This window comes from Mesorhizobium sp. M0659, assembly GCF_040320605.1.
In the GTDB taxonomy this organism is placed as follows: domain Bacteria; phylum Pseudomonadota; class Alphaproteobacteria; order Rhizobiales; family Rhizobiaceae; genus Mesorhizobium.
Map to the genome: position 1 here is coordinate 169,032 of NZ_JAMYPY010000005.1, position 56,096 is coordinate 225,127.

The following is a 56,096-nucleotide window of genomic DNA, read 5'->3' on the forward strand; positions in this document are numbered from 1 at the left end:
GCAGTGGAGAGGTCCGCCGTGTCGCAGACACGCACAACGCGCCCTTCGACTACTGGAGCGAGACGCATGCCTCTCCGTCTCCAGACGGCACCCAGGTGGTCTGGTCCAGCAACTGGGGCGTGCCCGGTGGCCCGGTATACGATTTCGTTACTCGTGTTGAATGGCCTTTGAAGCCGGTGTTCGACCGGAAGGAGATTGTCGCAAATGATCTTCAGTAGACGATACGTTCTTGGCGCAGTCGTGATGATGTCGCTAACCTCGATGGCTTGCGCAGGCGAGGTCGAGCCCTATCAACTCTCACCTGGCGATACGGTCGAGATAGGAATAGCGCCTATCCCTGATCGGACGCAGCGCGCCATAGTCCAGATGGATGGCAATATCGCCCTTCCGGAGGCGGGGATGATCATGGTCGCAGGCCTGACGGCGTCTCAATTGCAAAGGCGAATGCAAGAGCTCTTGCCAAGCAAGATTTTTCACGTGCGTCTGACTGACGGGCGGGAGCAGACAGTTACTGTCGAGCCCGACGATGTCACAGCAATCATAGCGGACTATCGCCCGATCTATGTAACGGGCGATGTGCTCACCCCAGGACAACAGGCCTACCGTCCGCTCATGACTGTACGGCAGGCGCTGGCGGTTTCCGGCGGCTTCAGTTTTTTGCGATCACGGGCGGGCCAGGCCGGGCCTGATCCGGTCGATCTCAAGCGCGATTACGAAATGCTCTGGGGAGATTACACGAAAGAATACCTTCACGCTGCCCGCATTCGCGCCGAGCTTCAGGGCCAGGCGGATTTCGACAAGAAGACACCACAGGGATCACCTCTTTCGCCGAGCGTTGTAGCCGCGATGGCTCAGGCTGAAGCAGAGGCGCTAAAGGTTGCGCTGAGTGATTTCCGGCAAGAGCAGGATTTTCTGGAGAAGGGCCGGACGGACGCTGCCGAGCAAATTGGCGTTTTGCAGAAACGCGAACGAGTCGAGGGCGAGAGCGTGAAGGCGGATGAGCAAGATTTGGCGCGAGTGACGAAGGCATTCGATGCAGGCAATCTGACCAACACCCGGCTCGCGGATGTCAGGCGCGCGTTGCTTCTGTCTTCAAGCGGCGCGCTCCAAACCTCGGTCGAGCTGATGAGGGCGCGACGCCAGCAGGAGGACTTTGTCAGACAGCACGAACGCAACGACAATCAAAGAAGGATTGGCTTGCTGACGGATCTGAAGGACACCAACGCTCGGCTAGCGGATGTCACCGCCAGGCTCCATGCCGCCAGCGAGAAGCTGCAGCCGACCGGAGCATCCACACAGCCATTGCCGATTGCCGGCGAAACGGTACGGGCCCAGGTGACCATCGTGCGCAAGATCGGCAATGAATGGCGCAAGCTGTTGGTTGACGAAGATGCGATTGTGCTGCCGGGGGATACTCTCGAAGCCAGATTCAGCAGTGAACTGCAAAGTGTGGCAGTCCAATAGGGCGTCAGCGCAGTCCGTGCGGAGCTTACTGTTCTATCGGGGGGGCGAACCCAACTGAACGGAGATCCAAGGTGAGGCGCATTTTCAACCAGGGAGCGACCCTGACACCCTCAACGAACGCGGATCAGATGACGCAGTCTGCAAGTTATGCTTCCCATATGCCGTCAGCGCGAATTGTGCGGTCCAGGTCGCGCGCCGGTGAGTCCGGAAATTGGCAGGAATTTACGTCCAGCAAGGAGAGCAATGCGCAGGGCGGCTGGGTGTCGGACGGCTATAGGACCAGCCATTGCGCGCCCGGCTACGGCCTACATTACAACAAAACGCACAGTTCCGGCTATTATGGCGCGCTTTGGGAGAACATCGAAAAGCCCCTGATCCTCGACGTTCTTCGCCCCTTGAGCGGAGCGAGCCGAAACTGCCTCGATTTCGCATGCGGAACAGGTCGCATCGCCGAGGTAGCCGCCGGCCTCTTCAGCGAGGTGGTTGGCGCCGACGTTTCCAGAACTATGCTCGACAGCGCTCAAGTACCGCCCAATGTGAGTTTGCGTCACGTCGACCTGACAAGGGAGAATTTGGGTATGACGTTCGATGTGGTAACCGCATTTCGTTTTTTCCTGAACGCAGAGGATGAACTGAAATGGCATGCACTGAAAGCGATCAATGAGCACCTGAAAGATGGCGGGCGGCTTGTGTGCAACGTTCACATGAATGCGACGTCGCCCGTCGGCCTGGCGTGCCGGCTGCTCAATCGAGTGTCTGGACGCACAATTCGCCACACGCTGAGCGCGGCGAGGTTCAAGGCCCTCCTGACTGCCTCGGGATTCACCGTCGAGCAGACGATACCGTACGGTTACCTGCCTCGGCCGGGAAACCTGTTGCCAGGGTTCTGTGAAATGATGATGCAGCCTGTCGAGAAGGCCTGCAGAAGGCTTTGCGTTCCTGGCCAGCTGGCGCAACACTTCCTGGTTGTTGCGAGGAAGCGCTAAAGCGCGAAAATGTCCCGAAAAAAGGGCATGGGGTGGTTTTCTTGGGCCGCTCCGCCCGGCATGAAGCCCCGCCCAAATACCATGGAACGGCAGTTTTCCCCCGATTTGACATGTGGGTTCCGGGTTTCTGAGGGCAGCGCCACGATTTTGCTACATTTTGACTAAAGTCCAAGCATGTTAGTGGGGCGTAATATTAGAAGGCTAAGGGGATACGCTCCTGAACAGCAAGAGATTGTCGGTGCCCAGTGGGGCCAGTGAGCTTGCGCAACGATCTCTCACGGGAGGTCGAAGCCTATGAACCCTGGTGGAAGGAGTTCGTCGGATCTGCGAGGCGCAATGCTTGGGACCGTGCCTGGCCTGGTAGGCGTCGGCATCTTCTCGGCAGTCATAAACCTTCTCGCCCTGACCGGCTCGGTCTATATGCTGCAAATTTACGATCGCGTTTTACCTTCGCAGAGCGTTCCGACGCTTGTCGGGTTCACCATCGGAATGCTGGGTCTTTACGCTGTCTACGGGCTGCTGGATTTCGTGCGGCTGCGCCTGCTGGTTCGAGTGGGCAATCGTGTCCATAGGAATTTGAAGCAGAGGGTGTTCGGCCTCTCGCTGTCCTTGCCGCTCATCGGCGGGCAGGATGCGAACCGGATACAGCCCCTCCGTGATCTCGATCAGTTACGCGGCTTCCTTTCCGGAATGGGGCCGACTGTTATATTCGACGCTCCGTGGATTCCATTTTACCTGCTGATCATCTATTTCCTGCATCCTGCGCTCGGTCTGTTGTCCACAAGCGGTGCGATCATTGTCGTGCTGCTCACGGTCATGGCGGAAGTTCTTGGCCGCACATCGGTGACACGCGCGTCCGAGACGCTGGTGTCGCAACGCAATCTCGCCGAATCCGGACGCCGCAACGCGGAAGTCGTACGCGCGATGGGCCTTTCCGCACGGCTTGCCCACCGCTGGGGCGAGATCAATAACGCATATCTGCGGCACCAAGAGAGGCTTTCCGACGTCGTCGGCGCCACCGGGGCACTCTCTAGGGCACTGCGTTTGGCCTTGCAGTCCTGCGTTCTTGGACTGGGTGCCTACCTGGTGATAGGAGGCGAAGCCTCGCCAGGTGTGATCATCGCATCCTCCATCTTGCTGGGTCGCTCATTGGCTCCTGTTGACGCCGCTATCGCGAACTGGCGAGGCTTCGCCGCGTTCCGGCAAAGCTATTCGCAACTGGCAACGGCGCTGGCCGCTTTTCCTGACCGGGACGAACATATGGAACTTCCGCGCCCCCAAGCGGAGCTTGCGGTCGAGGACCTGACCATAGCGCCACCGGGCCAGCAAAAACCGACGGTAGCCAATGTCAACTTCCGCCTGGCTGCAGGGACGGGAATGGCCGTTGTCGGCCCGAGCGGCTCTGGCAAAAGCACGCTTGTGCGCGCGCTGGTGGGCGTCTGGCAGCCACTTCGCGGCACGGTGAGGCTGGACGACGCCTCGCTTGACCAATGGGACCAAGAACGTCTTGGCGCACATATTGGCTACCTGCCCCAGGACGTCGAACTGTTTGATGGAACGGTTGCCGATAACATTTCGCGATTTGGCGGGAAGGGCGACGCCAAGGGCGTGCTGGCAGCTGCCAAGGCAGCGGGCGTCGACAAAATGATAATGCGATTGCCGAACGGTTTTCAAACACGCATGGGCGAGGGAGGAACAGCCTTGTCGGCTGGACAGCGGCAACTCGTAGGGCTTGCAAGGGCACTTTACGGCGATCCGTTTCTTGTCGTTCTGGACGAGCCGAATTCAAATCTGGACGTCGATGGCGATACCGCCTTGGCCGGCGCGATCCTGGCAGTGCGCAGACGTGGAGGCATCGTCATCGTAGTTGCGCACCGTCCTTCTGCCCTTACCAACATCGACAGGGTACTCGTAATGTCCAATGGGATGCTTCACGCCTTCGGCTCACGCGAGGAGGTCCTGGCCAACGTCATCCGCCCCTTTGCTGCGCCGGTTGAACGCCCGGCAGCGGCCGTCGCGATGCACAAAGGGGTGAGCGGTCACGCATGAGGAATATTTTTTTGTCTGAGGCGACGATGGCTCCATCGGCCCCGATCGGCAATGGGAGCCGGCGCAACGCGATTTCGGGCACGCGCGATGGAATCGGGGCCAACCTGATCCTGGGTGCGGCGGTCACGGTTATGTTGCTTGCCGGCGGCGGGCTCTGGCTCGGTCTGACCAAGATTGCTGGCGCGGTAATTGCGCCGGCGACCGTGGTGGTCGAGAGCAACATAAAGAAGGTGCAGCATCTGACGGGCGGCACGATAGGTGGCATCTTCGCGCAAGACGGGGATCATGTACGGGCCGGCGATGTGATGGCACGGTTGGACGACACACTGACACGAGCCAATCTGCAGATAATTAGCAAGGATCTTGATCGGGCAACGGTTCGGCTTGTGCGGCTGGAGGCAGAGCGGCAAGGCCTGTCGGAGATGCAGCTTCCGTTCAGCCTTCAAGCGCGAATGGGCGAGCCGGAGCTGGCTGCGCTGGTGAACGGCGAGCGCACGCTGTTCGACAGCCGCGCTACGGCCCTCAACGGGCAGAAGGCACAATTGCAAAGCCGCTCAAAGCAACTCGAACGCCAAGTTGAGGGCCTCAAGGCGCAACGGACCGCGGAAGAACAATCCGTGGTCCTGCTGGATGGCGATCTTGTCGATGTACAGGCGCTTTTTACAAAGAAACTGGTGTCCAAAGAGCGACTTAGCAACATCAGACTGGATGCCACCCGGGCGCACGGAGAATCAGGGCGCCTCGCGGCGGCAGTTGCCGAGGCGCAGGCCCGGATCAGCGAGACCGAATTGCAGATTCTTCAGCTCGATGAACAAAGGCGTAGTGACGTAACGAGCGAACTTCGTGAAACGGAAGCCAAGCAAACCGAACTCAGCGAGCGCAAGGTTGTGGCACAGGACGAACTGGCCAAAACCACCATCCGCGCGCCGCAATCGGGAACCGTACAGGAATCTTCCATTCACACGATCGGCGGCGTGATTGCCGCGGGCGAGGTTCTCATGATGATTGTCCCTGACACCGGCAACCTTGTCGTCGACGCGCTGATTGCGCCGTCGCGCATAGATGACGTTCGTCCAGGTCAGCGGGTCTCGATCCGGTTTCCGGCTTTCGACGCCGGCACTACGCCTGCCTGCCAAGGGTCTGTCAAGCGCATCTCGGCGGACCTGATAAAAGATCAACAGCGCCAGCTTTCTTATTTCTCGGCGCGCATCAATGTCGAAGACAAGTCCACCTGTCTGACCGATGCCAAAGTGCTCAAACCCGGTATGCCAGCGGAGGTTCACATAAGTACGGACGAACACAGCGTCTGGTCTTATCTGCTGAAGCCGCTTACCGACCAGATGTCGAGGGCTTTCCGGGAATGACATGGCGGCTGTGAGCGGTCGACCGCGGGAACACGGCAGGCGTGCTTGCTGACATATTGGGGTAGGCAACGTGATGCCGACAGGGGTGACGCCTGCGGCCGACGCGCGAGGCTCGTCTGGGACATTGTCCCGGCTACAAGGATGCCCCAACAGGATTTTCCTGGCCGCCTCACCAAGTCCTGCCCGACAACAGCGTTAGTGTCCTGTCATCTTTTGCGCAACAAACAGCGCATACCGTTCCACGATCATCGACATGGGCAATTGCCTCACGAGGAGAGGTTCTTTGCTCCTACGACGCGGCGAGGGCCCTGCGGCGGCCACGGCGTGCGGCATGCACCGTTCGGTCTGCAGTCACCGCTACATTTGCCACGTCAGATGTATGCGGCAAGGCGTTCGCGCTTCCATGCGACCTCTTGTAGGGCAGCAATTCCCTGACCCGAGCATTGACTGACGCAATTTCGACCCGCAAGTCCTCGCATTCCTGCCGTCTGACATCCAATTCAATCTGATCGGACGCCTGCTGCATGGACAGCTGTGCAAAATCTGCGGCGATCTTGGAAAGGTTCACCTTGTTGGTTTCGGCCTCCTCGGTGAGTGCGGCCAACCTTTCGTCGGTCACCTGTTTTTCGGCCAGGGCGTCGCTCCATTGTAGCTGGAGCCTGGCGATCTCGGCCGCGGCCTCGTTGTTTGCGTTTGAGGCGAGTTCGAAGCGCGATTGGAGACTTTGAATTTCTGAGCGCAATCCTCGGTTCTCAGCCTGGCAGCGTTTAAGCTCGCCATCCATGTCCGCCTGCATAATCCTGGCTGCTTCGGTCACCTCCCATAGCTTCGCCTGCGCAACCTCGAGTGAGGTGTGCAATTTGATTGCCTCTTTTTCGCTCTTGCCGAGCGCACTCAGCATTTCGGAATTTCGCGCAGCTTCGTTGGCATGGATCGTGGAGAAGGCATCCAGCCTATGCCGTGCCTCTTCCTCCCGCTTCATGGCCTTTTCCAGGTCAATAGACAGGCTCACATTCTTTTCACGCAGCTGTTTGTTCTCTCGGGAGCGCCTGTCGGCCTCGACATTTGCGGCGGCAAGCATGTTCGTGAGGTCGCCAAATTCCGCTTCGTTCTTTGTGGTGGTGTTCGCCGCTTCGACCAGCTCCAGCCTTGCCGCGGCCAACGCGCCACGGAGCACTTCACACTCCTGAACAAGGCTTGCCTGGCGCTGCTGCAATGTCTCGACGGTGCCTTGACGCTCACAGTACCGTCTGTTCAGGTCATTGAGTGTTTCCGACAAGTTCCTTTGATCTGCGATCAGATTTTGATTCGCCAACTCCAGTTCGTTGGCACGGAGAATGTCCGCGTGAAGGATGTGAAAAAACTCGGACGTCAGTTGACATGTGCTTGTAATTTCGGAGATTTTTGCGTTGATCTCCTCGAAATGGAGCTTGGCATCGTGGAACAAGCCGTTAAACGAGCTCACGGCAGCAATTCGGCTCTGCGTATGTGAGGTCATCCGATGCGCTGGTATCGGCGAGCTATCATCGTCGTCGCCGGCACCGTCCTCGCTTGGTACGCTGTCATCCTGTTCGTTGTTTTCGCCTGCCATGTTTGGCACGTCGGCGACATCCTCCAAATCGAGGCACTGGTCGACAGCGTTAGCCAAGTCAGCTTCGAGATCGTCGAACGACCTCTCCACATTGTCCTCGGCGCGTCTGATCAAATCCCTGAACTTCATGACTTCATCCCCTGCAGCCGCATGCCCGGACCATTGAGGCACGAGGACTGAGATGCTTTTGTATCGAGAGCTCAACTCAGCGTCTTCGTTCAATCAAACGATGCCAGGGCGCCGGCGCCGCGAGGAGCCGAGAGCTGCGATCGGAAGGCCCTACATCGGTCTAGGTGCCTGCTGACTTATTCTTGAGGACTGCGCGGCTCCCCTTCTTGCCATCGTCTTGGCGTCAATGGTGTGTTGCCTGGGCACATTAACAACTCAGGTGCAGAAGCCCCGACGAACGGCCCGGCACAGCCTCTTGTGGGGCGCATCAGGCGGCCGGGCCTAACCGGCGGTTGAGTGTTTTGGTTTGCCGGCTGACTCACCATGCGACATTGGCGAGGCAAGCGCATCATTCGAACGAATTGGGGACCGGCCGCCTGGCCGCTCAATCGCACTAAGCTTCCGTTGCCGGAGCTGGCGACGAGGTGCTTTGCCTTGAGCCTTGGTATCTACATACGAAGCGGCAATACGCGCCGATGGAGCAGTGGTCCGACCCGTCAAACTATCGCTGCAAAATGCGCGGCGGAAGGCATCCGAGGATATTCTCCGTTCAGCGGTAGGAGATCGAACGCGGGCGATCTTGCTGAACTCCCCAAACAATCCCGGCGGATATGTGTTCGGCAAGGAGGATCTGGAAACCATTGCCACATTTGCCGAGCGGCACAATCTATGGATCATCAGCGATGAGGTTTACCGCAGCACAGTGTTCGACGGCGAGTTCCTCTCAATAGCATTCAGTCCCGGAATGAGAGAGCGGACGATAATTGTGAACAGCCTGTCGAAGTCTCATGCAATGACCGGCTGGAGGCTAGGGTGGACGCTTGGGCCGGTCTCGGCATCAGTTCATCTGGAAAATCTTGCGCAATGCATGCTCTTCGGATCGCCGACCGTATTCAGGATGCCGCAGCGGTGACTCTCGATGAGGCGGTGACGCAGAGATGCGTTTCTTTTCGGACGCCCTTCTGCCGTTGATGTTGACCAATGCTGTGCGGATGTTCGCCGGGGATATGCGTGAACCTTATCGTCCGCTGCGGCGCTCAATTTGCTTGGGGTTCTTGGAACCGTTCCGAACTTTCTCCTTGCGCCTCCGATCGAGTTGCGCGTGCTCATGCGGGGCGCTGAGGTGTCTCGATCCGCAGTGGCGCGGCCATTATGCGACGATCAGCTTAGTTGAAATTTGTCCCCAGCGGACGGGAACGACGCTTGGCCATGTTAGTTGATGTGAATGGAGCAGCTAAGAAAAGATCTGGCATTGCTTACGCGACCCGGCTTCTGGATAGCTTTCGGCATTTTGTTGCTGCTTTACGGGATTCAGGTCTTTTTTCTAATTCGGGCATGCCAATGCCTTTAGCCTGGAACATCGATACCCCTAGCTGGAACGCGGTCTGTCCATCTCCCGGCGGCTGCGCCGATAGCGTTGATCAACGATATATTCATTTATAAGCCTGCTATTCCCGGGGATGCCGAGGTTGGCAGCGCCTGCATCGTTGACTACGCACGTGGCGCTCCCCTCAAGGTAGGTGGTTACCATTCTCGCGCAGCCGGTGAGCATTGGAGCCCGCACTGTGTTGGACGTGCGCTCATGCGTCGGGAAATTTCTTATAGACAGGGGAGGGTCTGTCAGGCTGGAAAATCACAAGCTGCCCCGCGAATGAGGAAGCAAAAAAGGTGCAAGACCAGATCGATTTCTTCCAGGCAACTCGGTCCTCGCATCATCGCCGATCAGCGGCCGTACCGTCGAGAACCAAAATGCGCACGATCTCAGCCGGTCGGCTTCGACCAAAACATGCGGACTACCGGACGGGGACAGTCGGTGCCGCGTCCCGCCTGTGGCCGGCGCTATGCTGACGCTCCTACGATATCCCGTTCACCGCCCGCGGCAGGAGGGCGAATTTCCTCCGTCCTGCGCGGGACAACCGTCCACTGTTGCGGCCGCACGCAGGACTGCGGCTTATACGCCGTTCTTCCTTTGAGCGGCGTCCAGTTCGCAGGGCTAAATCACCATTGGTATGCAGACGAGCCTCTCGGCGTCTGGACAGAGATCAATTGCGCTTTGCACCAGGGTTCCTGGATCGTAAGCTCCAAACACGCTGCAGTCGCCTGATATGGTCCACTACGTTGGCCGGCTCATACGGCTTCGCAAGGTGCGGGCCTTCCTGACAAAGGTCGCCCGCCGCGATCGCAGTTCGTTCTACTGCGGCAGAAAGCACTATTTTGACCTCGGGCTTGTTCTCGCGAACCCACTTCGACAGTTGGAACCCGTTCATGTTGCCCGGCAGGTCAACGTCACACAAGACGGTGTCCACACCGAACTCCGCATAGTTCAACGCTTGTTGCGCCTCACGTGCGAAATGGGCCTCAATCACCCTGTAGCCACAGTGGCGGAGATAGTCCGCGATGACGCATCGGGCGATGACGTCGCCGTCAACCACGAGGATCGTTTGGCTCTGTTGGTTCGGGGCTTCCATTGACGGAGAACGGTCAGCAACCGGCAGGGTTCCACGCATCATGACCTGCGCGGGATGCCGACCGAAGATCGCGGCGAGATCCTGCACGAAATGATCCCTGCCGGCGGGCGCATTCAATTCAGCGGAGCGATGCCGCACTGGTGACGCCGTTTGCCACCTGGTCGACGAGACGGGCTAGAAGGCATGGTCTCGAAGCTCAAGGGCAGTCCATATCGCAGCGGCAAACGAGCGCTTGGCGCAAGATCAAGTGCTTTGAGGAAAAGGAAATGCAAATCATCGGTGCACAGCGCGAGCGCGGCAAAGCTACCCAGGTGATCATGGCTGAAAAGGGCCTCTACAAAGGCGGCGCACTCGTCAACTTCAATGCCGCTGAGCGGCAAGCGCTTTGGGATCGTGTCCAGGGCAAGGTTGGCGGCCCGGTCCCGAAGGGACATAAAAAGGAAAAGGCCGAGTGGCTGAAGCCCGGACTGGTTGGCTGGGTCGAGACCCTCAAAGGCGAAGAGAAGCTGCGGCACGCAAGGCTGCTGGAATTCCGGGAGGATGATGCAAATGGCCATGCCTAAGAAAGATCAGGACGCGCCACCTACGCCTGGATGTACGGCGCCCAAGCGCGCAAGGATGGCAAGGAGCGTGAGGTGCCAGCTTACTGGCAGGAACATGCCGACGCGTGGCTGCAGGGCTTTGACGGTGTGGCGATGGACGGTTTTGGCAAGACCAAGACCGTCAACGACGAGACATGGAAGCCGAGGTCGACGAAGCTGCCGTCGAGCGCCCCGACGAATAGCCATTTTGCCGTATGCCGTATGGTCGTTTTTAATTGGAGAAGGGTTTCGTTGGGCCTATAAAGATTGCGTTTACCATTGCCTTTTTAGGGAGAATGCGATGGTTGCAACGCCCATAGAAATCGCTCAAGCCGCTACTGCGACTACGGCCACCTTGCTGAAGTGGCAGAAGTCCATGGAGGAACGCGCCACGTTTCGCCAGAACATGGATCAATCGCGCAGGGCGATTCAAGCCTCACGCGATCTGCTGAAGCGCCTTCGCCAACGTCATCGCGACGACATGGCGGAAAGTTCGGAAAATGCCAACCCGTCTACTGTGCCGATATCGCAACGCGCCGGCAGCTAGCGGGAGGCGACCAGAGCCGATGTGATGGGGAAAGTTTCACTGGCCGTTACTTGGGTGGGCAGGCAAGTTAAACTTTGTCAACCAGCGACTTTTTTCGCCCGCGTGGAAGCGCCACATGTCTTTCGACAAGGCGCACGTGCTCGGCCTCGACAGTCACCAATGGCCGGAGGCTGACGGTTACCTTGTCCCCGTCGATGCGTGTGACAGGGCCGATCAATTCCATATGCTGGCCAATCACAGTCTTCCAAGTCGAATCGACAACAGAATGCGGGAAGTCGTAGGAGGGGATCGTCACGCTCATGCGATCGGGCGTCACCCGGCCGCGCACAATCGCCGTGACTGCGACCTCGTCGCCAACTTTGATACTTCCCCGAGCGATGCCCAAGACCTTGGAGCAGCCGGCGCCGGCGTCAAGATGAGGGGGAGCTAATAAAACCCCTCCGCGACGCGATTGTGACGCGGGGCGATCCGATCGCCGCCAGCGACTTAGCAGACCAATTGACGACAGCGGCCGAGAAGCCTGGCATCCCTGCCGACCAAATCAACGGCGAAATCGAAAGCGTCTTCGAACTGCTCTTAGAGGTGATGCGGCGCGAGAGTTGCGCGAGGAGAACCAGCCCGGAGGCTTCTCCGGGGCTGTGCCGGTCCTGTCCCGTTCCAGCGGATGAACTGCGCCTTCTGGCCGGTGACTGTCTCAATCGACTTCAACAGGGGTCCATGGACCTTACGTAGAGCTTGGTAGTGCTCGCCGTGGTACGCCAGGAGCGGCCCGGCGATGCTCTTGTGCAGCGCTTCGGCTGCCGCCAGGAAGCGCTCGATTTCAGCCCGGGAAAGCTGTTCGGAAGGTTTGTTCTGGCCATTGGCGCTCTCCATTGAGGGCGTCGCCGCAACGAGGACCATAATCCTACATGCCAGGCCGTCTGACAAGCGCCTCGCCGGCCTTACCCGAAGGAAGACGCAGGGCCACGGCGCCAAGCGGAGCCATCAGGAGCAACCCGCAAAGATGAGCAACGGCAGGCCCGGCGACCTCCTTTGGCACACGGGACAAACAAGAAGGGCGCCGAGCCTTACCGGCGCTGCTTTGTGAGGGAGACGACGCCGGATGATGAGAGTATGCGATCATGCTAATGTCTGCGAACCATGCGAATGAAGGAAAGCCGCGTGGCAGTGCCAATCAACGACGTTGAGACCAAGGTGCGGGTGCGATCAGGTTCGGACCATGATGACGGGCTGGTGGGCCTGCACATGGTGGTGGCTACCGCGCTACCGCCTTGCTTTGCGCCAGCCGGCGGCCCATGCCTCTGCCTCGCTGCACAGCCAGCGCTCGCTGTACTGAAACTGATTGTCGTCTTCCAGTAATGCTCCTGCCCTGGAACGTGATAAATCGCTCATCGGTACTGGTGGAAATGTTGCCCTTGATATCGCAGCTCCCCGCGCCGGCCGTGCGGGTGCCACTCAGCCAGCCAGCTGGGATGAGCCGGTCAGGGAACCATCACCAGCGCCGGCAGATATTGCCGTCGCCACATCCACCGCCCCTTTGCGTTCTTGCGCCAGCGGTCGGCCTGATCCGCACCTTGATGACGCTGGACTTTGCCCACGCCCTCTCCCCCGAGTGCAGAATGCTTCCAAAGCGGTAGCGAGTCCAGACCGGAACATTAGCGCCGACTAACGGTTATTTCGGCAGTGTTCCGAACCGTGATTGGTAGAGCGTTGGTGGCACCCTCCTAAAATATGTGGTCGGACGTGCTTTAGAAAGCTTCGCCCCAGCAGGGGCGTGTTTGACGATTTCGGCGAACAGAAAAAGTCGCCGGCTCCGCCCGACCAGGCCGGGAGGCGGTCTTCATGGCCAAGCCTAAGGCCATGCGCGAAATGATCTTGCGCGAATGCAATGACGCGGCAATGAGCAAGCCCTACGCCGAGTTCTGCGCCGACGTGAATTCCCTCCGCGGAATGCAGTAGGTCATTCACGGCGCCGCGCAGTTTGACGACGATGGTGGGCAAATTGCCCTCATCACAATGACTGTCAGCTTCCGCAGGCAACAGCGTAGCCAGCGGTGACCGACGCCGGCCCAGAGACTCCCCAGGCCGCTCCTCGCCAGCCTACAGGCGAGCAGGCCGGCATCGGTCAGTAAGGTCCCGTAGGTGTGCAATATATCGTTCACGCCACGAATTGCGGACGTTCGAAACCGGTGATTGGCCATTTCGTGTGACCAAATTCCGCGACTGTTTACTTGCGATCACAAGGCCCCGCAACCTGGAGGTTCCGAAGCGCCATACTGGAGTACCATTGGCGTGGTCACGCGATTTGAACCCGACAACGGTGCTTGAACCAGACCAGGTTAAACGTCCGTTATCGTTTTTGCGCCAGAAGCGGCCAGTCAGCTTCCGGCCAAATGCGGCAGCGCTCATATTACCATGGTCAAATACAGCTCGCATGAAACTAGTTGTCTTCTTGGTCCTTTGGTTCGCCAGACCATACGAGAGAATACGAGAGAAACGGCTTGGCGAACTATGAAATCCAACGGATCTACGCTCCCCGTCATTTCCTTCGCGAGCGTCAGACGCTCCTCCAGGCGCTGCTCACGCTCCTCGTTCGTGCACTTGAGGCGCTCATGCGCATCCGCGAAAAAGCACTCTACCGTCAAAGCCTTTCCCCACCTCTCGATGAGTTCCGCAAGCTGCTGCTGGCTATCGGCGGATCGTTGATGCGCAACTGTGACGGCGGTCGTGACCGTGGCTCGAGTGTCAGCAGATGTGGTAAGGTTGATTGTCGGCGAGTAGCAGAGGGGCAGCAACAATGACTTTGAGACGAACCAGAGCTTACGGCGGATCCGGCTTGGTTCTGGCGGTTTGCACTGTATTTGCTTGGCAAAACGCCACCGCCGCTCAAGATTGCTACGCAGCCGCGACGCCTGGCGTCAATTGGCAGGAGTGTGACAAAAAGCTTCTCATCCTGGAAGGACAGGACCTGAGCGGGGCAAACCTGTTCGGTGTTGATTTCACTTCGACCGACCTCAGGAACAGCAATCTCCTTGCGGCAAATTTTGAGAAGGCAACGCTTGTGCGCGCTTCCCTGGCCGGCTCGACCGCCAAAGGCGCCCGGTTCGACAAAATCGAGGCTTACAGGACCGACTTCAGCCATATGGACGCGCAGGGCGCCGTGTTTGCGGGCGCGGAAGTGCAGCGCTCGAATTTCCAGGACGCCAATCTGGTCAATGTTGACTTCACAAAGGCGGAATTGGGGCGTGCGCAGTTCCATGACGCCGATATCAGCGGCAGCCACTTTTCGTTTGCCAATCTCGCGCGGGCGGACTTCCGAGGAGCGAAGTTCACCGCACCGATAGACTTTGACGGCGCTTTTTTCTTTCTGACCCGTATCGAGGGCCTCGATCTATCCAATTCGGCGGGTCTGTCCCAGTGGCAGCTCAACATGGCTTGCGGGGACGCCCGGACCGAGTTGCCTTCTGGCATGACGAGGCCAGAAGATTGGCCCTGTCAATTCCAGCAGGAATAGCCCGCCCGTCCGTTTCCCGCCCAAAGGCTGCCGGGCGGCAAAGCGCCTCAATTCAGTCCTCGGCCGCGGGTCAAAGCACGACACTGCGGGACATTTCCGGCAATCTCATTTACCGGCGAACGACAACGACCAAATGGAGGACGGATGCCCAAGGTCAAAGGTGATACCGCTCTGGACAAGGAGCGCGCCAAAACAGAGAAGCTCCTCAAAAAGGTTGGATACACCGCCTTGAAGGAGGCCGGTGTGGTATCCAAGCGACCCGACCTCCCAGATCTAAAGGTTGAAAAGCGAGGGAAATAGCGCGGACACTCGCATGCTGACCTGACGAGGGCACGCCCAAAATGTAGACGTCTGCTTTGCCTTCTCAAGGTAGGAGCGTGCAGGCGGCGCTTGCGAGAACCACAAGGCGGACTGCTGGGGCCGGAAGAAGCTGTCGTATTTCCGCCCCGGTGCGATCCGATACTTCACAACTTTTTCACTTTCAATTGGGGGGCCATATCATATGAACGAAGAGACCGGCGTTCAGAAGTTGGTGCGCACGCTGCGTGCTCGAGCACCTGATGACGCAGCTGAATTGCTCGCTAGAGAGTCTCCCGAGTTCATCCGCGACACACTAAAGCTGTTGCCTGACGGGCACGCCCGTAAGGTGGCCGAGCATTTGCCAGTGCATATGCGGCCCATCAGCTCTCATGATGGTGACATGGGTTTCGCGATCCCCGAGTCGCTCGTCGAGGTGATGGACCCGATCCCCGCCAGCGTTCCTGTCGGGACGACGGTTGCTGCCGCGGTGGAAGCCGTCAGAGGCGCCCAAGTGCCGACCGAGCTCACTTATCTCTACGTCACGGACGAGGGTAATAAACTGGTTGGCCTGGCGGTCCTGCGCGATCTGATGCTGAGCGAACCGGACGCGGTTGTCGATCACATCATGCTGCCCAGGCCGTTCGCTCTTGATGTCGGTCTCTCTTTGAGTAACGCATGCAAGGCGGCGGTACGGCGTCACTATCCTGTCTATCCGGTGGTGGATGCGGAGAACCGGCTGCTCGGGCAGGTTCGCGGCTGGCGCTTGTTCGAGCAGCAAATCATCGAGATTTCCGCCCAGTCTGGACAGATGGTAGGCCTCCAGAAGGAGGAGCGCTCTTTTACGCCGCTGTTTTCAGCCTTCCTGAAGCGTCATCCGTGGCTGCAGTTGAATCTCCTGACGGCCTTCATGGCCGCATTCGTGGTCAGTTCGTTCACAGGCACGATCGAGAAGATCGTCGCCCTGGCGGCGTTTCTCCCAGTCTTGGCCGGGCAGAGCGGAAACACCGGCTGCCAGGCACTGGCTATGACGCTGCGTGGCCTTGCCCTGGGGGATGTGGACAAACGACCGAAGCTGCACTTGGTGATGAGAGAAGGCGCGCTCGCGGCCGCCAACGGCGCGCTCGTCGGCGTTGTTGCGGCTGCGGCGATGTGGTTCTATGCCTCGAGGCAACCGGCGTCGGCGGCGCAGGCGCCGATGCTTGCACTTGTGATCCTGCTTGCCATGTCCGGATCGTGCCTCATGTCCGGCATCTCCGGCGTGCTGATTCCGTTGGGCCTGCGCCGGGTAGGCGCCGATCCGGCGGTCGCCTCGGCGATCTTCCTCACCACCGTGACCGATATTGTAGGCATGGGCCTGATGCTGGGGCTGGCAACCATGCTCGTGCTCTAGACTAGCAAGCTGCGTGCGGTGACGCGTCCCTGGGAGTTCGGGCAATGAGCTGACCTCGCGTTCAAAGAAATTGCAAGACCCGGGCCGAATCGCACACGCCTCGTGAGAAGCACCTTCCGGCAGCTCTCCGGCCTCTTGCGAAACGCGACGGAAGGCCTTTGGAGAAGCCGTGGGTCACCTTGAAGCCTGGTGACCAGACACGCAGAATCGCCCACCCAATATTAATCTTGTCGGCTGTGCGATCCACTACTGATGAGATTTGAGTTTGTTAAGCCTTGGGCCAAATACTTCAATCACGTGCAGCAATGTCGAGAAGAGTTTTTGACAATCAGCGCATCCGAAATAGGAATAAACCCGATATCTTGTTGCGCAGCTGCAACAGCTGCTGAGGACTCGCATAAGTCCGGCGACCGTTCAGTCGCCTTTTTCTTGCAGTCGTGCTAAATCCCTCGCATTAGTCGGGTTTGGGGTGGGTTCTCGGCATGCAATCTTCGTTTCGAACGATCTTCGGCGTCGCCGCAGCGCTGCTTTGTGCCGGCGTGTTGCCGGCCGGCGCACAAGGTCCTTTTGGGGCCTATGACGATGCGTTTGCGGCCCGCATTGCCAGTCCGGCCGACAATGGAACGCTCGCCCAATTCGTCACGGTTGCGGTCAACGCTGGGCAATACGATCAGGCGATCTCCTCGATCGAGCAGTATCTGATCCAATACCCGCGCGATGCGCGCGCCCGGCTTGCGGCCAGCCGGTTATATTATCATGTCGGGTCCTATGAATTGGCCCGGCGGCAGCTGCAGTACGGCATCGAAGTCGGAGGTCTGACCGCAAGTGAGCAACAGGAAGCTGTTCGCCTGCTCGCCCGCATCGAGCGCGCGTTGCGTGGCGTCACCTGGGAACTCGCCCTGACCGGCGGCGTATTCAGCGCATTCACCGATTTTGAGCCAGGCGGGGCGCAGGACGACGACAGCTTCGTCTCGCCTTACGGGCAGGCGGAAGGTTTCGTGCGGTGGGACCTCGGCACGCCAAGTGCCGACGCGCTCGTTCTTTCGGGGTCGTTGACCGCGACTGAGCGTCTTTTCACGGAAGACCTGTCGGTTCCGGGTGGCGAGAAGACTTTTATCCACGGCAACGCAGCGATTACCTGGGACAAGGGACTGCCCAACAGCGGGATCGATTCGCTGCGCCTGCTGCTTTCCGCGTTCACCGTTACGGATCGTTTCGACAGCGACATTTACGAAACCGGTATCGGCCTCAGTGGACGTTTCGTCGTTCGCCCGACGGTCGAGACGACGCTCTTCGCCGGTGGCGGCTACATCGATCTAAGCGCCTCGCAAGGCATTTTCGCGGATAGCAGGGTCTTCTATGAGGCAGGCGGCAGCTACCGCTTCCGCAATGGCCAGGCGCTCGGCTTGCGCTTTGTCGGCTCGAATGACTTCGCTTCCGGATCGGGCGAAATCAGCCGCAGCTATACGGGCGAGGTCCGCTATGGTGGCCTGTTGATGAACGTACCGGATTTTTTCGCATGGTCGCACCAGATCGCCTTATCGGCCGGCCACAGCGACACTCCCGATCTGTCCGTCGGCATCGGCACAAATATCAAGAGCGACTTCTGGCGCATTGCCTCGGAAAGCGATTTTCAGCTGACGGAAGCGCAGAAGATCAGCGTCGATTTCGCCTATCGCAAAACCAACTTCGCCCTCGCCAACCGCGACCGAAAATCGTTCGAAATGCTCATGAGCTATACGTTGACGCTCAATTGAAAGAGGCCGCGATGAGGTATCATCAGATCGTCATTTTTATCGCCTGCCTCGCCTTCGCGGCACCATCCGCCGCTGAGACGGTCGGGTCGATGACGGCCTATCAGACCATCATCGTCCGCAATAACGGCGGGACGATGAACGTTGGCGCCGGCGTCGAACTCGGCGACCAGTTGCGCAGCAATCCCACCGGTCTCGGAATGCTGGTGTTCCGGGATGAATCGAGCGCCAAGATTGGTCCAAACACCAGCCTGACGATCGATGAGTTTGTCTACAATCCGGGCTCCGGGTCGGGAAAGATCGACATCGGGATGAACAGCGGCCTGGCCCGTTTTTATGGCGGCCAGGTTTCGAAAGGGGGCGTCATGCAGGTTGCGACGCCGCACATGGTGCTCGGAGCGAGAGGCGGCATCATCGAAGTGCTGGTGGCAGCCGGCCAGACCGTCGGCATATTGCGCGCCGGCCGCATGACCTGCACGATCAATGGCAAACGGCTGGTCATCACGAACCCGGGCTACGCCTGCACGTCGGACGATGGCAAGCTTCTGGCCGGCTACGGCGGCATCGACGCCTTCCCGATCTTGGACAGTATCGACCGGATAGCGGGAACCGGCCTGCCGGGCGCACCGGGTCCTGGGTTGGACGTAAGCGCAATTTGTACGTCGGCTCTAGGCTCCTCGCTCAAAGTCTGCGGGTCCAGGGACGGCGCACTGCCAGGAGTGGTCATGGAATTCCCTGACAGCCCAACGCCACCTGCGGGCAGCGGGGGCCGGCGGGGCGAGTGTGAGGGTGAGGGTTGCTGCTACTACTACAACTGCGATTAGGCCTGGCTGCACGAGATGAGCCACTCGGTCGGTAGGCGCTGGGCTGATTGGCGGCAAGCCGGCAGGCGCAAAATATCCGGCCTTTTGGTCGTGCTCCTGCTGCTCGCTTGCCATTTGGCTTTTGACGGGCCGTTGTCGCGCCTGCGTGAGCGGACGTACGACTTTTATCAGTTTCTCGCCCCACGCCAGGCGACGAGCAATCCTGTCGTGATCGTCTCGATAGACGACGACAGCCTCAAGGCACATGGGCGATGGCCCTGGAACCGTGGCCTCTTGGCCGATCTGGTCGATGGCATCACGCAATCCGGCGCGGCGGTGGTCGGGCTTGCGCTGGTACTCCCCGAGGCTGACACCTCGCCTGAGGGCATGGCCGGAGACAAGCGCCTGGCAGCGGCGCTGTCCAAAAATCGAACGGCGCTTGCCGTCAGCCTGGGCAATGAAGCGACGGTTTCAGAAGCAGAACCCAAAGCCGGCTGGTCGATCGTCGGGCAAGTACCCGATACACTTCCCGGCTTCACCGGTCTTACCGGGTCGCTTGCCGAATTCTCGAACGCCGCCGCAGGCCTAGGCGTGATTCGCACCTTGCCCGATCCCGACGGCGTACTGCGCCATGTGCCGCTGCTCTGGCTTCGCAACACCCCTCAACGCGCGCAGCTGTGGCCGTCTTTCGCACTCGAGCTCCTGCGCCTTTACGCTGGACAGGACGGTTACACAGCCCGGATGAATGCAGCCGGGTTCGACGCACTCAGGATGGCAGGCGCCATTGTGCCGCTCGAGCCGGAGGGGAGCATCCGCCTCTGGGAAACCGCCACCGACACGCCTCGCCTGTCTGCCAGCACTATCCTTTCGGGCCATGGCGATCCGCGGCTGCGGGACGCCATCGCCATTGTCGACCTGTCGGCTGTGGGCCTGACGCAGTACCTGCCCACGCCGACGAGTCCAGCGCGACCAGGAGCGGAGATCCACGCCGATGCGATCGGCCAGATGCTTGCCGGGCGCTTCCTGGCAGAGCCAGCGCACGCGCGTATGCTCGAGCGGCTCTGGTTTCTCCTCAGTGCCGTCGTTTTCATCGGGCTTTCCGGAGTGCTCGCCGGGCGTGTCGTGCTTGGCGCCGTCTCCCTGGCGCTGCTGGCCGTCACGCCGTTCGTGTTCGGCGCTCTCGAGTACAGCCTGCAGGGTGCACTCTATGACCCGCTGCAGCCGGCGCTTGCAACCATCATGGTTGCGGGCTTCGAAGGCTATGTCCTCTACAGGCGCAGCGAGCAGCGCCGGTCCACCCTGACGCGACAGTTCTCCCAATATCTGTCGCCCTCCGTGGTGCAGCGCCTCGCAAGCTCGGACACCGAGGCAATCCTGTCCGGCGAGAAGCGCGAGATCACAATTTTGATCAGCGACATACGTGGCTTCACGACCATGAGCGAACAGCTCGACACCCAAGAGATCGCCAAGGTGGTCAACCATTTCCTCGGCATTGCGACCGATGAGATCCTCAAGCGCGACGGCACCATCGACAAGTTCATGGGCGATGCGGTGCTGGCCTTCTGGAACGCACCGCTAGATCAACCCGATCATCGTGAGCGTGCGCTCGACGCGGGCCTGGCCCTTATCGAGCGGGTGAGGCGCGAAGACGCCGCCTTCACCGCGGATGGCCATCGCTCCATCGAAATCGGCGTCGCCATCGAGACCGGCATCTGCTCGGTAGGCAATTTCGGCTCCGAACGGCGCTTTGATTACACCGCGATCGGCTCCCCCGTGAACCGCGCGGCACGGCTCGAATCGACGACCAAGAAGCTGGGCATCCCCCTGGTGCTTGGACCCGGCTTTGCGGCAGCAGCATCGATGCCGGTCGTTCAGGCGGGCGCCTTTGAGCTCCAGGGTTTCAAGGGCGAGGTCCCGGTTTTCACCGTTCCGGAGATGCAAGCTGCTCAACAAGGTATGAGCCGCGAAGTAGAGAGCCAACGTGGTGAGCAATCTGGCGCCCCCGCCATGGTGGTTGGTTCGCCGCCATCCGTGCAAATGGCGCCGCTTGACCTGACACCCCGAACCCGGAGCATCCGCTGATCGGATCCGGCGGATCGCAAGATGCAATTGTCACGGGCACAGACGGACATCTTGTTTCGGCGACCATCGAGGGATGCGACGGCTTGCGTCACTCGTCCTTGAAAGTCACCTTCATATGTTTTTGGACCATCGAGGCGAGGTCCTCGGCATCCCAGTTCGTGAGCCTGATGCAGCCGTGAGAGAAGGTCTTCCCGATCTTACCGGGTTCGGGCGTGCCGTGAATGCCGTAGCTTTCGATGGAGAGGTCGATCCAGATTGATCCCACGGGATTGTTAGGGCCGGCAGCAATGGTGAAGGGCCGCTTGGTTTTGACTCCCTTGAATGCAAAATCGGGATCGTAGTGATAGGTCGGGTTGTGCACCACCCTTTGGATCTCTGCCTGCCCACTTGGTGCCGGCTTCTCGTCGCTCCCGATCGAGGCAGGGTAGACGGCAAGCGCTTTATTGGAGGGGTCGAGCACGCGCACCTGATGAGCGCCTTTGTCGACTTCCACGCCGGCAATGGTGGCGGGAGGTTCACCCCGGCCAACATCTGGTACCAGCAGCGTGGTTCCAGCTTTCCTGAATCCGGTGCCTGGGTTTAGCCTCCTGAGCAATGGTTCGCTCACATGGAAGCGCTCCGCCAGCTTCTCGATCGAGTCGTGATAGCCAAGCCTTCTCAGGCGAGCCATCCTCTCCATGCGCCCCGGAATGCGTTTGGTGAAGGGGCCGCGTACATCCTTGCGGTTAAGTTCATAGGTGACCAGAGCTGGGCTGGTGGAGGTTGCCATCAGCTTGTCCCAAGTCGCCTGGGTGAGCTTGCCATCTGGCGCCAGTCCGTTCGACGCCTGGAAGGCCTTGACCGCCTTGGCGAAGTTCTCTCCAAGGCGGCCGTCGATGAGCCCCGGTGAGAAGCGCGCACGATCCAAAAAAATTTGCGCCTTCAGCACGGCAGGATCGAGCCCTTTCGGATCGCCGGCGGAGAATTGCGCCTGATTTACCGCGGCTAGGTCCAGCTTGGCCGCCTCCGTCCCGCCGCATGCGAAGGCGAGTGCAATGGCGAGGAGGAGAAGGAGCCTGATCATCGATGTCACTCCTTGCGTTAAATCGCACCTGATCTGCTTCTATGACGCGCTGTGGCAGATCTGGTTCCATTCGCCGGTAGGAGGATCCTAGGCAACCTGCCTTACGCTGCCGACCGGTCCGAGACGTTTGATGCCCGTGACTTGCTCCTCACGAGAGGCGTTGCTGGCCGCGCAGATTGGCAGTGTAAAAATGGTCTGGCCATGTTGACGTGAGCTTCTACCTTCAAACTGCCCACTACCTGGACCGGCAGTCAAATGGTCTCAGGGCAGCAAGTGAGGAGATGCGCTGGGAACCGGCTTGTCGGGCGGGTATTCTATTGATCTTCGGTATCGATAGATCCATGTTCCGTCGTCACTGTGATCGCGTTGTCGCCCGCGATTGCTCTAGCGTATTCGAAGCGCTCCAACTTCTGTTCTGCCGATAGGCCTTTGAACATCGCGGTGGCCGAGTTCGTGATTTTGAAGTCGCCGCAACTCGGACAGCGAAACTCCCGGATGTCACCAACTGTCTCCGAATTAACGAGCGCCTGCTCATCTGTAATCGGGCAAATTGCGGCCATCCAAGCCATCGTGGTCCTCCGTCCTAAGGCCGTCCTCGATTACCCAAAAGGCATCGTCGAGTGCAAAATCCATTTCTGCCGACGCTCACCCCACCTGGAGTACTCCACCGAGTAGATTGCGCTCTCCACTCTCCAACCCGGAATGTGGATTAAAGCCAGTTCCTCGGCGAGCGATTTGCTGGTCAGCGGTAGGCGCTCTCGCTCTGGAGCCTCTCCCAAGCGATCGGAGATGTTCATGTAGCGTCGGGCAGGACCGAAGGGCCGGAACGTGGCGTTTTCATCTCTTCGGCAATCACCAGTAGCGCCTCCAGAGCGACGGCGATCCCCGACATCAGCGTACTTATGTCTGCGTTGCCGCCGAGCGTCGAAAGTTCGGCCGCTCGCGTTTGCATGCTTTGGCTCAGCTCTTGTAACTTCAGGCGCAGCTCGTCATCCATGTATGTTCTCCAAGCTTGACGCTGGAGGAACGCGCCTGCTTACATCCCGTTCCGCCGGTGGCCGCAGAGAACCAGAGACACCGCAGATGCTACAACTTGCGCTGTGGCGGCGCTTAGGATGGGCGGTGGATTGAGCCTCAGCGACTGACCGTCGGCAAATAGCGGATGCTTCAGTCTCGAAAAGGTGCTGGACGGCTCGATATGCACCGCCCCTTGGCCCTGGGTGCTGGTCCCATGCACAGTAAGGCCGTGCAAGTGCGCGCGGCCTCTGGGCTCAACATTCCAGTCGTCATGGTCCAAAGTTGTCCCAAGGTGGGTTCTCACCGAAGTGGGCGGCGAGAAGCGTCACGAAGCTTTGAACTTTGGCGGAAAGATGCCTTCTTGACGGGTACATCGCGTAGATCGACCGGCTTACCGGCTTGAACTGGGGCATCACTGTCTCCAGTTGGCCCGAACGAATGGCTTCTCCAACAAGGAAAGTGGGGCAAAGTACTATGCCTGCTCCACCCAGCGCCACATCGCGCAGGAGCTGCCCGTTCGTTGCCGTCATCCGTGCAGTGATTTTTACCGCCACTTGCCCCTTTGGTCCGTCGAACCGCCATTTTCCGCGGCTGGCGCGCAACGCGTAGTCCAGACAATCATGGTCGTGGAGATCCGACGGCTTTGTGGGACGCCCGCGTCTGTCCAGATAGTCGCGCGAAGCGCAGACCACCTCGCGTGAGGGCGCGATTCGGCGAGCAACCAGATTGGAAACCGTGAGTGGAGCGATGCGTACCGCGACATCCAAGCCCTCTTCCACGATGTCAACCACACGGTCGTCCAACACCAACTCAACCGACACCTCCGGGTAGACCGCGAGATATTCTGCAACGACTCTCCCAAGGTGCATCGCGCCGAAGGAGATCGGCGCGCTGACACGCAGTGAGCCGGTCGGACGTGTCTTGCTCTCGGCCGCGCTCGTACGAACTTCCTCGACATCCTCGATTATGCGCAGACTGCGCTCGTAGACGGAGGCGCCGAGCTCTGTCAGGCTGATGCGCCGGGTCGTCCGGTTGAGAAGGCGTGCGCCAAGCCACTCTTCCAGCATCTGGACATGTTTGCTCACGGCCGCTGGCGATAGTCGCATCCGCTTGGCCGCTCCAGCGAAGCTGCCTTCACCGACGACGTTGGCAAACACGGTCATGCTGGTCAGCCGGTCCAACTGCAATCACCTCTTTCATTCACGTTTCCTGAATTCACCATCCATATCTCCCTCGATTATCAATCCGCAGTGGACAGATTATCTGAAACCAGGCCGGGATCAATTGCCCGATCCGTCTCTCTAACGTTTGCCCGAAACGTTGGCGTCGAGTGCCTTCTCGCGGGCTGGAGGTGATCATGTCTCTGACCAAAGCAGCCCTTCGGGAGAAACAGGGAGCCACTTTTCGCATGTGGCTCTCCGTGCTCACTGTATCGCTGGGTATTTTTTCGATGATCACTGCGGAGCAACTCCCTGTGGGGCTGATTCCGGCAATTTCTTCCGAGTTGAATGTCTCTATTGGGAGTGGCGGTCTCACGGTGACGATACCCGGCGTAATTGCGGCGTTCGCTTCTATCGGTTTGCCGTTGGCAGTGGGGAGGCTCGACCGGCGTATTCTGATGGCGGGCCTGCTCGCGGTAATGGCTGCAGCGAGCGTGATTTCAGCGCTCGCAACGAACTTTCCCGTTCTGCTCGCGTCCAGGCTGCTCGTCGGGATCACCATCGGTGGCTTTTGGGCGATAGCCGGGAGCATCGCAGTACGCCTTGTTCCTGGACCGTCCGTGCCGCGCGCCATGACTATTGTCTTCGGCGGTGTAAGTGCCGCTGCGGTGCTGGGCGTGCCGGCCGGCACGATCATCGGTGATCTAGTCGGCTGGCGCGGCGCGTTCTGGTCTCTCGCCGGCCTGAGCTTTGCCACACTGCTCGCCGCCCTGCTTGTGCTTCCGAAGCTGGAGGCGGCGCAGCCTGTGGAGGTGAAAGCCCTGCGTGCGCAATTGCGCAATCCCGCCCTTCTGGCGGGCGTGGTTGCGACCGCACTGCTGGTGGCTGCCCACTACGGTGCCTACACTTTCGTGAGCCCGGTGTTGCTGGAGGTCTCGGGCGTCACTGCAGGGAGCATAGGCTGGCTACTGTTGGGGTATGGCATTCTCGGAATGATTGGCAACGCCGTCGCAGGCGTCTGGGCCGCAAAATCCGTCGGTCGCACATTGGCCTGCGTCGTCATTGGGCTCGGGGCCACGCTGGCTCTTTTCCCGTTGCTCGGGGTCACGCCGCTCACAGGAACCATCCTGCTGCTGGTGTGGGGCTTCGCGTATGGCGCGGCGCCCATTACGCTGCAGACGTGGGTGCTGAGTGCAGCATCAGAAAGCGCGGAGACCGCGACGGCCATCTACTGCTTCACTTTCAATCTTGCCATCTCCGTGGGTACCCTAGCGACCAGTCAGATCGTCGACACGATGGGCGTGAACAGGGTCCTCTGGGTCGATTCCGCCATTATCCTGCTGGTGCTGCTGCCGGTGTGCCGCGCACCCATGCTTAACCGGAACATCGGAAACTCGTAGACAGCAAGCCATCCTGTGCCGCCCATCTGGCAATGATGTGATAGGTTGAAGTAGATCTTCGTTTCCTCTGTCTTGAAAGTCACGCGCGTCACATCAAACGCGGGTTCCGCCGCACCGTGCGGGTGCCGATGCTTTGCGCCCCCGGAGGACAACTGGCTATTTGAAAAAGGACTTGATCCCCTCGTCGATATGTGTGCTGATATGAGATCGATCTCATGCCGCGCTCTCAATTGCTGTTTCTCTACGGGAGCGCGCTCTGGGAAGCATATGTCTGAATGACGATGAAGAGGGAGGTTCAAGTGAGGAAATTGATCGCGTGGCTGGCCTTGGCCACTACCACGCTCGCGTTCGCGTCTGCGGCCTCGGCGGGTGAAACCATCAACCGGGTTACCTCGAAGAAGGCAATGGTGGTCGCCACAAACAGCGGTTGGCCGCCGCAGAGTTTCCTGGACGACAGCAATCAGTTGGTCGGCTTCGACATAGACGTCTCGAAAGAGATCGCAAGGCGCCTCGGTGTCGAGGTCAGTTTCGATACGCCGGACTGGGCGACGATGACGGGCGGCCATTGGCAGGGACGTTACGATCTGGGTGTCGGCTCGGTGACGCCGACCAAAGCGCGGGCCAAGGTGATCGATTTCGAAGGCATCTATTATTATAGCCCCTACGTTTACGTGGTTCACAAGGACAGCCCGGCCAAATCGGTCGCCGACCTGAACGGCAAGATCATCGGCGTCGAGACCGCCACCACGTCGGAGGATTTCATCCGTAGACAACTCGAGATCGATGCTCCCGGCCTGCCGCCCATCGAATACAAGCTGGAGCCCGGTGAGATCAGGACTTTCGCTGACTCAATGCTGCCGTTCGACGATTTGAGGCTCGGCGACGGCGTGCGCCTCAACGCGGTCATCGCACCAGAACAGACGGCTCAGAACGCGATAAAGAACGGCTACCCGTTGCGTGTCCTGGAAGGCGGCTATGCCTTCCGTGAGCCACTGGTGGTGATCGCGGAAAAAGGTGATGCCGAGTGGAATGCCAAGATCGGCGGCATTCTCGACGAGATGAAGAAGGACGGTACCCTCGCGAAACTGACCACCAAGTGGTACGGCAAGGATTACAGCTCTGACTGAGAGGCATCGTGGATAAAGCTTGAGCGGGGTGCATTCAATTGAACATCCCGCTCCATCTGTTTTGTTTCAGCCGCATTTCCACGACACCGGGCGGCTCCGCCTGCCTGCAAAATGCTCTAGTGCCGCCACCTTATCGTATTGATCATGACATGTCCTGACACCTATTACCGACGCACGCTTGCCGACAACACCATCAGGCCGCCGCTGAGCGGCGTTTCCGAGTGCGAGACAGTCGTTGTCGGCGGCGGACTGGCCGGCCTGACGACGGCGTTGCAACTGGCTCGCGCCGGCCAGCAGGTCGTCGTGCTTGAGGCGCAGCGGATAGGATTCGGCGCTTCCGGTCGCAATGGCGGCTTCGTCAATCCCGGTTTCGCCACCGGCACCGACAACATCGCCGCGATGGCCGGCGTCGACGCGGCACAAAAACTGCACCGCCTGTCCATCGAAGGCGTCGACTTCGTGCGGCAGACGATCCGCGATCTCGACATCAAGGCGGCAGAGCCGCGCTCCGGTATATTGAGCGTGCTTCGCCACGATGGTGGCGCCGCGCTCAAGGCATATGCCGAGCAACTGGCGCGGGATTTCGACTATCGGCTCGACTATCTCGATCGCGACCAGGTGCGAGCGGTGCTGCATTCGGATCGCTACCACCAAGGCCTGCGCGATCCCAGCGCCTTCCACATGCATCCGCTTAACTATCTGCGCGCCGTTGCTGGCGAGATCGAGCGGCTGGGCGGCAGGATATACGAGAGAACGGCTGCCGTTGAAGCCAACCTTGACGGCGCCGAAAAGATCTTGCGTACCGACAGCGGCGAAGTGCGCGCCCGCCAGGCCGTAGTTGCCACCGGCGGATATACGGGGCCACTGGTCAGTCGGCTGCAGCGGGCATTCCTGCCGATCGCCACCTACGTTATGGTGAGCGAGGAGGCGCCTGACCTCATCGCCAAGGCGATTACGACGACCGACGCCGTCGGCGATAACCGTCGCGCAGGCGATTATTACCGTGTTGTCGAAGACGGCAGGCGGCTGCTCTGGGGAGGGCGCATCACCACCCGGGCAGCCTCATCGGGCGTGTTGGGGAGGCAATTGCGCCGTGAGATGGTCACCACTTATCCGCAGCTCGAACACCTCAAGACGGAACTCGCCTGGTCCGGGCTCATGTCTTATGCCCGGCACATGATGCCCCAAATAGGCCCGTTGCAGCCGGGCGTCTGGTACCTCACGGCTTTTGGTGGCCATGGCATCAACACCACGGCGATCGCCGGCAAGTTGATCGCCGAAGCCATACTGGGACAATCGGACCGCTACCGGCTGTTCACACCCTTCGGCCTTGCCTGGGCGGGCGGCCCGGCTGGACTTGCGGTTGCGCAACTCACCTACTGGAAGCTGCAGGCGCAGGATTGGTGGCGCGAGCGGGCCCGCTGACCGCAGGGAGATCGAAGACGTGATCGGCCGACTATTGCTCAACCACCCGGACGCGGCGCGCCGCGTTGGCGTGTTCTTCGTGCTCGCCGCCATCGCCGCCGGCCTGTATGGGCTCGGCATCAAAGCCAGTTGGCTCGGCAAGCTCGTTCCGTGGTCCGTCGAGTGGCTCGCCGCCAACCCGGACGTCGGGCGGGCGGTCTCGGCGGTGCTGATCGCATTGATCTTGGTGGCGAACTGGAACGCGCTGCGGTATCTCAGCCGCAAACAGCAGATTGTGGCAGTCTGGATAGAGCTGTTCGTGTTGCTAATGTTGTTTTTCTATTCCTTCGACCTGTCCTTCGCGTTCATCGCCAAGAAGATCGGCTTCCTCGTCTCGAAGGGTGTGGTGACGACCCTCTACATTTCGGCCATTTCGATCGCCATTGCCACCCTCATCGCCTTCGTTGGCGCCATCGCCAAACTTTCCCGCAACGGCGTGGTCTATGGCTTGGCGACCTTCTATACCTCTCTGTTTCGTGGCTTGCCGTTGCTGATGCAGATCTACATCATCTATCTCGGCCTGCCGCAGATTGGCTACGTGATCGGCGCCGTGCCGGCCGGTATCATGGCGCTGTCGCTCTGCTACGGCGCGTACATGACCGAGATCTTCCGCGCCGGCATCGAAAGCATCTCGCGCGGCCAGACCGAGGGTGCTACGGCACTCGGCCTTAGCGCTAACCAGACGATGTTCCTGGTGATCCTGCCGCAGGCGATGCGGGTCATCGTGCCGCCAACCGGCAACCAGTTCATTGCGATGCTGAAGGATTCTTCGCTGGTCTCGGTGGTCGGGGTCTGGGAGATCATGTATCTCGCACGCACGCAGGGCCAGACCGAGTTCCGCCACATCGAGATGCTCATCACCGCCTCGATGATCTATTGGCTGCTCTCGATGGGGCTCGAGTTCCTGCAGTCGCGGATCGAGGACCGGTTCGGGCGCTCACTCAAGCGCTGATCGTCATCCGTGATCTTCGCCAAAGCGAGTTGCACAGCACCGCAACAGCCAGCATCGGAGAGCAACTGCAGATTGTACGCGACAGCACGCCGTTCGGCGACGTCGTCAAGGGTGAATCAGCCAGTATTTCATCGGCTTAGACCGGTCGCCGCGCGCAGAATAAAGCAAGTGCTGGACGAGCATGTTCGTTGGCCGGCCTCCCGGCAACTACGACCGATTGCTGGATTTCACCCGCGCCCAACAAGTCAATAAATCAAGGACTTTAACATATCCTCCGGGCCAACCATTATCGCTATGTATCGATGGTAGCCGAGTTCGCCACGTGGTTCGCCAATACGTTTGCCAGGCAGTGGTTTGCGCGTTACCAGCCGCACGACTCGGTCCATGCCCTGCACAGCCAAACGCACCGGCGTCGCTTCCCGGGAATAAAGCTCGGCATGGTGTTTCGTTCCCTTGAAGTGGGCGTGTTTGGGGGAAGACCGTAGTCGGCGCGTTCGCGCCCCATGGAATTTTCGAAGAGTTGTTTCCAACGGCGGGAACGAACCAAACTTCCATGCATTTAGCTCTGGCTTCGTTCATTCACTCTTTCTTCTGGGAGCTGGACCATTGTCATCCGGAGGCTATCTCTTGGCCGACCAACAAACCAATGACGTTTCCATCGTTGATCTGATACCTGCCCTGCGGGCTTTCGCGCGCACCTTCTGCCGCGTTCCAGACGATGCCGACGATCTGGTGCAGGAAACGTTGACCAAAGGGCTCGCCAACATCGACAAGTTCGAACCCGGTACACGCATGAAGTCGTGGCTCTTCACCATCATGCGCAACACCTACTACACGCGGATCAAGATCGCTGCACGGGAAGCGCCAGGCCTTCTCGACTGCGCGTCTTCGAGACCGATTTCGGAAGCTACCCAGGAATGGACCGTTCAGAGCAAGGAAGTTCACGGCGCCATCCAAAAGCTACCCGAACATCAGCGCGAGGTGCTGATGCTGATCGGCGTTTTAGGAGTGGGCTACGAGGAAACCGCCGAAATCTGCGGCTGCGCGGTAGGGACGGTCAAGAGCCGGCTGAACCGTGCCCGCGCCAACATCCTTGAGCTACTCGGGGAGAGCTCTCTGCAGACATTGATAGAGAGACGAAATCAGCTGTCGGATGGTCAGCTCGATATAGAGGTCGACAACCGCAGATAGTCAGCTCTTCACGTCTCGGCGACGCTTCTCGACGAGAGCGTTTTGCAATTCGATCGCCAGCTTGGAGAGGCGGTCCGGTATCTTTTCCTGCTCTATGGCGGCCAGGAGGGAAGCAATCTCCTGATCCACTGCCATCTCGACAAGCAGATCCGTGGTATCGTCGCTCGAATGAGACATCACGTTCTCTTGATAGCATCCCTAGATCCAAGTCTGATGATGAGCGCTCGGCACTACAGGGCGTTGTCGACCGCCGAGAGGCTCACCGGCGGCCCTTGCACAGTTTTCCTCCGTGCCGCGGCAAGACGCGGCGCGGTGGCGTCAGTCCTTCAGCAACCGGTTTGCGGCGTGATCCTGAAATTGATCGGACTTGATTCGATTGCCGTCCAGCCCGCGCTCTCGGCCATGTTGCTTCCTGTCGCGGTTGGACAAAACCGCGTTTTCCTCGATCTTGTCCTTGTCCAAGGTGGTCATTGCGCCGGCGCCGGCACCTTTGCCTTGGCTGCCTTGTCCGAAATGCTTTTTGCTGCCGGATGCCATGATCTCCTCCTTCGAATCCAGGACACCGATCGGTGCCGACGCCGAACCGGCATCGCGCTGTAATGTTCCGTCTCACCCAGCAAGCAGGAAGGCGTCGCCATCCCATGACCGAAACGGCTTCTCGCCGTCGATGACGACCCGCAATTGGTGAGTTTGCGCAAGACGGCCGATGTCGGCCCGGTCCAAAGAAAGCGATCCGCGATAAGAATAGTTCAGCAATGCGAGCCGGCCCGGCCGTTTGAGAACGCGCGCAATTTCATCGAAAAGCCGCTCAGCCATGCCGGCCAGGACCAGGTAAGGAAAGCTGTCGACCGCCAACACGCAATCGAAACTGTCGTCGTCGAAGTCGGCCAGATCGAGACCGGAGGTTTGGCGCAGTTCGACATTGCCGAGCGCTGCGCATTGCTCGGAGGCGATAGAGATCATCCGCGAGGATATGTCGATGCCGACCATCCGCTTGAAGGAATTGAACAGCGCGCGCTCGAAACGTCCGATGCCGCAACCGATGTCGAGAATGTCTCGTTGAATTCCGGTGAATTCTCGCGCCTCGAGCCATTCAACGATTTCGTCGGTCATGGCTGTCAGCCGCTCGTCATCGCCAAGGGATCCTAACTGGACACTTGCCGCGGTCGAAATTGCTGCCGCGGCATCAAAACTCGAGGCCAGCCTCCTGACCACGGCGATATCCGTCTCGCCGTTACCGCGTTCATGCCGAACGGCGCCGCCTGTCGCTCGCAAAGTGGCAAGGACGCCCGGTCTGTGGCGCAGCAGTCCAGCGACCTTTCGCAGTCTTTCAGCACCGCCGGTATCCGCCGGACGGACTTTCAGCACGACCTCCGCCAATTCCGCCGCTTCAATTGTGGGCGGCAGGTGAAGCGCCAGCCTGACGAGAACAGCTTCGGCGCAGGCACCATCGGCCACACAATCCTCGACCGCCCGTCTGACCGTTGTCCGGCGCTGCGCGTGCACACTCATGACATCAACTCCGCGTCCAGATCCTCCGCATCGTCCACCTGTCGACGGCGCCCCAGCCATATTTGTAGGCCTCCTGGCCGCGCAGGAAGTCGAACTCGCGCGCATCCTCGCGGATCGACTCCGCGATCGCGTGGCCGATCAGGATCGCCCCTGGGCTCTCCTCGGCATAAGCAGGATCGAGGCCGCCGAGATAGGCATAGGCGCGGCCGCGGTGGTGAAATCCGTAATAGGCGGCGACAGTCGCGCCATCGATCGCGAGCAACCAGCATCGGACCAGGCCGTGAGCATCGAGCAAGGGAAGTGAAAGCCCATGGAAGTGCTGCACGGCGGGGTCGGCCAATACACCACCTCCATGTCCAACCCAGCGTGCATGGTGCAGGCGGATCAATTGGTTCAGGAAGTTCTGATCGCCCCGGGCTGACGCCAACGCGAGCCGGCCGCGTCTGGACGCCGCTTGACGCGCCCGGCGCAACTGGCGCCTACGCCGAGCGGGAACGCAGCCGGCCAACGTTTCGTCGCCGGCAACAGCAAGCACGGGGCAGGCTGCATGAATTGCCGGCCTCTCGACTGTTAAACCGGGATGCGCGATCGTAAGACCGGCACTGTTTTGCGGCAGATCAGACAAGATCCATTGTGACCACCCGACCGAGCAGATCGTTTCGGCAATGGTGGCGACAACCGCCGCCTCGATATCCTGGACAGCCAGGATGTCCAGATAATCACTGAGCGAAATGCCGACCGGAAGCAGCTTCGAACCGGCCGTTCCATGCTCGAGATAGAGTGGCGCCAGCCCGACCAGATCGCCGCCACGCCAGACCGCGACTGTCGCCAGTTCACCGGGTGCGAATGCGCGCCACCATGGCACCAGCCAAGCGGGGGATTGGAACGGCGTCGCAGAGGAGCTCCGCTCCCATAGTTTCCACCAGTGCGGCGTCAAGGCATCGAATTTTACGGGGTCATCGATGATTTCGCTGCGCAACACTGCTTTTCTCACGGTGCCGCTGCGAAGCGCCGGCAATCTGTGCCAAGTTGTGCCAGCGCCTGATAGGCAGCCATATACGACGAGATCATCCGTTCCTGCGAAAACCGCCGCCGCGCCTCCACCCGGCACGCCTCGGCGTCCAGGCTGGGCGCCGCAAGAATGGCTTGGGCCATCTCGTCGACTGTGTTGACGAGAAAGCCCGTCCTGCCGTGCTCGATGACATCCGCAAGCGCACCATTCGGGAATGCGACCACCGGGGTACCGCAGGCGAGGGCCTCCATGGCGACAAGCGAGCTTGTCTCGGCGGCGAGGCTTGGAATGACCAGACAGCGGGCTGCGTTGAGAAAGCGCCTCTTGGCGTTAAAACCGAGCGGGCCCAGGAAGCGGCGGCGAGCATCAAGACGGGATTGGACCTCGTCGCGAAAGTAGCGCGTATGTGTTTCGTAGGGATAGACCTTGCCGCCGATGACCAGGGGCACGCCCGCCTGTTTGGCCGCGTCCAGGGCCAGGTGAATGCCCTTTTCCGGGCAGACCCGGCTGAGAACCAGGGCAAAGTCTCGCTTCGGCTGCACCAGGTTCAATGATTCGATGTCAACGCCGTTGGGAATCGGCGCCACCAGTCTGGCCCCTGGTGGCGCCGTTTGCTGCTGGGTGGACGAGACCGCATGGAGCCACAGGTCGTCGCGCGTCGGTCGCAGAGCCTCGGCCGGATACCAGTCCAAGGGCAGGTGGAGGCTCACCAGGGTCGGGCCATCGTCGGGCAGATAGGCATCGAAATCGATGCCGTGCAGATGGACCACATCGACCGGCCATCGGGCGCGGGCAGCGGCGATCGCTTTGCGATGAGCCTGCTGCGCGCGGCTCTTCGCCGCCTCGTCGAGCACGCCGTCTTCAGCCGGTATTTCCACAAGGGTACCGCTCGCGCTGGAGCCGCGGCAGCCAATGACGATAGAGCGGTGGCCGGCGCGAACCAGCTCCCGATCGAGCATCGACAGAACCTGTTCGGCACCGCCGACAGCATCGGGTCCGACGGGTGCGAGAGGGTAGGCGACATTGAGGACAGTGAGCGCCGCGGCTGGTTGCGCCTCGGTCCCGTATGCCGCACCACCTGTCGATGATGCCGCTAATTCGTCCAATGTGTCAGGCGTCTGATGCATTGGCAGCATGACACTTTCACGCTGCCGAGGCCCGCCGCGTCGGGAGCGAAGCGGACGTCATGCCGGGCGCATAGCGGCGGATCATGGTTGCGCAGAATTCCGCGAACTCCTCCGGCACCAGAGGTGGGCTGGTGTGGTGGGGCATCATTCCGCGATGCTGCGGTGTAAAGCAAAAGGTGACCGTCACGTCGAAATCGGCGAGTGCCTCCATCTGCCGGTCAAACCAGTCCAGCGCGTTCGGCCGGAAGCTGTCTGCCCAGGAAAGCCCCGTGCGCATATTGGTGACGCCCAGCCGCTTCATCCAGGCGACGGCATCGTCCAGCCGGGGGTCCTCGAAATGAAACCACTGCACCAGCCCCATTGCGGGCGTGTAGCGCAGGAACTCCTCCAGCGCTGGTTTTGGCGTGCCGTCCTGGCGCAGCAGCCCCATGTGGAAATGTCGATAGTAAGAAGAGCCCTCCGCCTCGCGATGCCGCGTCGTTGCTTCCCATTCGCGCGGAAGATCGTAGAGGCTGTACCACTGGATGCGTGGTGCGTTGCCAATCAGCAACTCAGCGGTGCGCTTGAGCCCCCAAACCTGGATTTCTTCCGCGCCGAAGGTTGATACGCCGACTTCGCTGACCCAGATGGGAAGGTTGGTGACGGTCGCGATCTCGCCGATCTTCTGTGGCCATTCGTGGATCTGCCACAGGTTCCAGTCGAGCGGAAAGCCGTGCACGGCGACGGCATCGACATGGTCCAGCACGCCGAATTCCTTCATGCGGGTGATAAAGCCCGGATCTATCGGCGAGATGCCACCGAGTACTTTCGTCAAAGACGGGTTCTCCGACGCGATTGCGTCAGCCGACAAGATCGCCATCCTGGCAAAGCGGCTCCAATCGGGATCGAGCTCTGGGTCCCAATGCGATTTGTTGTTGGGCTCGTTCCAGATCATGGCGGCTTCAATCATGGAGCTGTCCTTTCGAGGGGTAGATGGCGCCGCCGCCGGCCGGGTCCCCGGCTGCGCGGCAGAAATAGACCTCCTGCTCGGGGTGCAGAACGATCTCGAAACCGGCGCTGCGCAGCATCGCTTCGGTGCAGGCGCGGTTTGGAATCCACCAGTTGGTGGGATCGTCGGCATAGCGGTGCTCGATAAAATGCAGCTTGGGAAACTGCGGCTGGTCGAACAGGTCATGCGTCCAGAAATGATAGTTTTCTTCCAACTCGGGCACATCCGCGCTGCCGCGCTGCATGGACTGGAAGATCATCAGGTCACGGGCGACATGTTCGCGGATCAGGTCGAGCGCGAGCAAGGGGTGGCGCAAATGGTAAAGCACCCCCATGAACAGCACGACATCGAACGCCTCGCGCAGCGAGCCGACGTCGTAGACCGAAAGCTTCTGGAATTCGATCTCGCAATCGGCAACCTCGGCGGCAAAGCGAGCCTGCGCCAGGTAGGCGTCATCGAAATCGATGCCGAGGACACGGTCAGCACCTCGCCGTTTCATCTCGATGGAGTAAAACCCTGCATTGCAGCCGATATCGAGTACCGCCTTGCCTGTCAGATCAGCGGGAATGGCATTGGCAAATTTGCGCCATTTGATCAGCGGGTAGTTGCCCAGAAAATGGTTGGGAGCGGTTTCGACGCCGGCAAGTTCCATGTTGTGGAACCACGGGCCGAGCGCATCGATGCGGCGGCGGATTTCGGCATGGGAATGCAGCATGGCTCAGGCTCCTTCGCCAGGAACGACGGGTACATGCGACTGCGCGCCGGGCATGATCATGGTGGGCCGGCGGTGCGCGGATGGGGCGTCGTTTTCAAGCAACCGCAGCGCTGTGCGATAGCCATTGAAAGTGCCGACATCGACATAGTCCGACCCAGCCCTGACACCAAAAGCTGTACCGCCGGCCGCAATATAGGCGTTGACCAAAGTGCCGATGTATTCGTCACTGCGCTCGCGCTCACGCCAGAGTGCCGCAAGCTGATGCAGGATATGGCCCGGCATCTTGAACGCACCCCAAACCCAGTTCGTGGCGGCATCCTGCCGCTTGACCTGGATTTCGATCACGCGCTCGTGGACGTCGATGACGACGGCGTCGAAGAATTCCGGCTGATCCACCGGGAAAAGCAGAAATGAGAGCTGATCGTCGGGCAAATGGCGGAAACCGTCCTCGGGAAACCAGATCGTATCGGGAAGGCCGACCAGGACGACCTCGTCGGGCGCGACGAGGGGCGCCGCCCGGAAGATCGCATCGCACAGACCGACGGGGTTCGGCTGCACCACGAAGAGAGCCGCCGCGTCACCGTAGCCGGCGGCGTAGTATTCAAGGATGTCGGATTTGCCCGATCCGATGATGAAGCAAATCTTGTCGACGCCGGCCTGCACCATGCGCCGCACCAGATACTCGCTCACGGCGCATGGACGCTCGGTCTGTCCATCGATCCGGCTACCGACCGGCAGCAGCTCTTTCGAGAAGCCGAGCGGCTGAATGCGGCTGCCGCGCCCGGCAGCGGGTACGATGCCCAACATCAGACCGCTTCCCTCATCGGTTCGCCGGGAGATCTTTGAAAGGCCTCGTTCAGGATGCGATCCAGTTCCGCCGCGCGCCGTGCGGAAGTGTGTTCGCCCAAGACCCGGTCGCGGGCACGCCTTCGAATGCCGTCGAGCTCGCGCTCCGGCAATCGCAATGCGGCGACCACATCATCGGTGTCATGCGCCAACAAGATTTCGCGGCCGGGTTCGAAAAATTCGGCCAGGCCCGGCCATGCATCGGTGACGATGGCAGCCCCACACGCGGCCGCTTCGAAGAGCCGTCCCGACGGGCACCAGCCCTTTTGCGCCATCGCCTCTCGGGTGACGTTCAGTGTCAGGCGAGATGATGAGAAGAAAGCCGGATGGTCGGCTGGCGGAAGATGCCTGACAAAGAAGATGTTGTCGCTCCATGGGAATTCCTGCGGATATTGCGCGCCGCCAATGATGAAGCGGTGGTCAGGCAGGCGCGCGGCCGGGCGGACCAGCAGCTTTTCGACGCCGGCCTGGCGATCCGCCGCGTAAGTTCCGAGATAGGACAGATCACCGGCGAATTCGGCCCGCTTCTCTGCCGGCCGGTGTTGGTCGGGATCGACATGCCCATAGAGAGGTACCACGTGACGCGCGCCTAAAACCGACTTAAGCGCCTCGATCGCAGAGCCGCCGGTGTAACTCAAAACGAGGTCGAAATCGGCAAGACCCTCAGGTCCGAAATAGGGCGGACGCTCGCCTTGCTCGATGCGGGCAAGCGTGACCGGAGTGTCGAGATCGTAGAAGACCCGCAATCCGCGACCTGTCTGCTGCGCCAGCCGCGAGGCCTCCACGGCGTCGGCACAGTAGGAGGTAACGACGACGACATCCGCTTGCTTCATTGCCCGCTCCGCAACGCGACGGATGTCTTCCCAGTCCGGATAAATGACGACGTTGCCGCCATCGAGCCGATCGAGATCACGCGTCCCGGCATAGTAGGGGGTATCGCGTTCGAAGAAGGTGATGGACCATCCCAGCCGACCCAGGGCGCGGATCAGTCCGCGCCAGAGCGTGGCATGGCCGTTGCCCCATGATGATGTAACGGTGAGACCGAAAATGACCATCTGCATCCGGAAAGTCCTCGTCAGGCAGCTTCGTTCATTCGCAGGAGCTTGGAGCCCCAGTCACCCGACACGATCGTCGTGATCGAGGCTGGATCGATGTCGAAGCGGAAGCAGTCGCCGACCGGCAAGCCAAGCACCTTGCAGACGGCGGCCTTGATGACGTCGGCGTGGCTGACCAGGGCGACACACTGGTTCGGATGCCGCTCGCGCACTGCGTTCATCAGTGCGACGATCCGCTCCTGGACATCCAGCATGGTCTCGCCGCTCGGTGTCCTGGCCTCCTGCCGCTGGTCGTTCCACGCCCGCCAGCCGGCATCGCCATTCAACTCGTCGAAAGTCTTTCCCGACCAATCGCCGAAATCGATCTCGTCGAGTTCGGCGCAGATCGCGATTTCGCCGACGCCGCAGGCAAGCGCGATCGGCACGGCCGTCTCTTGCGTACGCTCACGCGGGCTGCACAAGATGGCTTCAATCGGCTCCCGGGCCATGCGGCCACCAAGATGCGCGGCCTGCGCCTTCCCAGCCTCGCCAAGGCAAACGCCGTCCATTCGTCCTGCAAGATAGGAGCCGACATTGTCGTGCGCTGCATGACGGATCAAAAAGAACGTTGTCGTCATTCCGCGGCATCCAGCAAAGGCTCGTCCTTGCCGGCGATGAAAGCGAGCGTGCGCTGCCGCGCTTCGGCGTCGGTGAACTGTTCGGGAGGCGACTTCATGAAATAGCTGCAGGGACCGGTCAGTGCTCCCGCTATGCCGCGATCGAGCGCAAGCTTGGCGCAGCGTATCGCATCGATCACCACGCCGGCTGAATTTGGAGAATCCCAGACTTCCAGCTTGAGCTCGGCGTTGAGCGGCACGCCGCCGAAGGTCGTCCCTTCCACCCGGATATAGGCCCATTTGCGATCGGTCAGCCACGGTACGTGGTCGCTGGGTCCGACATGAATATTGCCCGGCTCCAGGGGAACATCGAACTGGCTGGCCACGGACTGGGTCTTGGAAATTTTCTTTGATTCCAGCCGCTCGCGTTCCAGCATGTTGAGGAAGTCGGTGTTGCCGCCGAAATTCAGCTGATAAGTGCGATCGATGCGCACGCCGCGCTCGCGGAAGAGATTGGCCAGCAGGCGGTGAACGATGGTCGCCCCGACCTGGCTCTTGATATCATCGCCGACCAGCGGCAGCCCTCGCTGCTCGAAGCGCCGGCGCCATTCCGGACGTGAGGCGATGAAAACGGGTATGCAGTTGACGAAGGCGCAGCCGGCCTCAAGCGCGCATTCGGCGTAGAAGCGCGTCGCCTCCTCGGAGCCCACCGGCAGGTAAGAGACCAGCACGTCGGCGCCGCTGTTGCGCAGGATTTCGCTGACGTCGGCAACCGGCTCCGGCGCCTCCTCGATTTCGTCGCGCAAGTATTTTCCGATGCCGTCAAGTGTCGGTCCGCGCTCGACGCGAACGCCGTTTGCCGCCGCATCGGCAAAGCGGAACGTGTTGTTCGGGGCGGCGTAGATTGCTTCAGCGACGTCGAGGCCAACCTTGCTCCTGGCGACGTCGAATGCGCAGACAATCTCGATGTCGTCGACATGGTAACCGCCGAGGTCGGCATGCATCAGCCCTGGGATTGGTTCGTTGCTTTTTGCGTGACGATAATAGGAGAGGCCCTGCACCAGGGAGGATGCGCAATTGCCGACCCCGACGATACCGACACGAACCTTTTTCGATCCCACGAAACTGCCGCCCTATGCTGTTCAAAGGTAAGTTCCTGCCGCCGAACCACCAGCGTGCCGGAATGTTCCTTGGCCTGCCGAAAAATTGCGCAAGACAGCATGGATCGAAGCAGCGCTGGCTGCGTTGCCGCAAGGCAAAGCATTGGAAAACCGGTCGATGATCGTTTACGGCGACCAGAAGCGGAGGCAGAGCGCAGAACGGCTTCGCGATGCTGCGAGCGAAGTTGCTCAAAGTCTGGACCGCATGGCTCATGGCGTCCGACGCCATGCCGCGTTGGTCGGCCTATTCATCAGCGTATCGGAACTGGTTCGCGCGCTTGCCGATGTCGATTTCGAGAACAGGGGCATCGACATCTTTTCGCCGCGGCAACAGCAAGGCGCCAGATTGCTGGTTGGTCTTGCGGCAGAGGTGGCGAAGTCGTGGCGAAGCGGTTTCGCCGTGGGCGGTGGCATCGAGCCGGGACTTCTCCAACTGCTGGACGGGTTGGATTGCGAGGCTGAGGTTCTGACCGGTTCTGCCGAGGGTTACGCGCATTACGCGCTTTATCCCGAAAGCTATTTGGGAGCGGCGCAGGAGTCAGGTCTCGATGCGAACACATGCGTGATCGGCATCCGCAGCATCGGCCTGGGGCTTGCCGCCATAGTGGCTGCCGCGATTGGCGCGCCGGCGCCGTTCAGCGTTCGTCCGGTCGGCCATCCTTTCCGCAGGCACATCAATGCCGATTCGCGCTCGATCGCTTCCTGGAAGAACAATCCATCGGCACGCTTCGCCGTTGTAGACGAAGGTCCCGGTCTGTCCGGCAGTTCGATGCACGCCGTCGTCGCGTGGCTGCGGGAACTGGGTATTGGTATGGACCGCATTCACCTGTTTCCCAGCCATCCTGGCAACCCGGGCATCGAAGCGTCACGGGAGGCTAGGGAGACATGGTCGCGCTGTCCGAAACATGTGGCGACGGCGCTCGAATGCACCTTCCCCGAAAGCTCGAACATTCCCACGCTTAGCGAATGGGTGGCCGAGGCGGTCGGCAGCCCCGAATTACGCCTGACCGAACTGTCTGGTGGCGAATGGAGGAGCGTCCACTACGTCGACGAAAAGCATTGGCCGCCGAGCCCGCGCGGCATCGAGCGGCGTAAATTCCTGGCGTCCGCGGGGTGTGGTCGCTGGCTCGTCAAATTCGCCGGCCTCGGCGAAACCGGACGGCGTAAGAGACGAGCCGCGGAAATGTTGGGGAAAGCCGGGTTCGGATCGCAAGTGGTCGGGCTTTGCCACGGCTTTCTGGTCGAACGGTGGATTGACGGCACCACGATGGACCAGGCGCCGCTGCCCAGAGGAAGGCTGGTCGCGGAGTTGACGCGCTATCTAGCCTGGCGGGCGCTCAATCTCCGAACCTGCGAACCGGGTGCATCATTGCTCGCACTCGCGGAAATGGCTGTTTCCAATACATCTGAAGCCCTGGGCGAGAACCGAGCGGCGACGTTGCGCCATTGGCTCTCGAAAAAAACCCCTGCGCATGTTCTGCAGCGGGTGGAAATCGACGGAAAGCTTCACGCGTGGGAGTTTCTCGTTTGTGCCGATGGCACGGTGGTCAAGACAGATGCCGTCGACCATTGCCGGGCACACGATTTGATTGGCTGCCAGCCGATAGAGTGGGACATTGCCGGCGCCTGTGTCGAATATGGACTGTCCGACAGCGATGTGACGACATTGGTCGAGGGGATGGGGCTCGATATTGACAATGGCCACATCGATTTTTTCGAACCCTGCTATTTGGCGTTCCAAATCGGGCTCTGGAGCACGGCTGCGCAATCCGAAAATGGCCAGGAAAAAGCAAGGCTGGCCGGGACGGCAGACCGATACAGGGCGGGGCTGATACGATTCCTGGACGAATCTCAGGTGTAACGTTTCGATCAATCCAGCCTTCGCAGCATGTCTGCTTCCTGCTCAAGAATAGCGGCCACTTCCTCGCGCTGCAGATGCGTCATCATCAAGCTGACGCAGCACTCGAGATAGGTGATCGAGGAGCGCCGCAAATAGGCAGCCGCCTCGCGTTCGGCAATCTTGTCGACATCCTTCGCGGGTCGCTTGGGTTGCATGAGGATGATCCTCCGTATCGGGTCCCTCCCGCCAAACTACAAGGTTGGATGGATGTTCCGCACGATCTCCGGGCAGGTCCGGCCGCGGCCCACGTCATGCAGGAAGGTTCTGCAGCCCGCCTGCGGGTCTCCTTTTGGCAAGGCCTGTCATCTGATCGCCGATGCCGGTGCCTTCGAGCGCCGCGAAATAATCGATCGTCAGCTTGAGCCCTTCGTTGAGCGGCACTCTCGGCGACCAGCCGAGCAGCGTTTTCGCACGCGAAATATCAGGCTGCCTGCGCCGAGGATCGTCTTGCGGCAGGGGCAGAAATTTCAGATCCGACTTGGTGCCGGTCATCGCCTTCACCAATGCCGCCAGTCGCACGATGGTGAATTCTCCGGGATTGCCCAGATTGACCGGCTTGCCCGGATTGGGGTCGATGTTCATCAGGCGCATCAATCCATCAATCAAGTCGGAGACATAGCAGAAGGATCGCGTTTGCTGGCCGTCGCCGAATATCGTCAGCGGACGCTTCTCGAGCGCCTGCATGATCAAATTCGAGACGATGCGACCGTCGGCCGGATCCATTCTCGGACCGTAGGTGTTGAAGATGCGCGCGACGCGGACGTCGGCCTTGCCGGCCCTTAGATAGTCGAAGCAAAGCGTTTCGGCGGTGCGCTTGCCCTCGTCGTAGCAGGCGCGTGGGCCGGTGCAGTTCACATGACCGACGTAGTCCTCCCTTTGCGGGTGTTGTTCCGGATCGCCATACACTTCGCTCGTCGAGGCCTGCAGCAGTCGCGCGTCATTGCGGACAGCGAGTTCGAGCAGGTTGAGGGTTCCGATCACGCAGGTACGCGTGGTGTGTATCGGGTCGGCCTGATAACGCGGCGGTGAGGCGGCGCAGGCCAGGTTGAAGATGTGATCCACGGGCTCGCCGAGATCCAGTGGCCGGCAGATGTCCTGCTCGATCAACCGGAAACCCGGCCGGTCCATGATCGAGATGATGTTTTCCATGCGCCCGGTCAGAAAATTGTCGACGCAGATCACGCGCCAGCCGTTGCGGAGCAATACTTCGCAAAGATGCGAACCGAGGAAACCCGCGCCGCCGGCAACAAGCACCGTCTTTGCCCTGTGCGCCTTTCTTGTCTGTCGCATCGCTGTTTTCTCCTGTCTGCCGTTCATGCTGCACTTCCAATGTCGAGATCGAGGGCCGTCGCCCTTGGTTGGGTCAGCGCCGCCACGAATTCGCGAGCCCTGGCCCCACCGGTGTGGGAAGCGAGGACGAGTTTGCGAGCCCGGCCGGCCATGGCCAGGCGTGCGCGCTCGGACTCGCCAACGAGGATATCGATGACTTCGTCCGTCTCCGCGGCGGTGTGGATCGCCGATGCGGGAAAGAAGCTGTCGAGCCCTGGCCAGTGGTCGCTGACGATGGGCGTGCCGCAAGCCGCCGCTTCGAACAGGCGCACGCTGGGCGACCATCCTGCGGTGATCATGGAACTGCGTGTGACATTCAGCGTGTAGCGCTGACGGCTATAGAACGCGGCGTGATCGGCTGGCGGCAAATGTTCGATGCGTTCGACATTGCCCGGCCAGATGATGTCGGATGGATATTGGGAGCCGGCCACGACGAAACGGAGGTTCGGCATATGCCGTGCGGGCTCGAGCAGCAGAGCGTTCAGCGTTGTCTGCCGGTCCATGCTGTAGGTGCCGAGATAGCCGAGATCCCAGCGGATCGGATCTCCTGTCGGGTGATGCCGTTCTGGATCGACCGAACAATAGAGAGGTTCGGCATGGCGCGCGCCGAAGTCTTGCGCCAGATGGTTGAGCGTTGGTCCGCCAGTGAAGGAGAAATAGACATCGAAATACGGAATTTGCCGCGAACTCAGATAATCGCAATCGTCGGCTGAAAGCTTGGCCAGGGTCACCGGGGTGTCGATGTCGTAAAAGCAGAGCTGCCCCTTGCAAAGCGAGGCGACGATGTCGATGACCTGGCGTCCTTCTGGAACAAAGGATCCGATGACGATGATGTCGGCCTGCTCCAGGCACTGTGCGTAGTCGCGTTGCAGCTCCGCAGTGGTTTCGTAGTAGCGCAAGGCGCAGAACTCCGGATCGCGCAGATCGCGGTGATTGGCGTACCAGGGCACGTTGCGCTCCAGAAAAGTCACCCGGTGACCGAGTCCGTGCAAGCCTTTCAAAAGACCCCGGAAAGTCGTGGCGTGGCCGTTTCCCCAGGATGAGGACAGCGACAGGCCGAGAAAGACGATGTCCAGTTTCTTGGTCATTCCGCTGCCTCCACGGCCCCGTGCTCGAAATGACGTTTGAAGACGGCATCCGCCACATCCGCCCGAAGCGCGTAGGTATGGTCCGCCAGCACGCGGTGAAGTGCGGCTTGGCCGATTGCCTTGGCCCGCCCGGGGGTCAGCGAGCGCATTATTTCGGCGACATCGCCGCCGTCACGCGCGACCAGGATCTCCTCGCCTGGTTTCAGGAACAGTTCCACGCCCAGCCATGCATCCGTGATGAGACAGGCGCCCGCGCCGGCCGCCTCGAACACTCGCGTGGCCGGTGAAAAACCGTTGGCGGCCATGCTGTCGCGGCTGATGTTCAACACGGCTTTTGGGGTGACATTGAAGGCGTTGTGATCGCGGGTGCGGACATGGCCGAGCCAGCCTACATTGGTGGGGAGCGGCTTGTCGCCCCAACCCGAGCCTCCGAGCAGGAAACGCTGTTTCGGCAGCTGGCTGGCGGGATCGAGGAAAAACGATTCGACACGCGCTTCACGGTCCGGCAGCCGGTTTCCGAGGAACGCCAGGTCGCAGGCAAAATGCGCTTTGCTGGCGACCGGATGGTGCGTTTCGGGATCGAGCGCATTGTAGATGGGCACGCACTCCTTGGCGCCCATGGCACGATAGGCCCAGACAACGGGATCGCCGCCACCATAGGTCAGCACGAGGTCGATCTCCTGCAGTGCACGATGGAGCGGGTGGTCCGGCTCGTCGCGCAACTGGGCAAGCGTGGCTGGCGCATCCACGTCCCAGAATACGACAAGCGCGTCGCTGCGGGCGTGGTCGAGAACGGCGCGAAGCAGCGCCTCGTCTTCGAAACCGACGCCACTCGCCTTGACGACGATGTCGGCGCCGGCGGCACGTGCCGCGACCTGCATCAGCGCATGCTGGGTCGCCTCGTAAACGACGACAGTGCACCAGTCGGGAGCTTCGATGTCGCGGTTCTTCTGCCGGTCGTAGACATCGGGTTCGTAGAACGTGATCTCGTAACCCAATTGCGAAAGTGCCTTGAGCAAACCGCGATAGTACGTCGCGGCACCGTTCCAGTAGGACGACAAAAGGCTCGATCCATAGAATGCGATCTTCATGCGACGGCTTCCTTTGCGGCTGTCGGGACGGCGGTGTGTCGGTTCCCGCATTGCGTGAGCACGCCGAGCAACTCGTCGACGCGGTGGCGGCAGGTGTGCCGCGAGCGGATGGTCTCGAGACCCGAGGTCACCAGGGAGGCCGCAAAGTCCTCGTCGGACAACACCGTCCGAAGCTGTTGCCGCATTTGCGAGCCATTCTCGGCAAACAGGAAGTCGACACCGGGCCTGAAAAGCTGCTCGACATCGGACCATGGCGCTGAAATCAGCGGAATGCCGCAGGCGAGTGCCTCGAACATGCGGATCGTCGGGATTCCGGGCAACCTCTCGCGATAGGGGCGCCGTGGGATGTGAACGGTGACACGATGCGCGGCGAAAGCCTTCGGCACGTCGGCATTGGCAATCCACCCCTCATAGCGCAGTCCTGCGGTGGCCAGATCCGCAAGTGCGGTCTTGGGATAGCGTACGCCGTGAACAGCGGCATCAAGGCCGAGATCGTGCACCGGCTCGATCAGAAACTCATTGAGTTCGGCGGTCCGCTCATCATCGCCCCAGTTGCCGATCCAGACCAGATCGGAGGTGGGGCGGATCTCCGGGTGCGGCTTGAACAGGCGATCGTCCGCGGCTTCATGCCAAGTGAAGACGCGCTTGCCCCAGCCGGCGCGCAAATAGCTCTCACGCAAGGTCTCGCCAAAGGCGAGAACGCCGTCATAGTGCTCCAGCCGGAGCGCCGAGAGCGCCTCGGTCGCCGACACGGCCCGGTGGTGGGTGTCATGAAAAAGAAGGATGAAGTTGCCGCCGGCGGCCCGGGCACGGCCAATACGTGCGACAAGCTCCGGATCCGTCCACTCATGAACAATCACAACGTCGGCCTCAGCGATCCAGGCTTCATGATCAAATCCGGCATCGTAGGTCACCGGCATCAGTTCGGGGAAATCCTTGCGGAAGCGTTCGATGGCGAACGACCCCTTCTCAGCCAGCAGATTCAACCGGCTCCAGCCATCCGCCGGCTCCAGCGCAATCGCCTGATGCCGGCGCTGGACCAGCTCTCGCATGACGCCGCGCAGGAAATGGGCATTGCCATGATTCCAGTCGGAAACGACCGAATGGGTGTAGAACACAAAGCGCATGATCAGCGCTCCGCCATCGCTAAGGCCGCTTTGTCGTAGACGCCGCGCATGGCCGCTGTCTGTTTTGTCAGCCTAAACCTGCGGCTGCGTCGGATGGCTGCCTGGCCAAGCTCTCGCCGGAGCTCGGCATCGCTGGAGAGACGATTGAGGCAGGCAGCGAGATCGTGCGGATCGCGCGCGTCAAAGAACATCGCGGCCCCGTCCCATAGTTCGCGATAGGTGGCGATATCGGAAAGCACCAGGGGCGTAGCCGACATGCCGGCTTCCAGCGCGGCCAGGCCGAATGGCTCGTAGAGCGATGGCGATACGAAAACGCCGGCGCGAGCCATCAACGAACGCACCTCGTCGGACGGCACTGCTCCCAGAGGAACAGCATGGCTGAAGCTGACATGCTCGCCGTTTGGGCCGTTCGTCGACCCGGCGGCAAACAGAGGCCATCGCGTCAGGGACGCCGCCTGGTCGACCACCGCGGCATTTTTGCCCTCGTCCCACCAGCGGGCAGCAGCGAACACGAGCGGTTGGTGCTTTTCGGCATTCAGCAGAGGACGGGCACCATTTCTGACCACACTCAAGCGCGCGATCGGGCCGTAGCAGGTCTCTAGCATGTCGGCGTGGCTGCGGCTCGGCGCGATGACCGCGTCGGCCCGATCCATGCCGCGTCTGTTGCGCTCCTTCTGCCAGGCCCATGCCCCATCCGCCGCCTGTCCTCTGACCGCATGGAACCAAGTCGTCACGCAGGAATGGGAGACCACCACGACCGGGCATGGCGCGTCGAATCCCGCTGCCTGCGAAGGCGCGTTGAAATGGACAAGGTCGATGGCGTGGTCGCGCATGGGCGCATGCAACTCCCGCGGCAGCGCGTCGAGATCACCGCCGTTGCGGGTCATCCAATCCGGCGGCGTGTTCAGCCAGATCAGCTTCGCGAAAGCCTCCGCCTCGTCGGCCTGCTGCCTGGACGGTGGCGGACCGAGGCCGGCAAGCACCACGGTATCGCCGCCGTTGACAAGTTCCCTGGCCAGGTCGAGCGCATAGCGCCACACGCCGCCCACGGCGTCGACCGTCATCAGGATGCGCCGCGAGCGCGGCGTCAGTGTCCGCAACATGTCGCCTCCAGTTCCGCCAGCGGACGCGGGCGCCTTTCCTGGATGTCGCTGAACTTCTGGAATGATGCGAGATAGTGATCATGGGCGCGCTCCCAGGCGAGGTCGTCGGGTTCGCCCCAAAGCTCGCGATAGCTTGGCGAACTCGGATATGGATAAAGCGGTACGGGTTCATTGGCCCACACGCCGTTGTCGATGAGGTGCGTTCGCCAGTAGTCCACAAGGGCAGGGTCATCCTCGACGACGCCGATCAGATTGGCCTGTACGAACGGAACGTGACGCCTGGCATTGACGAGCAGCGCGGCAAGTTCCTCGGTACCCAGCCGGCAGCGTTTCGCCAGCATCGCACGACCTTCCACGGTCAGGCTTTCGAGGCCGGCCTCGATGGAGACGCAGCCAGCCGCACCGAGCAGTTCCAGCAGATCGGGTTTCCAAAGGTCGATGCGGGTCTGCACACCGAACTTCACGTCGCGATCGATCAACGCTTCCAGCAGCGCTTTCTGCGGCAGGAAGATTTCATCGATGAAATAAATGTAGCCGACGCCCTGGGCAATCAGCCCATCGATTTCCGCTATGACCGCCTCGTGGTTGCGGCGGCGATAGGCATCGCGGAAATCGATCTTGGCGCAGAAGCTGCAATTGTAGGGGCAGCCGCGCGATGCTTCGACCTCCGCGCCGAACCCAACCTGCTTGTCATCGAACCTGTGATGGTGATGCGAATGGGCTGCGATCCAGTCTGATGGCCATTGGAGTGGCGGATGATCGACAAACGAGCTGGCGTGGACGCCGCCGTTCAAAACCACCTTGGCGTCGCGCAGGTAAGCGGTCGAGGGGACCGCGCTCCAGTCGTCGCGCCGGGCAAGTTCCGCGACGATTTCCTCGCATTCGCCGCGCACAACAATGTCGACGCCAAGCTTGCGCAAGGTTGGCGCGGGCGTAGCCGAGCCATGCGGCCCGACCGCGACTGTGCGTCCACCGCGCCCGGCGAGACGGTTGAGGAAATCGGCCGGCACGCGCAACTCGGGTGGTGCGCAGCGCCAGAACAGATAAGTCGGGGCGGTACTGACGACCGTCATTGCAGGCGCGAAATCAGCCACACGCTCGGAGAGGTCCGAGTTGTCGAGCTTCTGCAATTGCCCATCCAGCATCAACACCTCATGGCCGGCTGTTTCGAGGAGGGATTTCGAATAGCCGAGTTCCAGCGGGAGATGTGGTTGGCGGCAGCCGAAATAGATGCTGTCGTCATAGGTCCAGAACGGGTTTACCAGGGCGATTTTCATGCGACGTACCTCACGACTTCGGGGCGAGGCTGGAGCCGGTGTTGTTGCAGCCAGTCTGCGAGATCGCGAATGCCTTCGCGCCATGAAACACGAGCTTTCCAGCCAAGCATCGCTTTGATCTTGCGGGTGTCGGCGACGAAGAAGGGCTGATCGCCGGTGCGTTCGCCATCATGGCGGATCGAAAGCTCACGGCCGGTCAAGCTACCGATCTCGCTCAACAGCATGCGCAGGCTGATCGCATTATCGGGGCCGCCGCCAAGATTGAATGCCTGTCCTTTGGTCGTCTCGATACGATCGAGCGTGGCCCTGTAGGCGGCGACCGCATCGGAGACATGCAGTATGTCGCGCACTTGTCTGCCGTCGCCGTAAATGGTGATTGGACGTCCCGTCAGCGCACTCAGCAGGAAGTGCGCGACCCAGCCTTGATCCTCGGTTCCGAACTGGCGCGGCCCGTAAATGCAGCTCATCCGCAGCACCGCCGTCGGCATGCCGTAGGATTTGGCATAGTCGAGCACATATTGGTCCGCCGCGCCTTTGGAGCAGCCATAGGGCGTGCAGAAATCCAGGCCGTGGGTCTCGTCGATGCCATTCGCTTGGATGATGCCATCGCAAGGCAGGTAACGATCGCCGTCCTCGCGCACCGCGACGTCGGGCAGGCTGCCATAGACCTTGTTGGTGCTGGCGAAGACCACCGGAACAAACTCACTGCTCAGCCGCGCCGCCTCGAGGACATTGAACGTTCCTCGAAGGTTGATGTCGAAATCCTCGTCCGGTTGGACCAGGCTCGTTGTGACTGCGGTTTGCGCGGCCAGATGGAAGATCGCCTTGGAACTCTTCAGAACGGGCGCAAGCGCGTTGGCGTCTCGCACGTCAATGGTTTCGACCATGAGGCGGCTGCCGTGCTTTTGCGCCAGCCATTCAAGGTTCTGTTCGACGCCGGGGCGGCTGAGATTATCGATCACCAGCACCGGCTCGCCATCCGACAACAGGCTGTCGGCCAGGTTCGATCCTATGAAGCCGCTGCCGCCGACAATGGCGACCGGGGCGGCGCGTCGATTGCGCGTATTCATGACACCAGCCCACGTTCTTCGAGCTCGCGTTTCATGTCGGCGCCGCGGTCGATGGCGGAAGAGTTGCGCACCCAGGAAACGAAATCGGCGAGCGAATTCTCCAGTTGTTGCCTCGGCTCGAAACCGAGCAGCTCACGGGCCTTGGATATATCGGCGAAGCAGTTGCGGATATCGCCGGAGCGCGCCTTGCCGAGCAGTTCTGGCGAGCGGTCCGGCGTTCCCATGGCCTCGGCAAGTACCCGCGCGACGTCGCTGATCGCATAGGCTCGGCCGCTGCCGATGTTGATGACGTGACCCCTTGCCTGGCGTTGCTGCAGCGCAAGACGAAAGGCGCGGGCGACGTCATCCACATGGACGAAATCGCGTTTCTGTTCGCCATCCTCGAAGATCATTGGACGTTGGCCGTTGGCGAGACGCGAAGCAAAATTGGCCAACACGCCGGTATAGGGGTTCGATAACGCCTGGCCGGCGCCGAAGACGTTGAACAGGCGCAGCGCGACCGTATCGATGCCATAGGCTTCGCCGAAGATCAGCACGGCGCGTTCCTGGGCGTATTTCGTCAGTGCATAGATAGAGGCGAGATCGACCGGCTTTTCCTCGTCCGTCGGCAGGGGGGAGAGGGGTTCGCCTTCCGGCGACAGCGGATTCCACTGTCCGTTTTTGATGTCGCTCGCCTTGCGCCGGGCATTGTCGATGCGCCGGCCGTCCGATGTAGCATAGAGGCCCTCGCCATAGACACTCATCGATGAGGCGACGACAATGCGCTCGACCGGGTGTTTGATCAGCGCCTCAAGCAGCGTCGCCGTGCCGAGATCGTTGGTGCCGACATAGCGCGCGATCTCGTACATCGACTGTCCGACGCCGACTTCCGCGGCCAGATGAATGACCGCGTCAACGCCTTCCAGCGCCTTGGCGACTGCCTCCCGGTCCCGAATGTCGCCCTTGATCAGCTCGGCCCCGGCGGGAAGGGCGACTGTTTCGCCTGCGTGCACCTGCTCCAGCAGCACATCCAAAATGCGAACCGAATAATCCTGCTCGATGAGTTCCTGGGCGACATGCCGGCCGATGAAGCCGCAGCCCCCTGTAACCAATATCCGTTTCACGACCACTCCTCAGACAGGTAATCTTGGCGACCCGAACTTTTCGGCAAAAGGTTTGTTCCCTTGGCTTCAACAAAGTTCCTTTGGCCGGCTTCGTCCGGAAGCAGCCACATCGCGCTCGCCGCGCCGTGCCGGAACATTGCCGCCCTTGTGCTGTTAGGACGCCGGCAGCCCCGACGATGCCCGATGTTGGCAACGCCGATGATCAAAGGAGATTTCAATGTCCCAGTCGCAAACGACCACCAATCACGACGAAATCCGCAAATGGGCCGAGGAGCGGGATGGACGGCCGGCAGTGGTTCGCACCAAAGGGGCGGGCGGCATCCTGCGGATCGACTTCGGCAAACCCGAGGAAGCATTCGAGCCGGTGGAATGGGACGAGTTCTTCCGCATATTCGACGAGAACGATCTGGCCTTTCTTTACCAGTCCAAGACTGGTGACGGACAAACCAGCCGTTTCAACAAGTTCGTTGAGCGCAACCAGAAAGGCGAATGACGCATTTCGAGCCGGCCGATTTGCCCGACCTGGTTCTCGGGCCAATTTTTCTGGATGCGGTGGAACAATAGGGGCTCCGATCCTTCCGTCGCTGAACCACAGCCGCAGCAACGATCGAAGGCCTTGGCCCTGAGCGCAGGAGGCGGCGGGGCTGGATAGGCGTCAAAAGCTGGAAACCCGCTACTCGTCCTGCCGTGAAACCAAAACGCCGCTCATCAGTCGTCCTGCTGCTTGCGGTGGCGGTGTTTTTCGATTTCCTCGGGCTCTTCATCGTCGATCCGCGTGATGTTCGAGGCATTGTGGTCTGATCGCAGGATCTCATCCAGTTTGGCGTGAATGGCCTGAGTGTCGCGGTGCTCGGCACGCTGGATGAACAGCGTCATGGCCCACGTAAACAAGGTAGCCGCTCCATGCCAGTCCAGGGTCTGTCGCTCGAAGATCATCCAAAGGATTGCGTAGACCAACAGGATCAGGAATGCCGCGGGGCGGGAGGTTAATGTGCCGATTGAGGTAAGCACGCCGGTGACGGGATGATTGGCCATGCGAAAGAACTCGCGGCAGTGACCGTGGTTCCCGACGGCAGTGCATCGCGCCGGCAGGAGCCAGCTAGGCGCGACGGATGAATTCATGGCGCAGTGCTTGCCGATCGCAGCTACAACGATGACCACTCGATTGCCGGGCGCGCAATCATCAGCCAGAAAATGGCGAGGACGGCGCCGAAAGCTGGGAAGCCGAAGACAAACCAGCGTCTGAACAGCTGATGGTAGCGCTCGGGAGGAGGTTGGTTGGAGAGTGCGGCCTGTGTGGCTAGATTTCGCATCTCGATCTGCATCCACACGACAGGCAGCCAGAACAGGCCCGTTAAGATGTAGAGCAGGATCGAGAGAACGATCCATCCTTCGGACAGCGAATACCCCGCAACCCTAGCGAGGCCCAGTCCGGTCAGAGGTTGTGCGACAACGGCCGTAGCCGTGAACAGGAAATCAGCCAGCACGACAATTCGGGCGACAGCTGCGATCGTCGCGGCATTCCCGGTCCGGTGTGCCAAAAGCATGAAAAAAGCAATGCCGGCACCAGTTCCGAGCAGCACAGCAGCGCCGATCACGTGCAGGTATTTAAGCACGAAGTACATCATCAGCGTTCCTCCAGAATGGCCAGCGCTGCAAAATGCAGAACGAGGATCGGGAGGATTTTGATCAACGGCCCGAGTGGCTCAAGCCAAAGATCCGGCCGCAGAATGCTCCCAGCGATCGCATAGAAAAGCGATACCGCGATTGCGCCGAAAAGACCAAGCCGGCTGGTTGGGCGCCAGGCGATAAGCGCCCCGACGGCGATGTCAGCCAGCGCGCCGGCGACTACCGCCGGTTCGGCCAAGGGGCCGGCGGCAGTGCCAATCAGCAAGTCAACTCCGCTGCGCCAGCCGGCGGTGAGGGAAATGATGCCGGTCATGATCCAGAAGAGCGGCAAGACGACAAAGAGCGCCGGCTTGACGAAGTAAAGACCGGCGAACCATCGCTCCTGCACGGTCGCAGGATTTAAACGCAGTGCAGATGTAAGACTTGATGGTTGAATGCCGGTCGCCGTCATCCAGGGTTGGGGATCGCCGACAGCGCCACGGGCAATCTCTTTTGCTGCATTGCTGCGCATCGGCGGGCGCCAGCCCAACTGAGCCGCGGCATCCCCGAACCTGTACAAGATAGCTGCGGCCCAATTCGGCAAGATGAACTCCCGAGCACTGCTCCATCCGAACCAGCGGCGATAGCGACCCACGACCTCGCTCATCGAAAGTGCCTCGGGCCCAGCCAGGTCCAGCGTGAGGTGCGATGGGCTGCCGGGTTTGAGGAAGAACAGGACGGTGGAGATGACGTCATCGAGTTGGAGGACTTGGAGACGGCCCGTGTCGGGCATCAACGGCAAGAGCGGCAACGCCGCGAGGCCGCGAAAAAGTGCACTTGCGCCGAAGGCCGGCCTTCCCAGTACTACGGAGGGGCGCAGGATGACCCAGTCAAGGCTACGTGCCATCAGTGCTTCATCGCCAGCAAGCTTGCTGGCGGAAAAGGCGGACGGCTGCTGGCGATCGACCCCGATGGCAGAAAAGTGAATCACCTTGTTCACACCTGCTTGCTCACACGCGGTGAAGAGAGCCGAGGCGCCGGTAGAATGGACATGCCGGGTGTTTTCCCGGGCACTATCCTGCAGGACGCCGGCACAGTTTACGACGGCGTTCACACCGGCGAGATAGGGGGTCCAGTCCTGAGGTCGCAAGGCCCGCGCCATATCCACAAAAGCGGTAGGGATCTCCGGGTGGACGCCAGTGTCTGCGTGGTGAAGCACGCGAACCACTTCATGTCTCTCGCCGGCCAGGCGCGCGCAAAGCGCGGCTCCAATCAGACCTGACGCGCCGGTGACGAGAATTTTCATTCATTCCTCCAGCCGTTCACCAGCGCGTGCCCTTCCACCAACCCAGCGGCTGCGGCTGAGAGAACTCTAGCAAAGCCGAAGCCGGTAGTCTCACGCCGGGTGGAACAGGTTCCGGGCATCAACGCAGCCAAAGGTGAGCCGGTACGGTGCGTTCGCATCTGCAGGTCAACTTCGCCGGAAGTTCGTCGCCGGCTCGGCGCAATCGCGGAGGTCGTTATGAATGTGAGTTGCAGCCTTGGCGGCGTCTCCGAACGCAACAGCAATTTGATTGAGCCCCTCGGCCACGTCGCCAATGGCATAGAGTCCTGGCGTTGAAGTCTCAAGGTGTCGGTTGACCAGGACATAGCCTTCTGCGTCACAGTTAGCCCCCAGAGCAACCGCTAGTTCGGAGCGTACGTCGCTGCCCATCGAAGGGTACACCACATCGATGTTGCGCATCGGGGCGCCCTCGGCCATGACGACATCGAACCCGGTTCGTCGAGGGATCAGGTCATCGACAGCGTCCCAGATTTCAACTCCGCCTGCCAAGGCGGCGCCGCGGGCAGCTTCGGAAACATCATCCTGGTTATTGGCGAGCAAGGCGACCTGACTGCCATATCCCTTCAGGAACAGAGCCTCCCTGACGGCGAGATGCTCCGGACCAACAACGCCGATGCGGCTACCCCGGGCCTCATATGCATCGCAAACCGGGCACAGTCTGACAATGCCGGTTGCGATCGCCTCCTCCAGTCTTTCAATGGGAGGTGCCTTGTCCACAATGCCCGTTGCCAGAATCACGCGCCTTGCTTGGACAATCCCGCAGGTGGTCGTCAGAACAAAAAACCCCTCGCGTTTTTCGGCGTGGCCTACGCAACCATGGACAAGGCTCGCGCCGTATAGCTGTGCCTGGGCTCGTAGGCGGCCGAGCAGTTCTTCCCCGCTGATGCCGTCGGGGAAGCCGGGACAGTTACGGGATTTTGGGATGAGCTTGGCACGCGCATGCCCCGCGTCGAGCGAGATCACCGAACGCAGAAACCTGGCTAAATACATGGCTGCAGCGAGCCCCGCGGGGCCGCCGCCGACGATGGCAACGTCAAAAACTTGTGCGCCCGAAAAGCTTGGTTCGCCCGGAAAGCTTGGCATCGGGCCTAACTTCAACTCAACGAGCTTGTTCCACAGGGTCGAAATGGACGCAATCAGGATGCACACTGCACAATAAGAGTGAACTCCAATCGAGTCGTGAAGAGAAAGGCCACTGCCTCATCAAGCCTGCAAAAACCTCGTGGCTCCCAACGCTGTGAGTACAGCACCACTGGGAAAGTGAACGCATCATGGAACTTCGGCTCACCGTCGCGCTTAGTTTGGCGAAAGGGTGGTCTGAGATGAGCGCGACCAGAGAGTTTTTTCAAAACTGGCTACAGGAGAATGTCGGCACACTTCCTGGTCGAGAGGAAGTCAGCGTCGCGGTGCTCGCTCAGCAATTCGAGCAGGATGCCGAGGTGGCTGGTTATGGGCGTGAAGTAAGGGAGGACGAACTCGGAAACATCGAAGATGCTATCGTGCAAGCGATCGAGAACGCCGGGTCCGGGGTGCAGAGCCCGAGCTCGGAAAAGAGCGATCCGGCACCTGTAATGGACGCGTTGGAGGTCGATGATGCCAAGAGCGGACCGTAGCCCCTGACACCTTCTTCTGTTCGCCTGAACAAGCCCCCGGACTGCCATACGAGCCGAAAAACGGACCTTAGGTGCTTTCCCGTTAGTTCCATGCACCATCGAGGAACATTCCTGCCGCCACCGCGTTAGGAAAGTTCCTTCACACCCGGTGCGCCCGTGCTGACTGCTACCCTTCCAGGCGAATGGCTGACCCGGCATGATCAGGGTCACATCTCGCGGCGGGCCGCTCTTGCGGGTATTTGTTGCTGGCTATTGGGTCCTTCCGCAGAAGCCGCGCCACAGCCATCGCCGCTCGTGCGATTTGGCGTGCTGGGATTTGGCACCGCCGCCTGGGAAGTTGACGTCATGCGGCGACATGCGTTGGACACTGTGCACGGCGTATCAATCGAGGCTCAGCGGCTTGCCGGTACCGAAGCCGGTAAGACCGCATTGCTGGCGGGCAGCGTCGACGTCATCGTTTCGGACTGGGTGTGGGTCATGCGCCAGCGCAGCGAAGGCGCTGATCTGGTCTTCTATCCCTATTCTCGTGCCGTCGGCGCGCTGGAACTGCCGCAAGGCTCGCCCATTCGAACTCTTGCGGACCTTAAGGGCAAAAGGCTGGGGATCGCAGGTGGTCCGCTGGACAAAAGCTGGATCCTATTGCGCGCGCTCGGCCTCCGTCAGGTGAAGCGCGATCTTGCTGAAGAGGTGGAGCCAGTGTTCGGCGCGCCGCCTTTGTTGGAGCAGGAATTTCTGGCGGGGCGACTGGATGCACTGCTGACGTTCTGGAATTTCGCCGCCCGTCTCGAGTCAGAGGGGGCAAGGCCTCTGCTCAGTGTCGCGCAAATCCTGCAGGGGCTTGGCGTATCCGTGGACTTGCCGATGCTCGGCTACGTCTTCCATGAAAGCTGGGCGCGGGCCAACCCGGTAGCCCTCGCGCGATTCACGAGCGCGACCGCGGCAGCGAAGTCGCTGCTCGAGTCTTCGGACGACGAATGGCGGGTGCTCGCGCCCCAA

Annotated in this window: 56 protein-coding genes and 1 pseudogene (2 of these 57 cut by a window edge); 24 read left to right on the forward strand and 33 right to left on the reverse strand. The window is 60.6% G+C overall.

Going from position 1 to position 56,096, the window contains the following annotated elements; all coding sequences use genetic code 11:
* The 5 genes from NKI31_RS10570 to NKI31_RS10590 form a co-directional block, all read left to right on the forward strand.
* Positions 1-218, forward strand: partial view of a hypothetical protein gene (locus tag NKI31_RS10570; RefSeq protein ID WP_352513646.1) — the 3' portion only. Its footprint begins 1,060 nt before the window's first position; the window shows 218 of its 1,278 coding nt (coding positions 1,061-1,278); its start codon lies beyond the left edge, outside the window; the stop codon is at positions 216-218.
* Positions 205-1,464, forward strand: coding sequence for a polysaccharide biosynthesis/export family protein (locus tag NKI31_RS10575; protein ID WP_023681046.1), 1,260 nt, complete (start codon positions 205-207; stop codon positions 1,462-1,464). Before NKI31_RS10570 ends, NKI31_RS10575 begins: the two co-directional genes overlap by 14 nt.
* Positions 1,465-1,535: 71 nt before the next feature.
* Positions 1,536-2,450: a class I SAM-dependent methyltransferase gene (locus NKI31_RS10580; protein ID WP_352651461.1), complete on the forward strand. Its 915-nt coding sequence runs from the start codon at positions 1,536-1,538 to the stop codon at positions 2,448-2,450.
* Positions 2,451-2,786: 336 nt separating this feature from the next.
* Positions 2,787-4,499, forward strand: coding sequence for a type I secretion system permease/ATPase (locus tag NKI31_RS10585; protein WP_352651462.1), 1,713 nt, complete (start codon positions 2,787-2,789; stop codon positions 4,497-4,499).
* Positions 4,500-4,525: 26 nt separating this feature from the next.
* Positions 4,526-5,863 carry an HlyD family type I secretion periplasmic adaptor subunit gene (locus tag NKI31_RS10590; RefSeq protein WP_352651532.1) on the forward strand — a complete coding sequence of 446 codons (1,338 nt, stop codon included), beginning with the start codon at positions 4,526-4,528 and terminating at the stop codon, positions 5,861-5,863.
* 289 nt (positions 5,864-6,152) lie between these two features.
* Here the strand turns inward: NKI31_RS10590 and NKI31_RS10595 are convergent, their stop codons facing one another.
* Positions 6,153-7,583 carry a coiled-coil domain-containing protein gene (locus NKI31_RS10595; RefSeq protein ID WP_352651463.1) on the reverse strand — a complete coding sequence of 477 codons (1,431 nt, stop codon included), beginning with the start codon at positions 7,581-7,583 and terminating at the stop codon, positions 6,153-6,155.
* A 481-nt stretch (positions 7,584-8,064) separates the two neighbouring features.
* Between NKI31_RS10595 and NKI31_RS10600 the strand changes: the two genes are divergently transcribed.
* A complete protein-coding gene (locus NKI31_RS10600) occupies positions 8,065-8,535 on the forward strand; it encodes a pyridoxal phosphate-dependent aminotransferase (protein ID WP_081726094.1) in 471 nt (156 codons plus the stop codon).
* Positions 8,536-9,664: 1,129 nt separating this feature from the next.
* Here NKI31_RS10600 and NKI31_RS10605 read toward each other — a convergent pair.
* The gene (locus tag NKI31_RS10605; RefSeq protein ID WP_023753040.1) at positions 9,665-10,177 is read right to left on the reverse strand and encodes a response regulator; all 513 of its coding nucleotides are present in this window, start codon (positions 10,175-10,177) and stop codon (positions 9,665-9,667) included.
* A gap of 53 nt (positions 10,178-10,230) precedes the next feature.
* On the opposite strand from NKI31_RS10605, the gene NKI31_RS10610 reads away from it, so the two are divergent.
* Together NKI31_RS10610 and NKI31_RS10615 are read left to right on the forward strand one after the other, a co-directional pair.
* The gene (locus NKI31_RS10610) at positions 10,231-10,653 is read left to right on the forward strand and encodes a hypothetical protein (RefSeq protein ID WP_352651464.1); all 423 of its coding nucleotides are present in this window, start codon (positions 10,231-10,233) and stop codon (positions 10,651-10,653) included.
* A gap of 319 nt (positions 10,654-10,972) precedes the next feature.
* Positions 10,973-11,218 (forward strand): hypothetical protein, encoded by a 246-nt coding sequence (locus tag NKI31_RS10615; protein ID WP_023670916.1) that lies wholly within the window; start codon positions 10,973-10,975, stop codon positions 11,216-11,218.
* Positions 11,219-11,285: 67 nt separating this feature from the next.
* Here NKI31_RS10615 and NKI31_RS10620 read toward each other — a convergent pair whose 3' ends face one another.
* From NKI31_RS10620 to NKI31_RS31845, 3 genes and pseudogenes are all read right to left on the reverse strand, one after another.
* Positions 11,286-11,519, reverse strand: a complete 234-nt coding sequence (locus tag NKI31_RS10620; protein WP_352463795.1) for a hypothetical protein — start codon at positions 11,517-11,519, stop codon at positions 11,286-11,288.
* 275 nt (positions 11,520-11,794) lie between these two features.
* The gene (locus tag NKI31_RS10625) at positions 11,795-12,091 is read right to left on the reverse strand and encodes a hypothetical protein (protein WP_352651465.1); all 297 of its coding nucleotides are present in this window, start codon (positions 12,089-12,091) and stop codon (positions 11,795-11,797) included.
* A gap of 390 nt (positions 12,092-12,481) precedes the next feature.
* Positions 12,482-12,656: pseudogene (locus tag NKI31_RS31845) on the reverse strand (sunset domain-containing protein); the annotation flags it as partial.
* A 1,063-nt stretch (positions 12,657-13,719) separates the two neighbouring features.
* On the opposite strand from NKI31_RS31845, the gene NKI31_RS10635 reads away from it, so the two are divergent.
* The 7 genes from NKI31_RS10635 (at position 13,720) to NKI31_RS10665 (ending at position 21,061) form a co-directional block, all read left to right on the forward strand.
* The gene (locus NKI31_RS10635) at positions 13,720-14,019 is read left to right on the forward strand and encodes a hypothetical protein (protein WP_155924152.1); all 300 of its coding nucleotides are present in this window, start codon (positions 13,720-13,722) and stop codon (positions 14,017-14,019) included.
* Positions 14,016-14,732, forward strand: a complete 717-nt coding sequence (locus NKI31_RS10640) for a pentapeptide repeat-containing protein (RefSeq protein ID WP_023817776.1) — start codon at positions 14,016-14,018, stop codon at positions 14,730-14,732. The genes NKI31_RS10635 and NKI31_RS10640 overlap by 4 nt, the downstream gene beginning before the upstream one ends.
* A 144-nt stretch (positions 14,733-14,876) precedes the next feature.
* Positions 14,877-15,032 (forward strand): hypothetical protein, encoded by a 156-nt coding sequence (locus NKI31_RS10645; RefSeq protein ID WP_023817778.1) that lies wholly within the window; start codon positions 14,877-14,879, stop codon positions 15,030-15,032.
* Positions 15,033-15,234: 202 nt separating this feature from the next.
* A complete protein-coding gene (locus tag NKI31_RS10650; RefSeq protein ID WP_352651466.1) occupies positions 15,235-16,422 on the forward strand; it encodes a magnesium transporter in 1,188 nt (395 codons plus the stop codon).
* A 482-nt stretch (positions 16,423-16,904) separates the two neighbouring features.
* Positions 16,905-18,179: a tetratricopeptide repeat protein gene (locus tag NKI31_RS10655; protein ID WP_352651467.1), complete on the forward strand. Its 1,275-nt coding sequence runs from the start codon at positions 16,905-16,907 to the stop codon at positions 18,177-18,179.
* 11 nt (positions 18,180-18,190) lie between these two features.
* Positions 18,191-19,000: a FecR family protein gene (locus tag NKI31_RS10660; RefSeq protein WP_023817785.1), complete on the forward strand. Its 810-nt coding sequence runs from the start codon at positions 18,191-18,193 to the stop codon at positions 18,998-19,000.
* A gap of 90 nt (positions 19,001-19,090) precedes the next feature.
* The gene (locus NKI31_RS10665; RefSeq protein ID WP_352651468.1) at positions 19,091-21,061 is read left to right on the forward strand and encodes a CHASE2 domain-containing protein; all 1,971 of its coding nucleotides are present in this window, start codon (positions 19,091-19,093) and stop codon (positions 21,059-21,061) included.
* 88 nt (positions 21,062-21,149) lie between these two features.
* Here the strand turns inward: NKI31_RS10665 and NKI31_RS10670 are convergent, their stop codons facing one another.
* The 4 genes from NKI31_RS10670 to NKI31_RS10685 all read right to left on the reverse strand — a co-directional run bounded on the left by NKI31_RS10670 (position 21,150) and on the right by NKI31_RS10685 (position 24,322).
* Entirely contained in the window at positions 21,150-22,124 is a 975-nt protein-coding gene (locus NKI31_RS10670) for a L,D-transpeptidase family protein (RefSeq protein ID WP_352651469.1), read from the reverse strand.
* 314 nt (positions 22,125-22,438) lie between these two features.
* On the reverse strand, positions 22,439-22,693 hold the full coding sequence (locus NKI31_RS10675; protein ID WP_023699977.1) for a hypothetical protein: 255 nt from the start codon (positions 22,691-22,693) through the stop codon (positions 22,439-22,441).
* A gap of 224 nt (positions 22,694-22,917) precedes the next feature.
* Positions 22,918-23,121, reverse strand: a complete 204-nt coding sequence (locus tag NKI31_RS10680) for a hypothetical protein (RefSeq protein ID WP_023741853.1) — start codon at positions 23,119-23,121, stop codon at positions 22,918-22,920.
* A gap of 289 nt (positions 23,122-23,410) precedes the next feature.
* Positions 23,411-24,322 (reverse strand): LysR family transcriptional regulator, encoded by a 912-nt coding sequence (locus NKI31_RS10685; RefSeq protein WP_352651470.1) that lies wholly within the window; start codon positions 24,320-24,322, stop codon positions 23,411-23,413.
* 176 nt (positions 24,323-24,498) lie between these two features.
* Here NKI31_RS10685 and NKI31_RS10690 point away from each other — a divergent pair, with 176 nt between their 5' ends.
* The 5 genes from NKI31_RS10690 (at position 24,499) to NKI31_RS10710 (ending at position 30,435) form a co-directional block, all read left to right on the forward strand.
* Entirely contained in the window at positions 24,499-25,701 is a 1,203-nt protein-coding gene (locus tag NKI31_RS10690) for an MFS transporter (protein ID WP_023691454.1), read from the forward strand.
* A 299-nt stretch (positions 25,702-26,000) separates the two neighbouring features.
* Complete coding sequence (locus NKI31_RS10695) at positions 26,001-26,828, forward strand: transporter substrate-binding domain-containing protein (protein ID WP_023691453.1); 828 nt, start codon at positions 26,001-26,003, stop codon at positions 26,826-26,828.
* A gap of 144 nt (positions 26,829-26,972) precedes the next feature.
* Positions 26,973-28,253, forward strand: coding sequence for an NAD(P)/FAD-dependent oxidoreductase (locus tag NKI31_RS10700; RefSeq protein WP_023691452.1), 1,281 nt, complete (start codon positions 26,973-26,975; stop codon positions 28,251-28,253).
* A gap of 19 nt (positions 28,254-28,272) precedes the next feature.
* A complete protein-coding gene (locus tag NKI31_RS10705; RefSeq protein ID WP_023712239.1) occupies positions 28,273-29,244 on the forward strand; it encodes an amino acid ABC transporter permease in 972 nt (323 codons plus the stop codon).
* Between the two features lie 627 nt (positions 29,245-29,871).
* Positions 29,872-30,435, forward strand: a complete 564-nt coding sequence (locus NKI31_RS10710) for a sigma-70 family RNA polymerase sigma factor (protein WP_023681087.1) — start codon at positions 29,872-29,874, stop codon at positions 30,433-30,435.
* Here NKI31_RS10710 and NKI31_RS10715 read toward each other — a convergent pair whose 3' ends face one another.
* From NKI31_RS10715 to NKI31_RS10765, 11 genes are all read right to left on the reverse strand, one after another.
* Positions 30,436-30,612, reverse strand: coding sequence for a hypothetical protein (locus NKI31_RS10715; RefSeq protein WP_023725538.1), 177 nt, complete (start codon positions 30,610-30,612; stop codon positions 30,436-30,438).
* A gap of 141 nt (positions 30,613-30,753) precedes the next feature.
* Positions 30,754-30,972, reverse strand: a complete 219-nt coding sequence (locus NKI31_RS10720; RefSeq protein WP_023754489.1) for a hypothetical protein — start codon at positions 30,970-30,972, stop codon at positions 30,754-30,756.
* Positions 30,973-31,044: 72 nt separating this feature from the next.
* On the reverse strand, positions 31,045-32,052 hold the full coding sequence (locus NKI31_RS10725; protein WP_352651471.1) for a class I SAM-dependent methyltransferase: 1,008 nt from the start codon (positions 32,050-32,052) through the stop codon (positions 31,045-31,047).
* A complete protein-coding gene (locus tag NKI31_RS10730) occupies positions 31,952-32,941 on the reverse strand; it encodes a GNAT family N-acetyltransferase (RefSeq protein WP_352651472.1) in 990 nt (329 codons plus the stop codon). The genes NKI31_RS10725 and NKI31_RS10730 overlap by 101 nt, the downstream gene beginning before the upstream one ends.
* A complete protein-coding gene (locus tag NKI31_RS10735; protein WP_352651473.1) occupies positions 32,938-34,095 on the reverse strand; it encodes a glycosyltransferase in 1,158 nt (385 codons plus the stop codon). Before NKI31_RS10735 ends, NKI31_RS10730 begins: the two co-directional genes overlap by 4 nt.
* A gap of 7 nt (positions 34,096-34,102) precedes the next feature.
* Positions 34,103-35,035: a glycoside hydrolase 5 family protein gene (locus NKI31_RS10740; protein ID WP_023739578.1), complete on the reverse strand. Its 933-nt coding sequence runs from the start codon at positions 35,033-35,035 to the stop codon at positions 34,103-34,105.
* A complete protein-coding gene (locus tag NKI31_RS10745) occupies positions 35,028-35,789 on the reverse strand; it encodes a TIGR04290 family methyltransferase (RefSeq protein WP_352651474.1) in 762 nt (253 codons plus the stop codon). Before NKI31_RS10745 ends, NKI31_RS10740 begins: the two co-directional genes overlap by 8 nt.
* 3 nt (positions 35,790-35,792) lie before the next feature.
* A complete protein-coding gene (locus NKI31_RS10750) occupies positions 35,793-36,596 on the reverse strand; it encodes a sugar phosphate nucleotidyltransferase (RefSeq protein WP_023817803.1) in 804 nt (267 codons plus the stop codon).
* A complete protein-coding gene (locus NKI31_RS10755) occupies positions 36,596-37,696 on the reverse strand; it encodes a CgeB family protein (protein ID WP_023699986.1) in 1,101 nt (366 codons plus the stop codon). Before NKI31_RS10755 ends, NKI31_RS10750 begins: the two co-directional genes overlap by 1 nt.
* Positions 37,697-37,710: 14 nt before the next feature.
* Positions 37,711-38,307 carry a histidine phosphatase family protein gene (locus tag NKI31_RS10760; protein WP_023667978.1) on the reverse strand — a complete coding sequence of 199 codons (597 nt, stop codon included), beginning with the start codon at positions 38,305-38,307 and terminating at the stop codon, positions 37,711-37,713.
* The gene (locus NKI31_RS10765) at positions 38,304-39,407 is read right to left on the reverse strand and encodes an inositol-3-phosphate synthase (protein WP_023681094.1); all 1,104 of its coding nucleotides are present in this window, start codon (positions 39,405-39,407) and stop codon (positions 38,304-38,306) included. The genes NKI31_RS10760 and NKI31_RS10765 overlap by 4 nt, the downstream gene beginning before the upstream one ends.
* Before the next feature lie 85 nt (positions 39,408-39,492).
* Between NKI31_RS10765 and NKI31_RS10770 the strand changes: the two genes are divergently transcribed.
* Positions 39,493-41,307 carry a hypothetical protein gene (locus NKI31_RS10770; RefSeq protein ID WP_352521484.1) on the forward strand — a complete coding sequence of 605 codons (1,815 nt, stop codon included), beginning with the start codon at positions 39,493-39,495 and terminating at the stop codon, positions 41,305-41,307.
* Between the two features lie 8 nt (positions 41,308-41,315).
* On the opposite strand, the gene NKI31_RS10775 is transcribed toward NKI31_RS10770, so the two are convergent.
* The 9 genes from NKI31_RS10775 to NKI31_RS10815 form a co-directional block, all read right to left on the reverse strand.
* Positions 41,316-41,501 carry a hypothetical protein gene (locus tag NKI31_RS10775; protein WP_023667982.1) on the reverse strand — a complete coding sequence of 62 codons (186 nt, stop codon included), beginning with the start codon at positions 41,499-41,501 and terminating at the stop codon, positions 41,316-41,318.
* A 94-nt stretch (positions 41,502-41,595) separates the two neighbouring features.
* Positions 41,596-42,636: a UDP-glucuronic acid decarboxylase family protein gene (locus tag NKI31_RS10780; protein WP_023681096.1), complete on the reverse strand. Its 1,041-nt coding sequence runs from the start codon at positions 42,634-42,636 to the stop codon at positions 41,596-41,598.
* Positions 42,637-42,659: 23 nt separating this feature from the next.
* Positions 42,660-43,763: a CgeB family protein gene (locus NKI31_RS10785; RefSeq protein WP_352651475.1), complete on the reverse strand. Its 1,104-nt coding sequence runs from the start codon at positions 43,761-43,763 to the stop codon at positions 42,660-42,662.
* A complete protein-coding gene (locus NKI31_RS10790) occupies positions 43,760-44,854 on the reverse strand; it encodes a CgeB family protein (protein ID WP_352626563.1) in 1,095 nt (364 codons plus the stop codon). The genes NKI31_RS10785 and NKI31_RS10790 overlap by 4 nt, the downstream gene beginning before the upstream one ends.
* Entirely contained in the window at positions 44,851-45,981 is a 1,131-nt protein-coding gene (locus NKI31_RS10795; protein ID WP_352626565.1) for a CgeB family protein, read from the reverse strand. The genes NKI31_RS10790 and NKI31_RS10795 overlap by 4 nt, the downstream gene beginning before the upstream one ends.
* 2 nt (positions 45,982-45,983) lie before the next feature.
* A complete protein-coding gene (locus NKI31_RS10800; RefSeq protein WP_031209094.1) occupies positions 45,984-47,084 on the reverse strand; it encodes a glycosyltransferase family 4 protein in 1,101 nt (366 codons plus the stop codon).
* Positions 47,069-48,361 (reverse strand): TIGR04295 family B12-binding domain-containing radical SAM protein, encoded by a 1,293-nt coding sequence (locus tag NKI31_RS10805; protein WP_023729531.1) that lies wholly within the window; start codon positions 48,359-48,361, stop codon positions 47,069-47,071. The genes NKI31_RS10800 and NKI31_RS10805 overlap by 16 nt, the downstream gene beginning before the upstream one ends.
* Positions 48,358-49,431, reverse strand: a complete 1,074-nt coding sequence (locus NKI31_RS10810) for a GDP-mannose 4,6-dehydratase (RefSeq protein WP_352651476.1) — start codon at positions 49,429-49,431, stop codon at positions 48,358-48,360. Before NKI31_RS10810 ends, NKI31_RS10805 begins: the two co-directional genes overlap by 4 nt.
* Entirely contained in the window at positions 49,428-50,534 is a 1,107-nt protein-coding gene (locus tag NKI31_RS10815) for an NAD-dependent epimerase/dehydratase family protein (RefSeq protein WP_023733216.1), read from the reverse strand. The genes NKI31_RS10810 and NKI31_RS10815 overlap by 4 nt, the downstream gene beginning before the upstream one ends.
* A gap of 217 nt (positions 50,535-50,751) precedes the next feature.
* Between NKI31_RS10815 and NKI31_RS10820 the strand changes: the two genes are divergently transcribed.
* Positions 50,752-51,027: a hypothetical protein gene (locus tag NKI31_RS10820; protein WP_023667991.1), complete on the forward strand. Its 276-nt coding sequence runs from the start codon at positions 50,752-50,754 to the stop codon at positions 51,025-51,027.
* 215 nt (positions 51,028-51,242) lie between these two features.
* On the opposite strand, the gene NKI31_RS10825 is transcribed toward NKI31_RS10820, so the two are convergent.
* The 4 genes from NKI31_RS10825 to NKI31_RS10840 form a co-directional block, all read right to left on the reverse strand.
* Positions 51,243-51,569: a low affinity iron permease family protein gene (locus NKI31_RS10825; RefSeq protein ID WP_023687797.1), complete on the reverse strand. Its 327-nt coding sequence runs from the start codon at positions 51,567-51,569 to the stop codon at positions 51,243-51,245.
* 110 nt (positions 51,570-51,679) lie between these two features.
* Positions 51,680-52,162: a DUF2269 family protein gene (locus NKI31_RS10830; protein WP_023681104.1), complete on the reverse strand. Its 483-nt coding sequence runs from the start codon at positions 52,160-52,162 to the stop codon at positions 51,680-51,682.
* Positions 52,162-53,448, reverse strand: coding sequence for an SDR family oxidoreductase (locus NKI31_RS10835; protein WP_352651477.1), 1,287 nt, complete (start codon positions 53,446-53,448; stop codon positions 52,162-52,164). Before NKI31_RS10835 ends, NKI31_RS10830 begins: the two co-directional genes overlap by 1 nt.
* Before the next feature lie 165 nt (positions 53,449-53,613).
* Complete coding sequence (locus NKI31_RS10840) at positions 53,614-54,570, reverse strand: NAD(P)/FAD-dependent oxidoreductase (protein WP_352651478.1); 957 nt, start codon at positions 54,568-54,570, stop codon at positions 53,614-53,616.
* A 188-nt stretch (positions 54,571-54,758) separates the two neighbouring features.
* On the opposite strand from NKI31_RS10840, the gene NKI31_RS10845 reads away from it, so the two are divergent.
* Both NKI31_RS10845 and NKI31_RS10850 read left to right on the forward strand, forming a co-directional pair.
* Entirely contained in the window at positions 54,759-55,100 is a 342-nt protein-coding gene (locus tag NKI31_RS10845; RefSeq protein ID WP_023696361.1) for a DUF768 domain-containing protein, read from the forward strand.
* A gap of 156 nt (positions 55,101-55,256) precedes the next feature.
* Positions 55,257-56,096 carry the 5' portion of an ABC transporter substrate-binding protein gene (locus tag NKI31_RS10850; RefSeq protein WP_352651479.1) on the forward strand. Its footprint extends 195 nt past the window's final position, so only the first 840 of its 1,035 coding nucleotides appear in the window; the start codon lies at positions 55,257-55,259; the stop codon falls past the right edge of the window.

What these genes read in the sequence shown, in the direction of transcription:
- NKI31_RS10575 (WP_023681046.1), top strand. Translation starts at nt 205, where the DNA reads ATGATCTTCAGTAGACGATACGTTCTTGGCGCAGTCGTGATGATGTCG.
- NKI31_RS10585 (WP_352651462.1), top strand. Translation starts at nt 2,787, where the DNA reads ATGCTTGGGACCGTGCCTGGCCTGGTAGGCGTCGGCATCTTCTCGGCA.
- NKI31_RS10590 (WP_352651532.1), top strand. Translation starts at nt 4,526, where the DNA reads ATGGCTCCATCGGCCCCGATCGGCAATGGGAGCCGGCGCAACGCGATT.
- NKI31_RS10595 (WP_352651463.1), bottom strand. Translation starts at nt 7,583, where the DNA reads ATGAAGTTCAGGGATTTGATCAGACGCGCCGAGGACAATGTGGAGAGG.
- NKI31_RS10615 (WP_023670916.1), top strand. Translation starts at nt 10,973, where the DNA reads ATGGTTGCAACGCCCATAGAAATCGCTCAAGCCGCTACTGCGACTACG.
- NKI31_RS10620 (WP_352463795.1), bottom strand. Translation starts at nt 11,519, where the DNA reads ATGAGCGTGACGATCCCCTCCTACGACTTCCCGCATTCTGTTGTCGAT.
- NKI31_RS10625 (WP_352651465.1), bottom strand. Translation starts at nt 12,091, where the DNA reads ATGGAGAGCGCCAATGGCCAGAACAAACCTTCCGAACAGCTTTCCCGG.
- NKI31_RS10640 (WP_023817776.1), top strand. Translation starts at nt 14,016, where the DNA reads ATGACTTTGAGACGAACCAGAGCTTACGGCGGATCCGGCTTGGTTCTG.
- NKI31_RS10645 (WP_023817778.1), top strand. Translation starts at nt 14,877, where the DNA reads ATGCCCAAGGTCAAAGGTGATACCGCTCTGGACAAGGAGCGCGCCAAA.
- NKI31_RS10650 (WP_352651466.1), top strand. Translation starts at nt 15,235, where the DNA reads ATGAACGAAGAGACCGGCGTTCAGAAGTTGGTGCGCACGCTGCGTGCT.
- NKI31_RS10655 (WP_352651467.1), top strand. Translation starts at nt 16,905, where the DNA reads ATGCAATCTTCGTTTCGAACGATCTTCGGCGTCGCCGCAGCGCTGCTT.
- NKI31_RS10660 (WP_023817785.1), top strand. Translation starts at nt 18,191, where the DNA reads ATGAGGTATCATCAGATCGTCATTTTTATCGCCTGCCTCGCCTTCGCG.
- NKI31_RS10670 (WP_352651469.1), bottom strand. Translation starts at nt 22,124, where the DNA reads ATGATCAGGCTCCTTCTCCTCCTCGCCATTGCACTCGCCTTCGCATGC.
- NKI31_RS10675 (WP_023699977.1), bottom strand. Translation starts at nt 22,693, where the DNA reads ATGGCTTGGATGGCCGCAATTTGCCCGATTACAGATGAGCAGGCGCTC.
- NKI31_RS10680 (WP_023741853.1), bottom strand. Translation starts at nt 23,121, where the DNA reads ATGGATGACGAGCTGCGCCTGAAGTTACAAGAGCTGAGCCAAAGCATG.
- NKI31_RS10690 (WP_023691454.1), top strand. Translation starts at nt 24,499, where the DNA reads ATGTCTCTGACCAAAGCAGCCCTTCGGGAGAAACAGGGAGCCACTTTT.
- NKI31_RS10700 (WP_023691452.1), top strand. Translation starts at nt 26,973, where the DNA reads ATGACATGTCCTGACACCTATTACCGACGCACGCTTGCCGACAACACC.
- NKI31_RS10715 (WP_023725538.1), bottom strand. Translation starts at nt 30,612, where the DNA reads ATGTCTCATTCGAGCGACGATACCACGGATCTGCTTGTCGAGATGGCA.
- NKI31_RS10720 (WP_023754489.1), bottom strand. Translation starts at nt 30,972, where the DNA reads ATGGCATCCGGCAGCAAAAAGCATTTCGGACAAGGCAGCCAAGGCAAA.
- NKI31_RS10725 (WP_352651471.1), bottom strand. Translation starts at nt 32,052, where the DNA reads ATGCGCGCGAGTTCGACTTCCTGCGCGGCCAGGAGGCCTACAAATATG.
- NKI31_RS10735 (WP_352651473.1), bottom strand. Translation starts at nt 34,095, where the DNA reads ATGCTGCCAATGCATCAGACGCCTGACACATTGGACGAATTAGCGGCA.
- NKI31_RS10740 (WP_023739578.1), bottom strand. Translation starts at nt 35,035, where the DNA reads ATGATTGAAGCCGCCATGATCTGGAACGAGCCCAACAACAAATCGCAT.
- NKI31_RS10745 (WP_352651474.1), bottom strand. Translation starts at nt 35,789, where the DNA reads ATGCTGCATTCCCATGCCGAAATCCGCCGCCGCATCGATGCGCTCGGC.
- NKI31_RS10750 (WP_023817803.1), bottom strand. Translation starts at nt 36,596, where the DNA reads ATGTTGGGCATCGTACCCGCTGCCGGGCGCGGCAGCCGCATTCAGCCG.
- NKI31_RS10755 (WP_023699986.1), bottom strand. Translation starts at nt 37,696, where the DNA reads ATGCAGATGGTCATTTTCGGTCTCACCGTTACATCATCATGGGGCAAC.
- NKI31_RS10760 (WP_023667978.1), bottom strand. Translation starts at nt 38,307, where the DNA reads ATGACGACAACGTTCTTTTTGATCCGTCATGCAGCGCACGACAATGTC.
- NKI31_RS10775 (WP_023667982.1), bottom strand. Translation starts at nt 41,501, where the DNA reads ATGCAACCCAAGCGACCCGCGAAGGATGTCGACAAGATTGCCGAACGC.
- NKI31_RS10780 (WP_023681096.1), bottom strand. Translation starts at nt 42,636, where the DNA reads ATGCGACAGACAAGAAAGGCGCACAGGGCAAAGACGGTGCTTGTTGCC.
- NKI31_RS10785 (WP_352651475.1), bottom strand. Translation starts at nt 43,763, where the DNA reads ATGACCAAGAAACTGGACATCGTCTTTCTCGGCCTGTCGCTGTCCTCA.
- NKI31_RS10790 (WP_352626563.1), bottom strand. Translation starts at nt 44,854, where the DNA reads ATGAAGATCGCATTCTATGGATCGAGCCTTTTGTCGTCCTACTGGAAC.
- NKI31_RS10795 (WP_352626565.1), bottom strand. Translation starts at nt 45,981, where the DNA reads ATGCGCTTTGTGTTCTACACCCATTCGGTCGTTTCCGACTGGAATCAT.
- NKI31_RS10800 (WP_031209094.1), bottom strand. Translation starts at nt 47,084, where the DNA reads ATGTTGCGGACACTGACGCCGCGCTCGCGGCGCATCCTGATGACGGTC.
- NKI31_RS10805 (WP_023729531.1), bottom strand. Translation starts at nt 48,361, where the DNA reads ATGAAAATCGCCCTGGTAAACCCGTTCTGGACCTATGACGACAGCATC.
- NKI31_RS10810 (WP_352651476.1), bottom strand. Translation starts at nt 49,431, where the DNA reads ATGAATACGCGCAATCGACGCGCCGCCCCGGTCGCCATTGTCGGCGGC.
- NKI31_RS10820 (WP_023667991.1), top strand. Translation starts at nt 50,752, where the DNA reads ATGTCCCAGTCGCAAACGACCACCAATCACGACGAAATCCGCAAATGG.
- NKI31_RS10825 (WP_023687797.1), bottom strand. Translation starts at nt 51,569, where the DNA reads ATGGCCAATCATCCCGTCACCGGCGTGCTTACCTCAATCGGCACATTA.
- NKI31_RS10830 (WP_023681104.1), bottom strand. Translation starts at nt 52,162, where the DNA reads ATGATGTACTTCGTGCTTAAATACCTGCACGTGATCGGCGCTGCTGTG.
- NKI31_RS10835 (WP_352651477.1), bottom strand. Translation starts at nt 53,448, where the DNA reads ATGAAAATTCTCGTCACCGGCGCGTCAGGTCTGATTGGAGCCGCGCTT.
- NKI31_RS10840 (WP_352651478.1), bottom strand. Translation starts at nt 54,570, where the DNA reads ATGCCAAGCTTTCCGGGCGAACCAAGCTTTTCGGGCGCACAAGTTTTT.
- NKI31_RS10845 (WP_023696361.1), top strand. Translation starts at nt 54,759, where the DNA reads ATGGAACTTCGGCTCACCGTCGCGCTTAGTTTGGCGAAAGGGTGGTCT.